We start from the raw sequence: 56,508 nt of genomic DNA, 5'->3' as shown, positions 1-56,508 counted from the left end.
GCCACCGATGGTCAGGGATCCAGGGCGTCCGCTGCGGGCCGACGCACAGCGCAACCGGGAGAAGATCCTCTCCGCCGCGGTGCGGGTGTTCGCCGAGGAAGGGCTGGACGCCCACCTCGAGCGCATCGCCAAGGAGGCGGGCGTCGGCACCGGCACCCTCTACCGGAACTTTCCGACCCGCGAGCTGCTGATCGAGGCCGCCTACCGCAATGAGCTGGCCCGGCTCTGTGATGCCGCCCCCGAGCTGCTGGCGACCCTGCCCCCGCGCGAGGCGATGCGCGCGTGGCTGGGCCGCTTCATGGACTACGCGAACGCCAAGCTGGGCATGGCGGACGCGTTGCGGGGCGTCGTCGCGTCGGGCGTCAATCCGTACGCCCAGAGCCACGAGATGATCCAGGACGCGCTCTCCCGGCTGATGGACGCCGCCGTCACGGCCGGGGTGATCCGGTCCGACATCAGCGCGACCGACATGTTCGCCGCTCTCACCGGCATCGCCCTCGCCTCGGGGAAGCCCGAACAGCGGGAGCGGGCCGACCGGCTCCTCGACCTCACTCTGGACGGACTGAGCGTCGGATCCCGCCAGTAGCGCCGGATACCGCCAGTAGTGCCGGACCTCGTCAGCGGCGCCGGACCCGCCAGTAAAGGTTTCTGAGTTTTCAGTACAGACTCTTGTGCCAGCCACTCAGCGCTCTTAGCGTGTCCGGCCATGGAGAACGAACACCCCACGGACCGGGCCGCCGGTACCGGCGACGAGTCCGTAGGCGACCGGCTGCGTGCGCTGCGCAGGGCACGACGGCTGACGCTGCGGACCGTCGCCGAGGCCGCCGCGATCAGTGAGGGCTATCTGAGCCAGATAGAGCGCGGGCAGGCCAACCCCAGCATCGCCACCCTCCAGCAGGTCGCCGCCGCGCTCGGTCTGAAGGTGGCCGACCTGTTCGGCGACGACTTCACCACCGGCCCCAGCGTACTGCGCGCCGAGGAGGCGCCCCGGCTCGCCCTCGGAGTGCTCGGCGGGCGCAAGTTCCGGCTGACCCCGGGGCCGCAGCACCATCTCGAGGTGTTCCTGGGGGAGTTCGACGCCCACGGCTCCACGGGGGAGACCCTCTACAGCCACGGCGATTCGGAGGAGTTCCTCTACGTACTCGAGGGCACGGTCTCCCTCCAGCTCGGCGACCGCTCCTTCACCCTCGGGGCCGGTGACAGCATCCGCTACTCCTCCGCCGTACCGCACCGGCTGAGCGAGACGGCCGCGGCGGCCGCCCGGGTGCTGTGGGTGATCAGCCCACCCAGCTACTGACCCGCACCCCCTGGGTCCACGCTCCTCGGTCCACCCTCCTCGATCCGCGACGAAACCGGGGCCATCCCCAGGCCGCCCGACCAGCGGCCGTACGACCACGATTGGCTGAGTACCGCAGTGCTGAACGGAAATGTGTCCTTCTGGTACCGCCAGACCGGCTTCCCCGAACGGCGTCCGCCCCTCGACGGCGACCTCGCCACCGATGTGTGCGTCGTGGGCGCGGGCTTCACCGGGCTGTGGACCGCGTACTACCTCAAGCAGGCCGCCCCCGATCTCGATATCACCGTCGTGGACCGGGAGTTCGCCGGATTCGGCGCCTCGGGGCGGAACGCCGGCTGGCTCAGTTGCAAGATCGCCGGATCGGCCGGGACCTATGCGAGGAAGCGCGGGCGCGAGGCCGTCATCGCCCTCCAGCGGGAGATGATCCACACCGTGGACGAGGTGATCTCGGTGGCCCGTACCGAGGGCATCGAGGCCGACATCGTCAAGAGCGGCTATCTCACCGTCGCCCATGGCGCCGCCCAACTGCCCCGGCTGCGCACCGCGTACGACCAGATGCGGCACTGGGGCGCCCAGGACCTGGAGTGGCTGAGCGCACCCCGGGTCGCCGAGCGGCTGCGCCTGGACGGGGCGTTGGGCGGCTACCACAATCCGCACTGCGCCCGGGTCCACCCGGCCAAGCTGGTGCGGGGCCTGGCCCGCGCGGTGGAGGCGCGGGGCGTACGGATCCTGGAGTCCACCCCCGTCACCGCCATCGCCCAAGGCCGGGTCAGCACCCCGTTCGGCACCATCCGCGCGGGCCGGATCGTCCGCGCCACCGAGGGGTTCACCAGCGGCATCGATGGAGAGCGGCGCACCTGGCTGCCGATGAACTCCTCGATGATCGTCACCGAACCGCTCCCCGACGAGCTGTGGAAGCGGCTCGGTTGGGCGGGGCAGGAACTCCTCAGCGACGCCACCCACGCCTACACCTACGGACAGCGCACCGCGGACGGCCGGATCGCCATCGGCGGCCGCGGCGTGCCCTACAAGTTCGGCTCCCGCACCGACCGGGCCGGACAGACCGGCGCGGACACCGTGCGCGCCCTGCGGCGGATCCTCACCGGCCTCTTCCCGGACACCGCCGAGGCCGCCATCGACCACACCTGGTCGGGGGTGCTGGCCGTGCCCCGCGACTGGTGCGCCTCGATCGACTACGACCCGGCCACCGGTCTCGGCTTCGCGGGCGGATACGTCGGCCATGGCGTGGCCGCCACCAACCTCGCCGGACGCACCCTCTCCGATCTGCTGCTCGGCCGTTCCACCGAGCTGACCGCGCTGCCCTGGGTCGGCCACCGCACCCGTCGATGGGAGCCCGAACCGTTCCGGTGGATCGGGGTGCACGGCATGTACGCCGCGTACCGCGCCGCCGACCGCTCCGAGTCCTCCGGCCGCACCACCACATCGCCCATCGCCCGTCTCGCCGACCGCATCTCTGGACGCTGACCATGAGCAAGCCCACCGCCACCGCCGCGGTCACGGACCGCGCCCCGGCCACCGACCGTGAGCGGATCGCCCGCAAGGCGGGTCTCGCCTCGTTCATCGGCACCACCGTCGAGTGGTACGACTTCTACATCTACTCCACCGCGTCCGCGCTCGTCCTCGGCAAGATCTTCTTCGGTGGCGGCGGTGACACCACCGGCGCGCTGGAGGCGTTCGGCAGCCTGTGGCTCGGATTCCTCGCCCGGCCGATCGGCGGCATCGTCTTCGGCCACCTCGGCGACCGGATCGGCCGGAAGAAGACCCTGGTCACCACGTTGCTCATGATGGGCATCGCCACCACCTTGATCGGGCTGCTCCCCGGCTACGACGAGGTCGGTGTCGCCGCGCCCATCGCGCTGGTGCTGCTGCGCATGGTGCAGGGCATCGCGGTCGGCGGCGAATGGGGCGGCGCCGTCCTCATCGCCAGCGAACACGCCCCCAAGGGAAAGGCGCTGTCGTTCGGCGCCTTCGCCCAGCAGGGGTCACCGGCCGGATCGATCCTGGCCACCGGGATGTTCGCGCTGCTCACCCAGTTGCCGGACGACGACTTCGACGCCTGGGGCTGGCGCGTTCCGTTCCTCTTCTCCGCCGTGATGGTGGTCATCGGCCTCGTCGTGCGCCTCAAGGTCGAGGAGTCCCCGGAGTTCGCCCGGCTGCGCGACGAGAAGCGGGTCGCGAAGGTCCCCCTGCGGGAGCTGGTCACCCGCCACCCCGGAACCCTCGCCCTCGGTGTGCTCGCCAGCTCCATCGGCATCGCCGCCACCTACTTCATCACCACCTTCGTCCTGTCCTGGTCCACCGGCGGCCTTGGCATGGAGCGCTCCACCATGCTGAACGTGCTGCTCGTCTACAGCGTCATCCAGTTCTTCACCCAGCCCTTCGGGGTGCTGCTGGCCGACCGCTTCGGCCCGCGCCGCACCGTGGCGGCCCTGCTGAGCCTCAACTTCGCGCTGGTCCCGGTGATGTACGCGTGTGTCTCGACGACCCAGCCGGTCATCGTGGGGCTCGGCATCTGCCTGCTGGGCATCACCGGCGCGATGAACTACGCGATCCTGGCCGGACTGCTCGCCGCCGCCTTCCCGATCTCCGTGCGCTACACCGGTATCTCCCTCTCCTACCAGCTCTGTTCCGCGCTCATCGGCGGTACGGCGCCGCTGGTCGGCGAGTGGCTGCTGCGCTCGACCGGTGGCTCGATCGTGCCGGTCGTGATCTACCAGATGGCGCTGGTGGCGGTGTCCCTCATCTGCTCCCTGGCACTGCTGAAACGCTCACGAGCGGCGTAGCCAGGGCGGGCGCCGCCCATCGGGCGGCACCTCCCGGCCCAGCCTAGGAGTAGCGCGGCCACCTTGCGGGCTCCGGATGCCGCTTTCCCCGGTCTAGGCTCGATTTCATGGACAGCGAGAACCCTCTGGGGCGCTTTCTGCGCGCCCGCCGTGAACTGGTGCGGCCCGAGGACGTGGACATCCGGCCCGCCGGCCGGCGCCGGGTGGCGGGGCTGCGCCGCGAGGAGGTCGCCCTGCTGGCGGGGGTCAGTACCGACTACTACATACGGCTGGAGCAGGGCCGGGAGCGGCATCCCTCGGCTCAGGTGACCGAGGCGCTGGCCCGGGCCCTGGTGCTGGAGGAGGACGCGGTCGCCCATCTGCACCGGCTGGCCCGTCCGGCCCCCGCCCGGCGCCGCCCGGCCGCGCGGCGGGAGCGGGTGAGCCCGACCCTGCTGCGGATGATGGAGGGCTGGCCGCGGACACCGGCCGTCGTCCTGGGGCGCTGTCTGACCGTACTGGCCCACAACACCCTGGGCAGGGCCCTGTTCGACGGGCATACCCACAGCCGGGACCTGATGCGGCTGGTCTTCCTCGACCCGGACGCGCGGGAGTTCTACCCCGACTGGGAGCGGGTGGCGGTCAACACCGTCGCCGGGCTCCGCGCGGCGGCCGGGACCGACGAGGAGGACCCCGAACTGATCGCCGTCGTCGGCGAGTTGTCCCTGAAGAGCGAGGCGTTCCGGCGGCTGTGGGCCCGCCATGACATCCGTCAGAAGACCCATGAGACCAAGCGCTTCCGGCACCGTCTGGTCGGGGAGCTGACGCTGGAGTACGAGGCGCTGACCGTGAACAGCGCCCCCGGCCAGCAGCTCGTCGTCTACCAGGCCGAACCGGGCAGCCCGTCAGAACAGGCGCTGTCCCTGCTGGGCAGCCTCGCCGCCGACGCGGTGGAGACGCCCCACGACACCATGAGCACCACGACGAAGGACTCTTCCGCATGAACGTGATCGACTCGCCCGTCTGGTTCATCACCGGCTGTTCCACCGGTCTGGGCCGGGCACTCGCCACCGCCGTCCTCGACCATGGCCACCGCGCGGCGGTCACCGCCCGCGACCCCGGGCAACTGGCCGACATCGTCGCCGGGCACGGGGACCGCGCGCTGGCCCTGGCACTCGACGTCACCGACAAGGACCAGGTGGCGGAGGCCGTCAAGGAGGCGGAAACCGCCTTCGGCCTCATCGACGTACTGGTCAACAACGCGGGCTACGGCTATCTCGCCGCTCTCGAGGAGGGCGAGGACGAGGAGGTCCGGGCCCTGTTCGACACCAATGTCTTCGGCCTGGTGGACGTCACCCGGGCGGTGCTGCCGGGCATGCGCGCCCGCCGCGCCGGCCACATCGTGAACATCTCCTCGCTCGGCGGCCTGGCCGCCTTCGGCGCCACCGGCTACTACCACGCCACCAAGTTCGCCGTGGAGGGCCTCTCCGAATCGCTCGCCGCCGAAGTGGCCCCGCTGGGCATCAAGGTGACGATCGTCGAACCCGCCGCCTTCCGCACCAACTGGTCCGGCCCCTCCATGCGGCAGTCCGCCGTCACCATCGACGACTACGCCGAGAGCGCGGGCGCGCGGCGCACCAGCACCCTGGCCACCTACGGCCACCAGCCCGGGGACCCGGCCCGGGCGAGCCAGGCCATCATCGGTGCGGTGGAGGCGGAGGAGCCCCCACTGCGGCTGCTGCTGGGCAAGGCCGCCTATGACATCGCCCAGGCCAGGCTGGACTCCCTCAGGGCCGGCTTCGACGCCTGGCGCGATGTCACCCTCGGAGCCGACTATCCCGTGGCCTCGTCCTAGGGCCGCCGATTACCCCGTGGCCGCGCGCTGGGCCCGCCGGCTCACCGAGCCGTCAGCGCCCCCGCACCCGGCGGCCCCACCGGCGCAGCAGCCCCCGCCGGGTCCGGGAAGCCCGCGCTCCAAAGGGCCGACGGTCCCCCGGACCCGCGACGGCGTGGCTCGGCGTCCACTGACCGTCGGGGGAGAGGACCGGCGCCTTGCGCTCCGCCTGCGCCAGGATCTCGTGGTGGGAGTCATGGGCGGTCACCCGGAACGCCTCGTCATGGGAGGCCAGGGCCGCCCGCAGGGCCGTGCCGGTCGCACCGCGCCGACGGGCGAGGGACGCCACCCAGCCGAGGAAGCCCATGAGCGCGGCGAGCACCCCGGCGACGATCAGATACGGCAACACATCACCCATGGGCCGAGGTTACCTGTGGCCGCACCTCGTCGAGGAGCCCCAATTCGAGGCGGCTCAGCCGCCCGGGGTCGGCGATCACCTCGTACGCGGTGATCCGCTCGTCCTCGACGGTGAGGGCCAGGGCGAGCAGCAGCCGGCCGCGCGGGGCCACGACGATCCCCACCGCCCCGTTCACCAACGCGGGCTCCGCCAACCGCGACCTCGGTGCGAACCCGGCGGTCTCCTCCGCCACCGCCCGCGCACCGCGGGCCACCGTCGGCGCCCCCTCGGGCAGGGCGGCGCGGTCGGCACGCCGTACGACATCCGGGTCCAGCACCGCGAGCAGCGCCGCCATGTCCCCGCCCCGCGCGGCGGCGAGAAAGGCATCGACGGTGCGCCGCTGCCGGTCGAGTTCGGCGCGGGGTACCGCCGCGACACCCCGTACCTTCTGGCGGGCGCGGCTGGCGAGCTTCTTCGCGGCGACCGGTGACCGCTCCACGATGGGCGCGATCCCATCGAACGGCACCGCGAACACATCGTGCAGCACAAAGGCGATCCGCTCGGCCGGGCCCAGCGTGTCCAGCACCACGAGCAGCGCCCTGCCGACCGAGTCGGCCAGCACCGCCTCCTCCTCCGGATCGCCGCCGTCCCCGGTGTCCCGGGCCAGGTCGGGCAGCTCCTGCCCGACCGGTTCCTCCCGGCGCGCGGTGCGGGAGCGCAGCATGTCCAGGCAGATCCGGGAGACGACCGTGCGCAGCCAGCCGGACAGGTTCCCGACCGCCTCGGCGTCGGCGCGGCTGAGCCGCAGCCAGGTCTCCTGGACGGCGTCGTCCGCCTCGCCGAGCGAGCCGAGCATCCGGTAGGCGACCGCCCGCAGCGGGCCGCGGTGCCTCTCGAACCGCTCCGCCAGCCCGTCCTGCGGGTGCTGTCCGTCCCCCGGCTTCCGCCCGTCCATCGGTCACCTTTCGTCGCCGTGCTCCGTCACCTCTTCAGACGTATCCCACGCGGCCGGGGTGACCAGGCCGAGGTGATGAGGAGAGACACCATGAGCACCACCTGTCCGACCGTCCTGGACCAGCCGCTGCTGCGCCCCGCGGACCTGGGGGACCTCCGGCTGCCCAACCGGGTGGTGATGGCCCCCATGACCCGGGCCCGGGCCACGGGCGAGGGGCTGGTCCCGAACGGTATGCACGCGGCCTACTACGGCCAGCGGGCCGGGGCCGGGCTGATCATCACCGAGGGGACCTGGGTCAGCGAGCGGGCCATCGGCTTCCCGAACGTCCCCGGTGTCTACAGCGAGGAGCAGGTCGGCGGGTGGCGGCGGGTCACCGACACCGTCCACGCCCTCGGGGGCCGGATCGTGCTCCAGCTATGGCACACCGGCGCCGCCTCGCACCCCGACCACCTCGGGGGAGCCCTTCCGGCCGGCCCCTCGGCGGTCGATCCCCGGGAACGCTCCTACACGCCCGGTGGGCCCAAGGAGACGGTCACCCCGCGGGAGATGACGATCACGGAGATCCGGGAGACGGTCGCGGACTACGGCGCCGCCGCGGCAAACGCCCGCCGCGCCGGTTTCGACGGAGTCGAGATCCACGCCCTCGGCTCGTTCCAGATCCCGCAGTTCCTCAATCCGCGGCTGAACCGCCGCCACGATGCCTACGGCCACGACCCGGCCGGAAGGCGGCGGCTGCTGATGGAGATCGTCGACGCGGTGGCCGCCGCCTGGGACGGCCGCCGGGTGGGCGTCCGCCTGTCGCCGTACTGGACCGCCGAGCGGTTCACCGCCGATGAGCGGACGCTCGCCGACTACGACGCGCTCGTGGCGGAGCTGAGCGACCAGCCCGTGGCCTATCTGCATCTGCGGGGACCGGCCCCCGCCGCGCCGGATGCCGCCCCCGGCCATGACGCCTTCGCCCGCTACCGGCGCCTCTTCGACGGCCCGCTGATCGCCAACCATGGCTTCGGCCGGGAGAGCGGGAACGCCGTGATCGAGGCGGGGCTCGCGGACGCCGTCTCCTACGCCACGCACTTCGTGGCCAACCCCGACCTCGTGGTCCGGTTCGCCCTGGACCACGAGCTGGCGGCGGGCGACCCGGGGACGTACTACACCGGCGGGGCGGGCGGCTACATCGACTATCCGGTGGTGACCGAGTGACGGCGTCAGGCGTTGAGGACGCCCGAGCCGAGCAGTCCGAACAGTGCCAGGCCGATGACGATCCGGTAGATCACGAAGGCGTTGAACGAATGCTTGGCGACGAACTTCAGCAGCCAGGCGATCGAGGCGTAGGCCACGGCGAAGGACACCACCGTGCCCACCGCGAGCGGCACCGTGCTCACGCCACCGCCCATGGCGTCCTTGAGCTCGTACAGACCGGCGCCGGTCAGCGACGGAATGCCCAGGAAGAAGGAGAGCCGGGTGGCGGCCACGCGGTCCAGGTCGAGGATGAGGCCGGTGGACATCGTGGCGCCCGAGCGGGAGAAGCCGGGGAAGAGCAGCGCGAGGATCTGCGAGGAGCCGACCAGCATCGCGTCCTTGAGGCTGGTGTCGTCCTCCCCGCGCTTGTGGCGGCCCATCCGGTCGGCCAGCCACATCAGCCCGCTGCCCACGATCAGCGAGGCGGCCACCACCCACAAGGAGGCGAGCGGGCCTTCGATCAGCGGTTTGGCCGCCAGGCCCACGACCACGATGGGGATCGTGGCGTAGATGACCCACCAGGCGAACTTGTAGTCGTGGTGGTACCGCTCCTCGCGGTTGACCAGCCCCCGGCCCCATGCGGTGGCGAAGCGCCGGATGTCGCGGAAGAAGTACAGCAGGACGGCGGCGATGGCACCGACCTGGATCACCGCGGTGAACGCGACGACGGACTTGTCGTCCACCGGGATGTCCATCAGCCCCTCAGTGATCTTGAGGTGGCCGGTGGAGGAGACCGGGAGGAACTCCGTGACCCCCTCGACGACGCCGAGAACCACGGCCTGTCCGATGTTGATCGCGCTCACGTGATCCGTCCCGCCGGTGTCTTTCCGCAACCAGTGAATGTCTACGAGACTGTAGACGATGGATCGGGAAGGTGACCAATCGACGGGCGGCCCACGGCGGTCCGCCGCGATCGTGGGGGAGGGGCGGCTCCGAAATCATCCGGGCATCGCCGCGGCCCGCGCCCGCGGAGAGCAGGGCACGGGCCGCCGCGGCCGAAAAGGTCAGGCGGCCGGACCGGAACCGCTGAGCAGGCTCCGTACGCCGGTGGCCGAGAGGGTGACGGCCTCCGGGGCACCCGCGTCGATGGTCAGGGAGAGCTCCTCGGAGGGCCATCCCTGGGCCAGCGCGCCCAGCGGCACCAGGTGGTACCGCTCGATCTGGGGCAGGGCCTGGTGCATCCGGGCCGGAGTGGTGAAGACCGGTACGAGCTGAGCCCCGTCCTCCTGCTGGAACACGGGCAGGGTCACGGCCTGGGGGTCGGTCTCCTCTCCGCTCTCGGCGGAGGGGAGGAGGACCTCACTGTTGGCAAGGGTGTTCAGCGCCGACTCGTCCGCCCGGTCGGCCGCCAGCTCGCCGAGGGCCTGCTGGGTGGCGGAGACGTTTTCATCGGAAGGGCTGGTCATGATTCCGTCCATGGATCGGGTTTTGGGTCTTCATGGGTTTCTGGGTCCCAGAGCGACTGGCTTCGACAGCCGCGGCTGGCTCGAATACCCCGCCTCATGGAACTCACACGTCCCCCTCGCGCTCGATTCTTTCCCGGGGGCCCGTTGGGGCCCACTGGGGCCGATATGGCCCGCCCGGGAAGGTGCCCCGGGCTACGACCTGGCCCAGCCCAGCGACCGCTCGACCGCCCGCCGCCAGTTCTCGTACTCCGCCTCCCGCCGCGCGGGGTCCATCGTGGGCATCCACTGGGCCGCGCGGTGCCAGTTGCGCCGCAGCCCCTCCAGATCGGGCCAGTAGCCGGAGGCGAGCCCGGCGGCGTAGGCGGCCCCGAGGGAGACGGTCTCGGAGACCATGGGGCGCACCACGGGCAGGTCCAGGACATCCGCCAGGAACTGCATCAGCAGATTGTTCGACGTCATCCCGCCGTCCACCTTGAGCTGCCGCAGCGGTTGGGGCGAGTCCGCGTTCATGGCGTCGACCACCTCCCGGGTCTGCCAGCCGGTGGCCTCCAGGACGGCCCGGGCCAGATGTCCCTTGGTGATGTACGAGGTGAGCCCGACGATCACCCCGCGCGCGTCGCTGCGCCAGTGCGGGGCGAAGAGCCCGGAGAAGGCGGGGACGATATAGCAGCCGCCGTTGTCCTCGACGCCGCGGGCCAGGGTCTCGATCTCGGGGGCGCTGTGGATCATGCCCAGGCGGTCGCGGAACCACTGCACCAGCGAGCCGGTGACGGCGATCGGGCCCTCCAGGGCGTAGACCGTCGGCTCGTCGCCGAGCTTGTAGCCCACCGTGGTCAGCAGCCCGTGCCGGGACCGTACGAGCTCGGTGCCCGTGTTGAGCAGGAGGAAGCTGCCGGTGCCATAGGTGCACTTCGCCTCGCCGCCGGCGAAACACGTCTGTCCGAACAGCGCCGCCTGCTGATCGCCGAGCGCGGCGCAGATCGGGACCTGCGGCAGCAGCGCGCGGGCCATGCCGTAGCGCTCGGCGGAGGGGCGGATCTCCGGCAGCATCGCCCGGGGCACATCGAAATAGGCCAGCAGCTCATCGTCCCAGGTCAGGCTGCGGATGTTCATCAGCATGGTGCGGCTGGCGTTGGTGGCGTCGGTGAGGTGCAGCCCGCCGTCGGGCCCGCCGGTGAGGTTCCAGATCAGCCAGCTCTCCATCGTGCCGAACAGCACGTCCCCGCGCCCCGCACGCTCGCGCAAACCGTCGACATGGTCGAACAGCCAGCGCAGCCGTGGCGCCGAGAAGTAGGTCGTGGGGGACAGGCCGCAGCGTTCGAGGAAGAAGTCGTCACCGGTGGTCCGCCGCAGCTCCTCCACATAGCCGCTGGTGCGGGTGTCCTGCCAGGTGATGGCGTGGCACACCGGATCGCCGGTGCGCCGGTCCCAGACCACCGTGGTCTCGCGCTGATTGGCGATGCCGATGGCCGCGATCTGCTCGGGCCCGATCCCGGCGCCCTCCAGGGCCCGCGGCACGACGACCCGGCGCAGATGGGACCAGATCTCGGCGGGGTCGTGCTCGGCCCAGCCGGGCTTGGCGAAGTACTGCTCATGTTCTCGCTGGCCGACCGAGACCAGCCGTCCCTGGTGGTCGAAGAGGATGCACCGGGTGGACGTGGTGCCCTGGTCGATGGAGATCACATAGCGTTCAACCATGGCCTGGCCTGCCTTCGGGCGGGTTCGAGCAGGGCATGGGGCGTCACCAGCGGGTCGCGCCGAGATCGCGGGAGATCGCCCGGGCGGCGTCGCGCGTCAGCCCGACGAGTGAGGGATGCGGGCGGCCCTTGCCGTCGCAGAGGCGGTCCACGGCGCCGGAGATGCCGACTGCGCCCACCACCAGGCCGCCCTGTCCGCGGATCGGCGCGGCGATATCGGCCTCGCCCACCATCATCTCCTCGGTCGCGACCGCCCACCCGTTCTCGCGGATCTCACCCATCGCCCGGCTGAGCTGCTGGGGAGAGACGAGGGTGTGACGGGTGTAGTTCTCCGGTTCGGTTTCCATGAGCGGCTCCAGCGGGGTCGCCCCGTATGCCAGCAGGATCTTGCCCAGCGCGCTGGCGTGCAGGGGCAGCAGCGAGCCCACGTCCAGGGTCTGGAAGGTGTCATCGGGCCGGAAGACGTGGTGGACGATGAGGACCTTGCCCTCCAGGGGCACTCCGAGCCGGACCGCCTCACCGCTGCGGGCGGCCAGGGCGTCGGTCCAGTTGATGGAGCGGGACCGCAGCTCGTTGATGTCGAGATAGCTGGTCCCCAGGTGCAGCAGCGCCGCGCCGAGCTGGTACTTCCCCGTCGCCTTGTCCTGTTCGACGAAGTCGACGCTCTGGAGCGTGCGCAGAATGCCGTGCGCGGTGCCTTTCGCGAGGCCGAGCGAGGCGGCCACCTCGCCCAGACTGAGCCGACCGGAGCCCTGGGCGAGCAGCCGCAGAATCGCCGCCGCCCGCTCGATGGACTGCACCGGGCCGGCCATGACGCGATCGTAGCTCTTCGGCCAGTGGCACAGCCTGTCGGCGAAAACGCCGAACGTTCGGTAATGCCGACTCGGATTCGTTGACCCCGGTGGAGAGGGGCCATAGCGTCCGTATCGGGACAAGAAGACCAGGATGCCAAAAGGCGGCCCGAAGGGTGCCCGGCCCAGACAACCCACCCGGCTCGGAGAGGAGGAGACGTGGCGGAACAACTGAGCTACCCGAAGCCCGGCGTCACCGGGCAGGCCGCGGAGACCGTCGAGTTCAACGGCGCCCGTCTCGTCGGCTCCCAGGCGCCGGAACCGAACCCCCTGCTGGCGCCGGTGGTGACCTGCGGCGAGGTCCCCGACCGGCCCCCGGCGGACGAGGCGGACGCGGGAGAGGGCCATGTCCTCCCGGTCCCGCATATCTGCGAGGCCGTCGCCACCGTGCGGCGGCGGGCGCACGCGCTGCTGACCGAATGGGAGCTGTCGGACGACTGCCTCGACGAGGCGCTCATGGTGATCTCGGAACTGGTCACCAACGCGATCCTGCACGCCCTGCCCCCGGCCGTGCTGCGGCTGCGCTGGACCGAGTGCGAGGGCTCCGCCGGCCTGCGCATCGAGGTGACCGACGGCGGTCCGGTGCCGGCCGGTCAGCGGGCGGACGAGGACCTGGAGCCCGATGAGCACGGCCGCGGGCTCGAGATCGTCACCGCGCTGTCCACGCGCCACGGCAGCCACTCCTGCCATGAGGGCATCACCTGGTGGGCGGATCTGCCGGTCGCCTAGGGTCCTTCTCCCACGGAGATCCGTCAGAAAGGCCCTAACCGGCGGCCCGGTCCCAGGTGACCGGGAGCCGATGGACGCCGTAGATCAGCATGTCGTGGCGCAGGGGCACCTCGTCGGGCGGCACCGCCAGGCGCAGTGTGGGGAAGCGCCGCAGCAGGGCGGGAAAGCCCGTCCGCATCTCCATCCGCGCCAGATGCTGGCCCAGGCACTGGTGGATGCCATGGCCGAAGGCGATCTGATCGGCCGTCTCGCGGGTGACGTCCAGGGTGTCGGGGTCGGAGAACCGCGAGGGGTCCCGGTTGGCCGAGGCGAGCGACCCGACGACCGTCTCCCCGGCCCGCACCCGCGCCCCGGCGATCTCAAGATCCTCCCGGGCGACCCGTACCGTCCCGAACTGGACGATGGTCAGATACCGCAGCAGCTCCTCGACCGCGTGGTCGATCACCTCGGGCCGCTCCCGCACCAGGCGCGACTGCCCGGGGTGGCGCAGCAGCGCGTAGGTGCCAAGGGCCAGCATGTTCGCGGTCGTCTCATGGCCCGCGATGAGCAGCAGCAGCCCCACACCGGTCAGCTCCTCGTCGGTCAGCCCGGCCGCCGTGGCGGTGCCGGAGCCGCCGGGCGCGCCGTGCTCGCCGTTGACCAGACGGGAGAGCAGCGCCTCGTCCGGCCGCCGCCGCTTGGTGTCGATCAGCTCCCGCATGTACTCCCACAGCGCGTCCCGGGCCGCGTAGACCTCCTCCTCGCTCTGGCCGATCCGGAGCAGAACGGCGGCCCAGCGCTGGAAGTCGCCCCGGTCCTCGTACGGCACCCCCAGCAGCTCGCAGATCACCAGCGACGGGATCGGCTGGGCGAAGGACGTCACCAGGTCGGCCGGCGGACCGGCGCCCTCCATCGCGGCCAGATGGCCGTCGACGATCTCCTCGATCCGGGGCTGGAGCCGCCGCATCCCCCGGGCGGTGAACCACTTGCTCAGCAGCCGCCGGTAGCGGGTGTGCTCGGGTGGATCCATGCCGATGAACGAGCCCAGCATGCGGCGATCGTCCGGGCGGACCGGAAACGCGTGCACCGGCGAGGAGATCCGGCGGCGGTCCGAGCTGAACCGCTCGTCCGCCAGCAACTGCGCCACGTCCTCGTGCCGGGTGAGCAGCCAGCCCGACTTGCCGTCCGGAAAGGCCAGCCGGCTGGCCCCGCCCTCCGCGCGCAGCGCCTCGTAGGCACCGGGCGGGTCGAAGGGGCAGTCGCGATCTCTGGGCAGCGGCGCCGGAGTCGACGCGCGTGATGTGACGGACACGGAAACGCTCCCTTCGAAGGCGAACCGAGTCCCTCCCTTTTGAGCGTAGCTCGGGCCGCTGGGCCGGGCTACGCGGCCGGGCCTCAAGGCAACCGGCCGTCACCGCGGGTGGTTTCCCCGGCCGACGCGGCATCTCGCGCCGCGCGCCCGAGGAGACGCGGAACCGTCCGGTGGTGGACCGGCGCGGCCAGGGCCCACAGCGGGCGGCCGACGGGCCGGTCGAACCGTACGAAGGTCGCCCACAGGACCCTCGCGTCCTCGATGGCCACGACGTTGTGCGTGAGCACCAGCGGGGAGCGGGCGGTGAGGGTCAGCGAGTGGTCCGCCGCATCCGAGACGGCCCACCCCAGGACATGTCGTGGCGACGTCCTGGGGCCCAGCCGGAGGCCGAGCCCCAGCGTCCAGCCCAGGACGAGGAACCGCCGCAGCGGAGCCGGAGCGCCCTCGAAGACGGCCCGCGCCCACTGCTCGGCGGTCAGGGACCCGGCCCGGGGGACCGGTAAGGCGAACGCCGAGGCATAGTGGGCATCCGCGAGGTCGTCGCGGGCCGCCAGCGCCCCGGGCACCGCGGTGCGTCGGGCGCGAGGAGCGGCCGGGGGAGTGGTCATGGGAACAGCTCCTTTTCATGACATGAGCGGGACTTCACGACGTGACCGGGGCTTCATGACGTCACAGGGGCTTCATGACGTGACCGGGGCTTCATCATGATGTGGCTGGACCGGCGCGGACGCCGGAAGGTCCCGGGAGCGCCGGATGGGGGAGAAGAGCAGGATCAGCCCGGCCAGCGGAATGCCCGCCGTGGTGATCCACATGGCGGCCCGGAGACCCAGCGCGGTGCCGAGCGCACCGCCGAGCAGCGCTCCCAGGGGGAGCGTTCCATAGCTGACGAACGCCGATGACGCGGTGAGCCGGCCGAGCAGCTCCGGTGGGCAGTAGCGCTGCTGGAAGCCCGCCTTGAGCACATTGCCGGCCACCACACCGGCGGTGACACAGAAGCCGCCCGCCACGAACAGCACGACCCACGGCCCCTCGGCGGTCATCGGCATGAACAGCGCGCCCACGGCCAGCCCCAGCTCGAACAGGAGCGTCGCCCGGGCGTCGCCGACCCGGGCGGCGACACGGCGGGCGCAGAACGCCCCGGCGACGCCGCCGAGGCTGACGGCCGCGATGAGCCCACCGACCAGCCCGGGGGACAGACCGACGGTACGGACCAGGAAGACCACCCGGATCGACTGGTATCCCATCAGCGCCAGGTTGGACGCGGCCGCGAAGAGCGTCAGGGTGCGCAGCCACCGGTCGCGGGCGATCAGCCGCAGACCCTCGGCCACCTCATGGGCCAGCGCCCGGGGCGGGCGCTCGGCCCGGGGGACGCGCGGTTCGCGGAAGCCGATGCCGGTCAGGCAGACAAGGGAGACCAGAAAGGTCGCGGCGTTGACGAACATGCCGTTGACCGCGCCCGCGAGCTGTGCGATCAGACCGCCGGAGCCCTGGCCGGCGATCTGCGCCGCGGACGCGCTGCCATGCAGTTTGGCGTTGCCCTCGGGCTGGTCCTCGGAGTCCAGGAGGCCGGCGAGATACGCGCTGTAGGCGGTCTGGAAGAACACCGCGGCCGTGCCCGTCAACAGGGCGACGGCCAGCAGCAGTGGGATGCTCAGCAGACCGCACCAGGCGGCCGCCGGAACACCCGCGAAGAGCACCAGCGAGACCGCGGCGGCCGCCAGCATGACCGGCCTTCGGCGCCACCGGTCCACCCAGGCCCCCGCGGGAAGGCCGATGACCAGCCAGGGGGCCCAGCTCGCGGCGGTCAGCAGCCCGACCTCGAAGGTGTCCGCGTGCAAGGTGGTGACCGCGATCAGCGGCATCGCCACTCCGGTGACGGCGGCACCGTACTTCCCGGCGGTCTCACCGCACCACAGCAGCCGGAAGTCACGGTGGCGCCGCAGCAGACCACCGGAGGTTCTGGGTGTCACGACGGTCGGTCTCCTTGGTCGGGGAGAAGGGCGGCCGCGTGGCGGAGCAGCGCGTGCAGGGCCGGATTGTCGTTGTTCTTACGCCACACGAGGTTGAGTTCTACCGGCTCCGGAGTGGCCAGTTCCACCGATTTGAAGACGATGTTCGGGTAGCCGGGCCGGGCGGCGGTCTCCGGGACCAGGGCCACTCCCCAGCCGCCGTTCACCAGGGCCAGGATGGTGTGGACCTGGCTCAGATACTGGGAGAAGACCGGGGTGGCGTGTGCGGCGCGGAAGATGCTGATGAGCAGCTCGTTGAAGTAGCGCGCCTCGATGGGCGAGTACATCAGCAGATCCTGCCCGTCGAAGTCGGCCACCTGGAGCGGCCCTTCGCCGGCCGCCAGCGGATGTCCCGTCGGCAGGGCGGCGAGCAGCCGCTCCCGGGCCGCGGGCCGGGACCGCAGATCCGGTCCGGTGACCGAGGGCCGCACCAGGCCCAGGTCCAGGCTCTGCTCGGTGACGGCCTCCAACTGGTCCCGGGTGACCATCTCGCGCAGAGTGATCTCCGCGCCCGGCATGGCCGCACGGGCGATCTCCATCAGGGTGCCGAGTACGGAATGGGCGCTGGCCGCCGTGAAGCCGATGGCGATGGACCCCGCCTCGCCCGTCGCCACCTGCCGGGCGGCGAGGACCGCGTGCTCGGACTGGCGCAGGATACGGCGGGCCTCGGTGAGGAAGGCGCGTCCCGCGGGGGTGAGCCGCACCGAGCGGTTGGTGCGCTCCAGCAACTGGACCCGCAACTCGGTCTCCAGCAACTGGATCTGGCGGCTCAGCGGCGGCTGGGTCATCTTCAGCCGCTCCGCGGCCCGGGTGAAATGCAGCTCCTCGGCGACCGTCACAAAGCTGATGAGTTGCATGAGCGTGAACAACGATGCTCTCCCGGTATCAACGCATGCCAATTTTAAGTTAGACGTAGATCGTCCGGCGACCTTAGCTTGCAAAGGAGCTCGCCGGCCGCCCCGGGGCGGATCCGGCGATATCCACTCGCCCCGCATACGGGCCCACACACAGGGACAACACGTGGTGACCACATCGCATACGGCAACGCACGCCGCGCAGCAGCCAGGTGAGGCGACCCTCGACCGGGTCTCCTGGATCCGAGTGTCCTCGGTCGTGCTTCCCCTGGCCACGCCCATCAGCGACGCCAAGGTTCTCACCGGGCGCCAGAAGCCGATGACGGAGGTGGCCTTCCTCTTCGTCGAACTCGCCACCGAGGAGGGACACCAGGGCATCGGCTTCAGCTACTCCAAGCGCGCGGGAGGACCCGGCCAGTTCGCCCACGCCCAGGAGATCGCGCCCACCCTCCTCGGTGAGGACCCCAGCGACATCGGCAAGATCTGGACCAAGCTGGTGTGGGCCGGTGCCTCCGTGGGCCGCAGCGGGCTGTCCACCCAGGCGGTGGCGGCCTTCGACATCGCCCTGTGGGACCTCAAGGCCAAGCGGGCCGGGCTGCCGCTGGCCAAGCTGCTGGGCGCGCACCGCGACACCGTCCGCTGCTACAACACCTCGGGCGGCTTTCTGCACACGCCGACCGAGCAGGTTCTGGAGAACGCCACGGCCTCCCTGGCCAGCGGAATCGGCGGCATCAAGATCAAGGTGGGGCAGCCGGACGGCAAGGAGGACCTGCGCCGGCTGACCGCCGTACGGGAGCACCTGGGCGACGAGGTGCCGCTGATGGTCGACGCCAATCAGCAGTGGGACCGGCCCACCGCACAGCGCATGGGGCGCGCCTTCGAGGAGTTCGGCCTGGTCTGGATCGAGGAGCCGCTGGACGCCTATGACGCACTGGGCCACGCGGCCCTCGCCGCCTCGCTGGACACCCCCGTGGCCACCGGGGAGATGCTGGCCGGCGTCGCCGAACACTGGGAGCTGATACGTCACAACGCGGCGGACATCATTCAGCCCGACGCACCGCGCATCGGTGGCATCACCCAGTTCCTCAAGCTGGCCACCCTCGCCGAACAGCACCATCTCCAGCTCGCCCCGCACTTCGCGATGGAGATCCACCTCCATCTCGCGGCCGCCTATCCGCACGAGCCATGGGTGGAGCATTTCGACTGGCTGGAGCCGCTGTTCAACGAGCGGCTCCAGATCAGCGACGGCCGGATGCGGGTGTCCGCACGGCCCGGCCTCGGTATCACCCTCAGCGAGCAGGCCCGCGCCTGGACGGGAGCCAAGGCCGAATTCGGCACCCGGTAAGTCCGGTTCACACCGACGCCGATCGTGAATCCCTGGCACACCCATTGACCAGCGGTGTTCACCCCTCTAGCCTCCATCTTCATATATAGACGGAGTGCATGTACGTGGACTCCTTTTCCCGTGTGGCGATCCGCTCGAGCCTCCAGCTCACCGGCCCCAGTTCAAAGGGGAACTGAAGACATGCCTCTTGTCGTCGTCGGAATCAGCGTGGTGATCCTTCTGTTCCTCATGACCAAGCTGAAGCTCAACGGCTTCATCGCCCTGCTCCTCGTGGCCGTCGGTGTCGCGCTGGTGCGGGGGGTCGAGGTGGAGAAGATCCCCGATGTCCTCGGAGAGGGCGTCGGGGGTCAGATCGGCGACACCATGCTCGTCGTCGGTCTCGGCGCCATGGTCGGCCGGGTCATGGGCGACTGCGGCGCGGCCCAGCGGATAGCCAACACCCTCATCGACACCTTCGGACTGCGCTGGGTCCAGGTGGCGATGGTGGTCACCGCCATGCTCATCGGCGTGACCATGTTCTACGAGGTCGCCTTCGTCATCATCGTGCCGGTGGCGTTCACCATCGTCCGGGTCACCCGCAAGAACCTGCTGTGGGTCGGGCTTCCGATGTCGATCGCCCTGTCGACCATGCACAGCTTTCTGCCGCCGCACCCCGGACCCACCGCCGTGGCCTCGACCTTCCACGCCTCCGTCGGTCTGACCCTGTTCTACGGGCTGTTCATCGCCGTTCCGGCCGGTGCGCTGATCGCCCTGGTGTGGCCGCGGCTCCCGTTCGTCCGGCGGATGGACCCCGAGATCCCCAAGGGCCTGGTCAGCGAGCGCACCTTCACCGAGGAGGAGATGCCGGGCCTCGGCTGGTCGCTGTCGGTGGCCCTGGTCCCGGTGGTGCTGATCGCCGGCGCCGCGGTGACCGATATGGCGGTGTCCGGCGACAGCCCCGCCCTGCACGCCATCGCCTTCATCGGCTCCGCGCCGATCGCCCTGCTGCTGACCCTGCTGCTGGCGGCGTGGGCGTTCGGCCCCCGGATCGGCCGGAGCCTGGCCGAGGTCAGCGCCTCCTGCAACTCGGCGGCCCAGGCGATGGCGATGATCCTGCTGGTCATCGGGGCCGGCGGCGCGTTCAAGGAGGTCCTGGTCGAGGGCGGGATCTCCGACTACATCAAGGACCTCACCGACGGCTGGTCCATCTCGCCGATCATCCTCGCCTGGCTCATCGCCGTCGTCCTGCGGGTGGCGCTCGGATCGGCTACGGTCGCCGTGGTCACCGCCGCCGGTGTGGTGCAGCCGCTCCTGGAGAACAGCGGAGTCCACCCCGAGCTGATGGTCCTCGCCGTCTCCTGTGGATCGATCGCCTTCAGCCATGTGAACGACCCCGGCTTCTGGATGTTCAAGGAGTACTTCAACCTCTCCGTCATCGACGCCATCAAGGCACGCACCACCTACACCACCGTGCTCGCGGTCCTCGGCCTCGGCGGTGTGCTGGCCATCGAAGCCATCATCTGAACCCTCCCTGTGCGACCCCTCCGACACCGACCGCTCCGACACCGACCGCTCCGACACCGACCGCTCCGACACCGACCGCTCCGACACCGACCCCAAGGACGCCACGATGAGCCAGCCGACCGTCACCTCGTTCGCCGTCTATCCGGTCGCCGGCCGGGACAGCATGGAGCTGAACCTCTCCGGCGCCCACGGCCCCTACTTCACCCGCAACGTGGTCGTCCTCGAGGACTCCGAGGGCCGTACCGGACTGGGGGAGGTCCCCGGCGGGGAGAAGATCACCCAGACGCTGCGCGACGCCGAATCCCTTGTCGTCGGGGCGCGGGTGGGCGACTACAAGCGGGTGCTGGCCGAGATCGGGCGGCGGTTCGGCGACCGCGACGCCGGGGGCCGGGGCACCCAGACCTTCGATCTGCGCACCACCGTGCACGCCGTCACCGCTGTCGAGTCGGCCCTGCTGGACCTGCTGGGCCAGCATCTGGAGGTGCCCGTCGCGGCGCTCCTGGGCGACGGCCGGCAGCGCGAGGCGGTACGGGTCCTGGGCTATCTGTTCTACGTCGGCGACCCCGACCGGACCGATCTGGAGTACGTCCGCGAACCCGGCGCCGAGGCGGAGTGGTACCGCATCCGCCGCGAGGAGGCGCTGACCCCCGAGGCGATCGTCCGCCAGGCCGAGGCCACCTACGACCTCTACGGCTTCAAGGACTTCAAGCTCAAGGGCGGAGTGCTGGAGGGAAACGAGGAGGTCAAGGCGGTACGGGCGCTCAAGGAGCGGTTCCCCGACGCCCGTATCACCCTCGACCCCAACGGCGCCTGGTCGCTGCGCGAGGCGATCGAGCTGTGCCGGCCGCTGCTCGGCACGCTCGCCTACGCCGAGGACCCCTGCGGGGCCGAGGACGGCTACTCGGGCCGGGAGATCCTGGCGGAGTTCCGGCGCGCCACCGGACTCCCCACCGCCACCAATATGATCGCCACCGACTGGCGGCAGATGACTCACGCACTGGCGTTGCAGTCCGTCTCCATCCCGCTGGCCGATCCCCACTTCTGGACCATGCAGGGGTCGGTACGGGTGGCCCAGCTCTGCCATGAGATGGGGCTGACCTGGGGCTGCCACTCCAACAACCACTTCGATATCTCCCTGGCGATGGTGGCCCACTGCGGAGCCGCCGCCCCGGGCGAGTACAACGCCCTGGACACCCACTGGATCTGGCAGGAGGGACTGGAGCGGCTCACCGTCGAGCCGCCGCGGATCACCGGCGGTGAGATCGCCATCCCGGACGCCCCCGGGCTCGGCATCCGGCTCGACCGCGACCGGCTCCTCGCCGCCCACGCCCTCTACCAGGAGAAGGCGCTGGGGGCGCGGGACGACGCGGTCGGCATGCGCTATCTCATTCCGGGCTGGACCTTCGACAACAAGCGTCCCTGCCTGGTGCGGTGAGTGCGCTGAGTGCGGTGACCCCGCGCATGCCGACCACCCCGGTCGGACGGCGGGGCCGCTCGTCGAGCGGTCCCCCGCGCCCGTATCGGAGGCCATGCGGCCCGGACGTCAGACCTCCAGCTCGGCCTCGATCTTGCGCAGTTGGTGCCGTGCCATCGCCAGATTGGCCCGGTTCTTGTCCAGCGCCAGATAGAGGAAGAGACCCTGGCTGTCCCGGCCCTTCAGCAGCCGGATCAGGTGGTACTGGCTGCCGAGGGTGATGAGGATGTCCTCGATGGAGTCCTGTAGACCGAGCTGTTCCATGGTCCGCACCTTGGCGCGCACCACATCGGTGTTGCCCGCGGCGGCCACTGTCAGGTCGAGTTCTTTTCCGCCGCCCACGGTGCCGAGGGCCATCCCGCTGGAGTAGTCGACCAGCGCGGCGCCGAGGGCGCCCTCGATGGACGTCATCGCCTCTTTGAGCGCGGTCTGGGTATTCGCCATGATCGTGGCTGTTCCTTTCGATGTCAGTGATGTCCGGTCGGGTGCCGGCGCGGGTGTACGCGCCGGGCGGGGAAAGGTCGTGGTGGTCAGGGCTGCGGCTGCTCGGCCCTGCTGAGGGCGACGCCCACCAGATCGGCGAGCCGGGCGCCCGAGCGGCGAGCCTCCATATGGAGACGGCCGACATTGGTACGGTCACCGGCCAGAACGGTCAGCACGGCCGTGGACCCCGCGGCATAGGTGGCCACATAGCCGTTCTCGCCGCGGACCAGCAGCTCACGGAAGGCGCCCCGCCCGGTGGCGCCCGCCAGCGACTGCGCCACCCCGAGGGCCGCGGCGGTCAGCGCCGCCACGCCCTCGGCCTCGACGGCCGTGTCATGCGCCAGCACCACGCCGTCGCTGGTGGCGGCGAGGGCGCCGGTCACATGGGTCACCCGGGCCCGCAGCCGGCGCAATTCCTCCACTACGTCGGGCTCGGCGGCCAGCAGCCACTTGCGCTCCGTGCGCTGCCGCAGGCTGAGTCTCATGACGCCGCGCACGGGGCGGGCGGGTCGGTCGGGGGAATCACAGCGTTGCCTCCAAGGCGTCGCGGAGCCGGCGCAGCAGGTCGATATCGGGATCGGTGAAGACGGCCGCGGCGGGACCGCGGTCCGCGGCGGGCGGCGCGGAGGCACCGGACCGGGCGGGCGGATCGGGGCGGCCGGGACGTTCCGGACCGGCGGGCCGTGGCGTGGCGACATGGCCCGCCGCCGCCAGCCGCCGTATGTCGATCAGCGTGTGGAAGGCGGGACGGCCCAGCTCCCGCGCGATCCGGGCGGGGGTGCGCACCCCGTCGGCCAGCGCCAGCACCGCGCGCTGACGGGGGGTCACCGCCGGGGCGCGGCCATCGGGGCGGCGGAGCACCACCGGCTCGGTGTCCACCCGCGGATACGGCCACAGGGAGTCCAGCAGCTTGCCGCGGCGCCGGGTCTCGCGCTCGACGGCGACCGCGCCCACCGCACACACCGGTCCGAGCCAGTGGGCCGCGCCCCGCTGGAAGCCGCGGGGGCCGCTGCCGTGCCCGAGCGCGAAGTACGCCGCGTCGAACAGCGCGCCCAGATGGCAGATCTCCAGCTCCGCGTCCGACAGCCGGCCGCTGTCGACGAGGAACCGCCCGACCCCGCCGTCCGGGCCCGTCCGGCCCACCGCCTCCCGCCAGTTGTCGGCGGTCAGCCGCCCACCGGTGGTGAGCAGCACCTCGATCCCGGGGGCCACGGGGCTTTCGGCGTGCACCACCTGGCCGTCCCGGAGATAGACGGTGCCCGCGTCGCACAGCAGCGCGCCGCTGGCCCGCTCGGCGGCGAGCCCGGTGAGGCTGGGCGCGTGGCCCGCTCGCCCACCGGCCCTGCGAGGCATGCTCATATCAGCGCCAGCCGCCCGCACATATCGCGCAGCCGCATCCGGGCCAGCGCCAGATTCGCCTCCCGGCGGTCGAGCCAGAGATAGCAGAAGACGCCGCTGTCGAAGGCCGTGTCGACGAAGCGCAGCAGGTGGTAGCAGGTGCGGGTGGTGACGATGATGTCCTCGACGGCGGGCTCCCCGTCCGTATCGTCCGCGTCGGGGCCGCTCCCGGCGCCGCTGTCCGAACCGCCCTTCGCGCCGCCGGCGCCCAGTGCGGCGAACGCCCGCTGCTCGGCGGCCATCCGGGCCAGCTCCGCCGTCTCCGCCGCCGTGGCCTCGGGGTCCTCGTCGCGGACCTCGCCGACCATGCCGAGCGCGAGTCCGCTGGTCCACTCGATCACGGCGGCTCCGCGCGCGCCGTTCACGGTCATGGCTTCCAGCAAGCACTCGTCGATTCCGGGCATGCGGCCTCCCCTTTCCTGCGTCGCCCGTGGCGGGCGCCCACCGGGGGCGCTTCGCCAGTGACGGAGAGGTTACGCAGGGTTCAGCAGTTGGGAGTTAAATCCGGTAATGCTCGGAAATAGTGGGTGGCGTGTAGTAGGGTCCGCCGCCCCATGGGCCCCGGATGCCTCGGCGGCCCTGCCGGGCACCGCACCGGGCCCGGTCACCGGCCCTCTGAACGGATTCATAGCCGCTTCGGGCCCTACCGGGCCACAGACGGGCGGGCGCATATTCCACCGTCCTATTGCAGGCGTGGTGGATGGGTCAGTAGACGGTCGTGCGATGGTCGAGTACGCATTCGCAGGGAGCCGGAACGCGGCGCGGTGCCCGACAGGGGTGCCCAGGGGGCTCTCCCTGGGTCGTTTCGCACCCCTGTGCCGCACAGAGTGGCGAGATTTGACGGTACCGATGTGGCGGAAACCGCCCGCGTTTCACCCGGCTTGTCTGCGCTGTCCTGACGGTGCGTTACCGAACGGCGGGCGCGGAGGGGGAGGAGGTGGCGCCCGGAGTGGCCGGGGAGGCCGAGGAGCCCGGCGCGTCGTCGACCGGGGCGGGCGGGGACGGTGTGGGCGGTTCGCCCTTGCCCTCGAGCGAGGCCGGCTTCTTCAGGACCACCATCGGCTCCCCGGGCTTGGGCATCACCGGCTTGGTGAAGTCCGGGCCCTGGGTCGGAGTCTCGGTGATCTGTGCGGGAAGCCGCTCGTAGTCGACCATCCCGGTGTTCTCCATCTGCGTGATGTGGTCCAACACCGTGTTGTTGGCCTGGGTGGCGAGCTGACGCACCAGGGTGTTCTTGCTGGTCGCCCGGATCTTGGCGATGGAGCTGAAGATCTGGCCGTGGGTGATGCGCAGGATCTGGGCCATCTCGCTGTCGAAGTTCTTGCCCGTGGCGGCCGTGAGGGTGTCCAGGAACCCCTGCTGCTGCGGGGTGGGCTTGTTGGGCAGGGTGATGCCGAGCTTGGGTGCGATGTCCCGTGCGGCGTCGTCCAGTTGTGCGTGCCCCACGATCAGATGCTCACCGGCCGTCTTCACCGGCGCCGTGGTGCCCTTCTTCAGGGCCAGCTCACCGACGGGGTACTCCCACAGCCCGGCGAGCCGGACCTTGACCACGAACTCCTTGTCGGCCCCGGTCAGCGGTCCGTACTGCGTCGAGTTCGTCTTCGCCAGGTTCGTCTGGTTCTCCTGCTGCACACCCGTCAGGGCGGGCGACATGATCACGCCGAGGGTGACCACCACGGAACCTATGAGGAGGGAGGTACCTGTCACGAAGTACCGGGATCGCATAGAGCCTCCTGGCGGGGACGCCGGTCGTTGTGCAGAGCAGTGTCTGCCCGTGCTTGCACCGGCGAATACGGACCGCGAAGGGTCTGTGCTCAATGGCGCAGCGGTTGTTTATACGTCTTTGAGCCGTTACTCCGGCAGCGTATGGCCTATCTCACAGCCACCTTTGGTCTCATGCGTCACGGCGCCGCTCCCCAGACGCTCCCGGGTGAGGACGTCCACCAGCCGCTGGAGCGCCGGGTTGGGGCTGCCGGGGCTCCAGCAGGCGTGGAGGGTGACGGAGTGGGCGTCCACGGGGGCCAGTTCGCGGTAGCGGACGCCGTGGACGCCCATGGTCATGATCGAACGGGGTATCAGGGCGCAGCCGAGACCCGCGCGGACCAGGGCGAGCATGGTGGGGACCTGGGAGGTCAACTGGCTGACGGCGTAGCGGTCCACCCCGATCATGGCGGCGCAGATGTCATGCAGATAGCGGGAGCCCTCGGGGCTGTATCCGATGTAGTCATCCGCCACGTCCGTCGTCGGCGGGCACTGGAAACCCTGGTTCGTGCCGGGCCCCGACGGGCTGGCCGACTGGTCGGCGACGCTGGGCCAGTTGGCGCGGCTCGGCTATACGGGCCCGGTGTGTCTGTCGGGGCAGTACTCCGACTCCGGCGTCCCGGTGGAGGAGCGCCTGGTGGCCGATCTGGCGGCGGCACGCGACGCCGCGGGCGACGCATGACCGGGCGTCCCGCTCACCGGGGGGAGCGGGAGAACCCCGCGCCCCCGCTCCCCGCGGCCCCTCCTCCCAGAGGCTCCTACGGCAGTCCGCCCGGCTCGGGGCCCCGGTAACCCGCCCTGGACGAATCGTCGATGCCCACCTCGTAGCGGATGCCGGAGTGGCGGGTGTTGCCGTCGACCCGGGCGCCGGTCGAGTGGTAGGCGAGGCCGATGGCGTGGTCGGTGGGGGCGGCGAACACATTGCCGGTGATGGTGGCGTTCTGCACGTCCTCGAACATCAGGGCCTGGGAGGCGCGCAGCGTCTCGCAGTGGTTGCCCCTGATGGTGAAGTCGGAGGTGGTGCCCCGGCCGTCGCCCTCGCCGTCGTTCGGGCCCTCGGCCATCAGGCACATGTTGTCCACCTGCTCGCAGCGGTTGTCCTCGATCCGCACACGATGGCTGGGCGGGGTGTCGCCGGCGAAGGTCTGCATGCAGTCGGCGTGCCGGCCATGGCTGTTGTCGGTGCCGCGGACGGTGTTGTGCGCGATGGTCAGGTCGTCGCCGAAGAACCGGATACCGTCGCCGTCCCCGCCCCGCGGGCCGATCACGGTGTTGTTCCGCACGGTGACGCGGTGGCCGGTCAGCTCGATCCCGGGCGCCTCCGGGCGGACAGACCGGAACCCCTCGACGATCACATCGTCGGCCTCGATGGTGATGCCGTCCACGGCGTCCCCGCCCCCGGCGTAGATGATCGGGTGCTCCCGGCTGCCGCCCCTGGTGATGACCAGCCGCCGCCGGGACAGATCGCCGTCGAAGCAGACCGTGTCGCCCGGCCTCGCCCGGCGCGCGGCCTCCCGTGGGGTGGTGGCGTGCAGAGTGCAGGGCGCGGCCCCCCGCACGGTGGCGGGCGCCCCCGCCCGAGCGCCGGCGTCCGAGCCGCCGTCCGAGCCGTCGTCCGCGCCCCGCTCCCGGGGCCACGACGGACTCGCCAGGGCGGCCAGGAGTGCGAGGACCGAGACGGCGAGAAAGCCGAGGAGGAGTCTCCATGTGATCCGCATGGCGGGAACCGTAGACCCGGGTCCCGGGGACCGGTCCCGATCCCACCCGCCCATCGCCGCCGTCCGGTTCACTCCACCGTCACCCTGCGCCACTAGGTTCACATCCACACACGGAAGGGCGTGATCCCCGATGGAGACGCACAGAGCACGGCGGAAGAGACTCGGGCGCCGGTCGGCGCTGGCCGGCGGGGGAGTGGCGGTGGCGATCGGCGCGCTGCTCGCCCCGCTTGTCGAGGCCCCCGCGGCGAGCGCGGCGCCACGGGCCGACGAGGTACGTCACCCCGTCGACTACGTGGACCCGCTGATCGGCTCGGCGGGCGGCGGCAACACCTACCCGGGCGCCAATCTGCCGTTCGGCATGATCGCCTGGTCGCCGACCAGCACGGCGGGCGACCAGACCAACACCGCGGCGGCCAACGGCTATTCGTACGACACCACCCGGGTCCGGGGCTTCAGCCTCACCCATGTCAACGGCGCGGGCTGCCACCCCGGAGCCGCGGGCGATGTGCCGATCATGCCGTTCGTGGGCGAGGTCGACAGCTCGCCCACCGCCGACACCAAGGACCAGAAGTACGCCGCCGGCTTCTCGCACGAGAAGGAGAAGGCCGAGCCCGGCCGCTACCGGGTGGGGCTCGACTCGGGCGCGGCCGCCGATCTCGCGGTGAGCGAGCGGGCCGGTGTCGCCGACTTCTCCTTCCCCAAGGACGCCCCGGCCCGACTGCTGTTCCGCACCTCCAACTCGCTCAACGGCAGCGAGAACGCGCATATCGAGATCGACCCCGAGCGGCGCCAGGTCACCGGCTGGGTGCTGACCGGCGCGTTCTGCGGACGGCGCGCCAACGGCGGTGAGAACAACCGCAAGACCTACTACCGCCTCTATTTCAGCGCCTCGTTCGACCGCGCCTTCTCCACCGTGGGCACCTGGGAGAACGACCGGCTCTCACCCGGCGCCACCACCGCCGACGGCGGCGAGGGCTATCTCACCGGCGCCGACCGGGCCGGACGCGGCTCCGGCGGATACGTCGGCTTCGACACCACGCGGGACAACGATGTCCGGATGCGGCTCGGCATCTCGTACGTCTCCCTCGCGGGCGCCGAGGCCAACCTCCGCGCCGAGATAGCGCCCCGGGCGAGCGTCGCCGATGTGGCGGCGGCCGGCCGGGCCGCCTGGGACCGCCGGCTGCGCGCCATCCGGATCAGCGGCGGCAGCGAACCGCGCCGCACCGCGTTCTACACCGCCCTCTACCACGCGCTCCAGCAGCCCAACCTGATCAGCGACACCGACGGCCACTACCCGGGCATGGACGGCACACCGCACCGCCTCGAGCGCGGGCAGACGGCGCAGTACGGCAACTTCTCCGGCTGGGACCAGTACCGTGCCCAGGTGCAACTGCTCGCCCTGCTCCAGCCCCGGGTGGCCGGGGACTTCGCCCAGTCGCTGTTCAACTTCGCCCGGCAGAACGGCGGGGTGTGGGACCGCTGGGTGCACATCAGCGGCGCCACCCATGTGATGACGGGCGACCCCTCCGCCGCCACGCTCGCCACCTTCTACGCCATGGGGGTACGGAACTTCGACGCCAAGGGCGCCTTCGACTCCCTCTACCGCCAGGCCACCGTCCCGCACCCCGACGGGCTCTCCGACAAGGGCTGCCCGGGACAGTGCGAGGGCCAGCGCCCGAACCTCGCCCAGTACCTGGACTCGGGCTACGCGGCGCAGGACGCCTGCCACTGCTGGGGCGGCGCCGCGGAGACCCTGGAGGACTCCGTCGCCGATGACGCGCTCGCCCGCTGGGCCCGGCTGCTCGGCCGGCAGAAGGAGGCCGATGAGCTGGGCGCACGCGGCGGCTACTGGCGCCATGTGTTCAACCCCGGGGCCACCGGCACGGCGGGCTACATCCAGGCCAGAAACCGGGACGGCTCCTGGGTCACCCCCTTCGACCCGGCGTCCGACCGGGGATTCGCCCAGGGCAGCGCGGCCACCTACACCTGGATGGTGCCGCAGGACGTACAAGGGCTCGCCGAGGCCATGGGCGGACGCGAGAGCGCGGCGGCCCGGTTGGACGGCTTCTTCCACCGGCCCGACGGCTCCTGGTCGGTCCGCGGTGGCGACCCGCTCCGCTACGACCCCACCAACGAACCGGGCATCCACGCCCCCTGGCTCTACAACGCGCTCGGGCAGCCCTGGAAGACCCAGGAGACGGTGCGCCAGATCGTCGCCACCGTGTACGGAACCGGGCCGAAGGGGCTGCCCGGCAACGACGACCTGGGCACCATGTCCGCGTGGTACGTGTTCGCGGCGCTCGGCATCTATCCCCAGGCCCCGGGGCGTGCCGAGGCACTGCTCACCGGACCGCTCTTCCCCCGCGTGGTGATCGCCCCGGCCGGGCAGCGGCGTGCCCTGACCATCGGCGCCCCGGACGCCTCCGACACCCATCTCTATGTGCACGCGGTGCGGGTGAACGGCACACCGCACGCCACCTCATGGCTCGACGGCTCGTTCCTGCGCCAGGGCGGTTCACTCGCCTTCGACCTGGCCGACCGGCCCGACACCACCTGGGCCACCGACCCGGGCGGGCTGCCCCGCTGACGCCCTGGGCCGGACCGGGTGAGCTCCTCATGGACCACGTCGGCGGCCCGACGTTCCCGGTACGGATCACCTCATGCCCCTATCGGCGCCGCTCACCGTCGCCGCGGGTCCGCCGGAGCGTGAAGGTGTCCACGGGTTCGATACGGCCGTAGAGACCGGTGACCGCGTAATAGGTCACCGACATCGTGGTGAGGCCGCCCGGTTCGGTGCCGGGCTCGACGGAGAACGCGGCGAAGCCGTACGGGGTCACCCGGTCGCGCACCGCCGACCACGGGGCCGGCTCGGTCACATAGACCGGGGTCTTATGGCCATTCGCACCGGTGGCTCCGACACCGGTGATGACATTGCACCGCGGGGTGTCGAACAGGACGTCCATCGACGGGACCGAGGTGCCACCGCCACCGATGACCATATGGACGGTGCCCTCGGTGGTGTCCACCAGATCGGTACGGGTGGCGGCGGGGGTCGGCGTCATCGTGTCGTTGGGCTCCCGGCCACGGATCGGGTGGGAGCGCTCGTAGTGGTGTTCATGGCCGCAGACGACCAGGTCGACGCCGTAGGTGTCGAAGAGCGGCAGCCACTCCTGCCGGACGCCGAGGTCGGCGCCGTTGCCCGGGTGGTCGGCCGTGGAGACGACCACCTGGTGCATGACGACCACGATCCAGTCGATGTCCCGGTCGGCCCGGGCCCGTGCGAGCTCGGCCTCCAGCCAGCGCCGCTGGGCCCCGCCGGAATAGCCCCGCACATAGGTGTTCCCGGCGTCCTGGTAGGCCACGTCGTCATTGGCCAGGCTCACCACCCGCACCGAGCCGACGGTGAAGGCGTACCACAGCCCCTGGGTCTCGGCGTCGCCTCCGTTGCCGGGCAGCGAGAAGTACGCCTGGTAGGCGGCGAACCCGATCGGCCCGTTGCCCAGCTCGTTCTCGTGGTTGCCGGCCGCGGGCATCCACGGCCTGAACCGCGAGGACCGGCTGGTCATATCGAACCAGTCCGACCAGGTGCGCAGCCGGTCCTCGGACAGATTGGCGTAGCACAGATCGCCGTTGATGAGATGGAAGAGCGGCGCGACCCGCTCGACGGCGGTGGTCACGTCATTGGCGTACGGCGAGCCGAGGTTGTCGTTGAGATAGGTGAGCTTTTCGGTGATCTTCGGCGGCTTGGGGCCGTTCAGCTTGCCCACCGTGGGCGTGCCCTGGTCGCCGAAGCTGGTGAAGGTGAACGGCGCCCGGCCACTGGGCCCGGTGCGGAACGACCCCGCCTCCGGCGTCGCCCCGTCGTGGACGGCGGCGTAGACATAGCCGGTGCCGGGGCGCAGCCGGCTCAGCCGGGCGTGATGGACATGGATGCGCTGCTGGGATGTGGCGTCCTGGTAGGAGGTGGTCCGCGCGGTGACCTCGGTGCCCATGCCATGGGCCGGGGTGCCGAACCTGACACGTGGCCGCCTCACCGGGGCCGGCGTCTGCCAGGACACCACGACCTCCCGGGCGGCGTCGGACCCGAACTGGAGATGCAGCCCGCTCACCGGTGGCATCCCGGACCCCTCCGGCCGGGTCCACAGCACCGGCGAGGCCGCCACCGCCTCCGGCTGGGACATCAAGGTGGCCGCACCGGCCGCCGCCGCGCCGGCCGCGCCCAGCAGCCCCCGGCGGCTCACCCGGGACTCCGGCGGTGTGGTGCCCGTGGTCTTCGGTGTCGTCGTCATGAGCCCGAAGCTCCCATGGGCCCGTCGCCGCCCGACACCGAGGCGCCGTGAACACCACGACACGGCGGGCTACCGCCGGACGACCGGACGGCGAACCCGGACAACCATCTCGGTGGACGGTGGCGGATGTGCGTTGCCACAGGCGGTGGCGGCACAGCACGCTGGTCCCCGTGAACGATCGGGACGAAGAGCTGCGCGGGCTGGACGCGGTGCTGCGGGAGCTGCGGCACGCCCGGTTCGGGCTGTACGGACCGCTGGTACGGGAGCACTTCCTGGGCGGGCTCCCCGGGGATGTCACCCCGACCGGCTACCGGGTGCTGCGCTTCGTCGAGGCAAGCTCCCCGCCCGGCCCCGCCGTGTCCGACATCGCCGCCCTGCTGCTGACCGACCGGGCCCGCGCCGTGCGCGTCGTCGACCGGCTGACGGCGGCAGGGCTGGTGACCCGGGTGCGGGACACCGTGGACCGGCGGATACGGAGGGTGGAGCTGACCGACACCGGGCGCCGCCATATCGCGCTGGCGGCCGAGCGGCGGACACGGCTGCTGGGCGAGGCCGTCGCGGACTGGCCGGACGAGGACCTCGCCCGGCTGACGGAGTTCCTGAAGCGCCTCAACGCCTCCGTGGCACGCCATCTGCCGGTGTCCGGCGCCTCCGAGGCATCCGACGGCCGGTGACGCGGGGCCGGGACGCCACCGGCCCCGCGTCACCGCCGCGGGCTATGCCTTGGACGCCTGGAAGTTCCGGAACAGCAGATAGGTGTCGAGGATGTCCGACGAGGCGCTCTCGACCGAGCGGTAGATGCCCCACTTGGGCCGCTGGTAGTCGTCCTGGTCCGGCATCCTCACATTGGACATGCTGCCCTGGACCGCGACCGGGGCGCCGGACCCGGTGCCGTTGCGTATCACGCAGGCCGCCTTGCCATTCGAGCCGATGGTGAACGTCCACTCGATGGTGATCCACTTGTTGCGCAGCGGCGCGAGGTTCGTCGAGGCGATGTCCGGTGAGCCGGAGTTGGCGTACGCACGGGCCCGCAGCGTCTCCGTGCTGCCGCTGCGGCCCAGGTCAAGGGTGATGTACGGACCGCCGTTGTCCGCCGGGGTCTTGGTCTGGAAGATATGCGTGAACTTGCTGGTGCCGTGCAGCGAGGTGGGCATGAACATCTCGTAGCTGAGGCTCCACGTCTCACCGTCGCGCATCTTCAGGGTGGTGCCGTCCTGCACCATGCCCTTGGACTCGGTGCGCTGGCGGTCGCCGCCACCCGTGGTGTCCCGGTCGTCCTTCCAGATGTTGAAGCGGTAGTGGTCACCGCCCTCGACGATCACGTACTTCCGGTCGGGGTGTGCGCCGCCCCGGTCGGCCTCGATGCCCTCGAACGCCTTGAGCCCGGCGCTGGACGGGTTCGGATGCCAGAGCAACTGCGCGGCCGCGGCCCGGGAGGCGGCGGAGGCGGGGGCGGCCCCCGAGGTCAGTTGCCCAAGGGCGATCGGCGTTCCGACGGCGGCCGCGGCCATCGAGCCGAGGACCCGGCGGCGGCTTAACGAGCGGGGAACGAGGGGTTCTGCCATGGTCGTTGACTTCCTTCCTGATCCGGTAAAGGAGTGGCGTGCTCATGGCGCACCACGCACATTGGACCGGACCAAAAGGACCGTCAAGGCTCGCGGGCGGTTCTTTACCTCAGAATGACATTCAGCTACATGAACAAGTGTGCCCCTTTTTGGGTGCTTCGCAGGTCCCATGAGTCTCGGGGTTGGGCCTTCATTCGTCATTCTGAACGCGTAGACACTGTCTACTACGCTCTGGTAGACAGTGTCTATGGATGAGCGGGAGCATGAGCAGGACTCGGGTCTCCGATCCCGATTGGTGGACGTCGGAGTGGCACTGGTGGCGGCGGAGGGGGTGCCGGCCCTTTCGCTGCGGGAGATCGCCCGTCGGGCAGGGGTGTCCCACGGTGCGCCGCGGCGCTACTTCCCCACGCATCTGACCCTGCTGTCGGCCATCGCGCGCCGCGGCTTCGAGAGCCTGGCGGACCGGGCCGGTGAGGCCATCGCCGCCCATGAGGGCGATCCACGCGGGCAGTTGACGGCCCTGGCGCGGAGCTGTCTCGACTTCGCGCTGACCAACCGCGGCATGTTCGAGCTGATGTTCCGCCACGATCTCCTGGAGAGCAACCAGCTCGGCCTGCGGGAGACGAGCCTGCCGCTCTTCGCCACCCTCGTCGACCTGGTGGCCAGGGTGCGGCCGGAGTCCGGTGCGGAGCCACGGATCGTCGCGGGCGCGCTGTGGGCGAATCTGCATGGCATCGCCCAACTGTGGGGCTGGGGCAGCCTTCAGCTCGCGGTCGGAGTGGACGACGCCGAGCCGCTGCTGCGTGCCGCGCTCGACGCACACCTCGGCCCGGAGGCCCGATGAGCGCCCCGCGGGCACGACGCCTCACCCTCGTCGGCAGCGTCACCGGGGCCGTGATCGTCGCCCTGGACGGCACCGTGCTGACCGTCGCCCAGCCCCGTCTACAGCGGGACCTCCATGCCACGTTCGCCCAGGTCCAGTGGACCAGCACCGGATATCTGATCGCCGTGGCGAGTCTGCTGGTGTTCGCGGGCCGCCTCGGCGACCGCTACGGGCATCGGCGCGTCTTCGCCATCGGGACGCTGGGCTTCGGCGCCGCCTCGGCGGGCATCGGACTCGCGGGCGGCATCGGCTGGGTGATCGGACTGCGGATCGCCCAAGGGGTCTTCGGGGCGCTGCTGCAACCCGCCACCCTCGGAATGCTGCGCGCCGCGTATCCGCCCGACCGGCTCGGCAGGCCCCTCGCGGTGCGCACCGGCGCCATCGGCCTCGCGGCCGCGGCGGGCCCCCTGATCGGCGGGGCGCTGACCACCCATCTGGGCTGGCGGGCGGTGTTCTTCCTCAATGTCGTGCCCGCCGTTGCCCTGGGCCTGACGGCGCTCGCCGTGCGGGCCCCGGCCGCGCCCCGGGAGACCGCCCGGCCGCGGCTCGATCTGCCCGGTGCCGCTCTGCTCGCGGTGGCGCTGGCCGGGCTGGTGCATACGCTCGTCGGCGCCCCCGGAACCGGCTGGACGGCGGCGACCGGGCTCGGGCCGACGAGCGCCGTGGTGGCCGGTGGCGTCTTCGTATGGCATGAGCGCCGTACGGAACATCCGCTGCTGCCGCCGGGTCTGCTGCGGTCGGCCACCGTCGGCCCGGCGCTCGGCGTGCTGGTGTCCGCGTCGGCCGCCCTCTTCGGGACGCTCTTCCTCGGCACCTACTATCTCCAGGACGTGCTCGCGCTGGATCCGCTCGCCGGCGGGCTCAGGGCGCTCCCGCTGGCGGTGATGATGGTGCTGGGCGCACCGGTGGCGGCGATGCTGATGCGCCGTCAGGGGCCCCGCCGGGCTTCGGTCGCGGGGATGGTCCTGGTGGCGGCCGGTGTGCTGCTGATGTCCGGTCTCGGCCGGGGCTCGGGCGCCGCGGCGATCGGTGGATGCTTTCTCGTGCTGGGCGCGGGATTCGCCACCGTGATGGTCACCGCGACCACCGTCCTCGTGCGCCACGCGTCCGTGGACACCGCCGGAGTGGCGGGCGGGCTCCAGCAGACCGCCATGAACATCGGCCCCGCGCTGGGGGTCGCGGCCGCGACCACGCTGATGAGCGTGGCCGGGCCGGGTGGCACCACCGGACGGCCGCCCGGCGACGGGACGGGCTGGGCGGCCGACGTCTTCCTCTCGGCGATGGGACCGGCGCTGACGGCCCTCGCGGCCGTGGCCGCGGCCGGTGCGCTGCTGGCCACCAGACTGCCGGGCCGTGCGGCGACGCGGCCAACCGAAGGTCAGCCAGATCGTCCAGGGGCGTACGGCCGGCCGACGCGGTGAGGCGCTGGGCCGGTGGACACCTTTCCGCGGGCATACGAGGCCGCCGCCACCGAGCACCCCTGACCCGAGGGCCGGGGACCGGTGGCGGCGGCTTGCCGACGCTGTCGGCTCAGCTCAGGGCGACCAGCAGATCGCCGCCTTCCACCTGCTGGATCGCGCTGATGGCGATGCGCGACACCGTCCCGCTCTTCGGGGCCGCGATGGTGGCCTCCATCTTCATCGCCTCGATCGTCGCCACGGTGGCACCGGCCTCCACCTGATCGCCCTCGGCCACCGCCAGCGTCACCACACCCGCGAAGGGCGCCGCCACATGGCCGGGGTTGCTCCGGTCGGCCTTCTCGGTGGCCGGTACGTCGGAGGCCGCCGAGTTGTCCCGTACCTGGACCGGGCGCAACTGCCCGTTCAGCGAGGCCATCACGGTGCGCATACCGCGCTCGTCGGCGTCGCCGATGGCCTCCAGCTCGATCAGCAGCCGGACCCCGGGCTCGAGGTCCACCGTGTACTCCTGCCGCGGGCGCAGCCCGTAGAAGAAGTCCTTGCTGTCCAGCACGCTGGTGTCGCCGTGGGCCTGCCGATGCGCCTCGAACTCCTTGGTCGGGCCGGGGAACAGCAGCCGGTTCAGCGTCGCCCGCGGATCCTTCGCCAACTGCTCCCGGTCCTCCGTGGACAGCTCCGCGGCCGTCGGCTTGGCGGCGGCGCGGCCCTCCAGCGCCTTGCTGCGGAACGGCTCGGGCCAGCCGCCCGGCGGATTGCCCAGCTCGCCGCGGAGGAACCCGATGACCGAGTCCGGGATGTCGTACCGGGCCGGATCCGCCTCGAAGTCCTTTGGCGACACCCCCGCCCCCACCAGGTGCAGCGCGAGATCGCCGACCACCTTCGACGACGGGGTGACCTTCACCAGATGGCCCAGCATCCGGTCCGCGGCGGTGTACATCGCCTCGATCTCCTCGAAGCGGTCGCCGAGGCCGAGCGCGATGGCCTGGGTGCGCAGATTGGAGAGCTGACCGCCGGGGATCTCATGGTGGTAAACCCGCCCGGTCGGCGAGGCGAGGCCCGCCTCGAACGGTGCGTAGATCTTGCGCACGGCCTCCCAGTACGGCTCCAGGCCGCCGATCGCCTCGAGGTCGAGCCCGGTCGGCCGGTCGGAGTGGTCGGTGGCGGCCACGATCGCCGACAGCGACGGCTGGGAGGTGGTGCCCGCCATGGAGGCCACCGCGCCGTCCACCGCGTCCGCGCCGGCCTGGACCGCCGCGAGATAGGTGGCGAGCTGACCACCCGCGGTGTCATGGGTGTGGATGTGCACTGGCAGGTCGAACTCCCTGCGCAGTGCGGAGACCAGGGTGGCCGCGGCCGGGGCGCGCAGCAGCCCCGCCATGTCCTTGATGGCCAGCACATGCGCGCCCGCGTCCACGATCTGCTCGGCGAGCCGCAGATAGTAGTCGAGGGTGTAGAGCCGCTCGGAGGGGTCGGACAGGTCGGAGGTGTAGCAGAGCGCCACTTCGGCGATCGCCGAGCCCGTCTCCCGCACCGCGTCGATCGCGGGCCGCATCTGCCCGATGTCGTTCAGCGCGTCGAAGATCCGGAAGATGTCGATTCCGGTGGCCGTGGCCTCCTGTACGAAGGCGGTGGTCACCTCGGTCGGATACGGCGTGTAGCCCACCGTGTTGCGGCCGCGCAGCAGCATCTGAAGACAGATGTTGGGCACCGCCTCGCGCAGCTTGGCCAGCCGCTCCCACGGGTCCTCGGCGAGGAAGCGCAGCGCCACGTCGTAGGTGGCCCCGCCCCAGCACTCCAGCGACAGCAACTGCGGCACGCTCCGCGCCACCACCGGGGCCACGGCCAGCAGGTCCCTGGTGCGGACCCGGGTGGCCAGCAGCGACTGATGCGCGTCCCGGAAGGTGGTGTCGGTGACCCCGATGGTGGGCGACTCGCGCAGCCATCGCGCGAAGCCCTCCGGGCCCAGCTCGGTGAGCCGCTGCTTGGAGCCGGCGGGCGGCTCGGTGTCCGGCACCGGGGGCAGCTTGGTGGTCGCGTTGATCAGATGGGGCCGCTCGCCGTGCGGCTTGTTCACCGTGACATCGGCGAGATAGGTGAGCAGCTTGGTGCCGCGGTCGGCGGAGTGGCGCGCGGTCAGCAGATGCGGCCGCTGCTCGATGAACGACGTGGTGACCTGCCCGGCCCGGAAGTCCGGATCGTCCAGCACCGCCTGGAGGAAGGGGATGTTCGTGGAGACGCCGCGGATGCGGAACTCGGCCACCGCGCGCCGGGCGCGGCCGACCGCGGTCGCGAAGTCGCGCCCCCGGCAGGTCAGTTTGACCAGCATCGAGTCGAAGTGGGCGCTGATCTCCGCACCGGAGTGGGTGGTGCCACCGTCCAGCCGGATGCCCGAGCCGCCCGGGGAGCGATACGCGCTGATCATCCCGGTGTCCGGGCGGAAGCCGTTGGCCGGGTCCTCGGTGGTGATCCGGCACTGGAGCGCCGCACCCCGCAGATATACGGTGTCCTGGGCGAGGCCGAGGTCGGCCAGGGTCTGGCCGGCGGCGATCCGCAACTGCGACTGGACCAGATCGACGTCGGTGATCTCCTCGGTCACCGTGTGCTCGACCTGGATCCGCGGATTCATCTCGATGAACACATGGCGGCCCTCGCGGTCGAGCAGGAACTCCACCGTGCCGGCGTTGCGATAGCCGATCTGCCGGGCGAACTTCACCGCGTCGTCGCAGATCCGTGCCCGCAGCTCCGGATCGAGGTTGGGCGCCGGCGCCAGCTCGATCACCTTCTGGTGGCGTCGCTGCACCGAACAGTCGCGTTCGAACAGATGGATGACATCGCCCTGCCCGTCGGCGAGGATCTGCACCTCGATATGGCGGGGCTCCACCACCGCCTTCTCCAGGAAGACCGTGGAATCGCCGAAGGCGGACTCGGCCTCCCGCGCCGCCGCCTCGATGGACTCACGCAGCGTCTCCCGGTTCTCGACCCTGCGCATGCCGCGCCCGCCACCACCGGCGACGGCCTTGACGAACACCGGGAAGCCGAGCTCGTCCGCGGCCCGGACCAGCTCGTCCACATCGGTCGACGGCTCGGAGGAGCCGAGCACCGGCACCCCGGCCGCACGGGCCGCGGCCACCGCGCGCGCCTTGTTCCCGGTGAGCTCCAGGATCTGCGCGCTGGGCCCCACGAACGTGATCCCCGCCTCTTCGCACGCACGTGCGAGATCGGGGTTCTCGGACAAAAAGCCATATCCGGGATAAACAGCATCCGCGCCCGCACTGCGCGCCGCGCGGACGATCTCCTCGACGGAGAGATAGGCCCGCACCGGATGACCCGGCTCACCGATCTCATATGCCTCATCGGCCTTGAGCCGATGCAGCGAGTTGCGGTCCTCATGCGGGAACACGGCTACGGTTCTCGCGCCCAGCTCATAGCCGGCGCGGAAGGCGCGAATGGCGATCTCTCCACGATTGGCGACCAGCACCTTGCGGAACATGCCCGATCCCTTCTACCTGCCCGGTACCTACAACACACGCTTGTCGGCGAACCCTACTGCCGCGTGCCACGCGGGGCGCCCGGGGTGTGATCGAGTTCTCGTGGATGGCGTGCGGGATGGCGCCCGGCCCGTGTGGTCCATGGTCGCAGCGGACACGGAGAGTCCCCCCGTGGCCGCGCCGGGTGACGCTGTGCGTGGCACTGGAGCACCGTTTCGCCACGCCGGGCTCGAGGAGCGCGGGTGCGACAGTAATTGGTAAATAACGATAACTCGCGCAAGTCCTCCGATGCCGAACATGACCGCCGAAAACGACCTTGTGCCATGCCATGGCGAGATCTGGCGATTCCGCCCATCATGCCGCCATGACAGCAAACATGACGCGTCGTCACATTCTCGGTCTGGCCGCCCTACAGGGCGCGGCGGCCCTCGGACTCACGCGCATCGGCCTCACCCCGGCGGCCGCCGCCGAGAGCGCCGAACACTTCCCCGCCGTCGTCGTCGGCTCGGGCTACGGCGCGGCCGTGGCCGCGCTCCGGCTCGGCGAGGCGGGCATCAGAACCCTCGTCGTGGAGATGGGGCGGTTATGGGACACCCCGGGTTCCGACGGCCGGATCCACTGCTCGATGACCGCCCCCGACCAGCGCTCCATGTGGTTCAAGACCAGAACCGAGGCGCCTCTGTCCACCTTTCTGTGGCTGGACGTCATCAACAAGGACATCACCCCCTACCCCGGCGTCCTGGACCGCGTCCGGTTCCCCGGCATGTCCGTCTACGTGGGCCGCGGGGTCGGCGGTGGCTCGCTGGTCAACGGCGGTATCGCGGTCACCCCGTCGCGCTCGTACTTCCAGCAGATGCTGCCGCAGGTGGCCGCGGACCCGATGTACGACACCTACTTCCCGCTGGCCAACCGCATGCTCGGCGCCAACACCGTGCCCTCCGCGTGGTTCGAGGCCACGGAGTGGTACACCTACGCCCGCGTCGCCCGCGACCAGGCCGCCAGGGCGGGCCTGAAGACCGTCTTCATGCCCAATGTGTACGACTTCGACTACATGCGGCGCGAGGCCGACGGAACGGCGACCAAGTCGGCGCTCGCCCAGGAGGTCATCTACGGCAACAACTTCGGCAAGCGCAGCCTCGGCAAGACCTATCTCGCGGCCGCGCTCGGCACCGGCCAGGTCACCCTGCACACCCTCAGCCGGGCCCGGGCCCTGCGGCGGGCGCCCGACGGCAGCTATGTCCTCACCGTGGAGCGCATCGACACCACCGGCACCGTCGTCTCCACCGACGAGATCACCTGCGGTTCGCTCTTCCTCGGCGCGGGCAGCCTCGGCACCACCGAACTCCTGCTGCGCGCCCGCGAGACCGGCGCCCTGCCCGAGCTGAGCGAGGAGGTCGGCCAGGGCTGGGGCGGCAACGGCAACGTCATGCTCGGCCGCGCCAACCATGTGTGGCACCCGACCGGCGCCCGTCAGGCCACCATCCCGGTAATGGCGATCGACGACTGGTCCAACGCCGCCAACCCGGTCTTCGCCGAGATCGCCCCGCTGCCCGCCGGCCTCGAGACCTGGGTCAGCCTCTACCTCGCCATCACCCGGAACCCCGAGCGCGCCGCCTTCACCTACGACGCGGCCAAGGACGCCGCCGTGCTCAACTGGACCCGCGCCCAGAACGCGCCCTCGGTCGCGGCGGCCAAGGCGCTCTTCGACCGCGTCAACTACGCCAACGCCACCATCTACCGGTATGACCTCTTCGGCGACACCCGGGCCATCGCCGACGACTTCTGCTACCACCCACTGGGCGGCTGTGTCCTGGGCCGGGCCACCGACGCGTACGGCCGGGTGTCCGGCTACGACGGGCTCTATGTGACCGACGGATCCCTCATCCCGGGCTCCATCGGCGTCAACCCGTTCGTCACCATCACCGCCCTTGCCGAGCGCACCATGGCCCGGGTGCTGGCCGAGGACCGCGTCGGCGGCCGGTGACGCCCGGTCCCGCCGGGATCACTTCCAGGGAAGGGTGAGCCAGGGGCTCTCGGGATCGGTGGTGAGGATGCGGTGCGCGGTGAGCATGTCCTCGTACCACTCGCCGAACTCCTCGTCGTCGAAGTGGAGACACCGCCCGAGGATGTACGCGGCGGAGAACTCCTCCCAGGAGCGGTAGTTGGCCTGCGCCGACCGTCCCGCGCGCAGCACCGCGCGCTCGGCCTCGTCGAGGGAGCAGAACCGAGCGGCGAGCCCCCAGCGGGCCATTCCCGAGGCCCGCCCGTAGTCCCACGCCTCCACCGTGCGGACGAACTTGCCCTCGGCGAGCAGTCCGTCCGCGCGGAACCGGGCCTCATAGCGGGCGATCCGGCCGATGAGCCGCTGCACGCCCGCCACCTGGGCCTCCACCTCCGCGCTGTCCCGGGGCTCCGCCTTGGTGACCCCGTCGGGGGTGATCCGGACCTCGCCGGGCTCGGCGGCGGTGCGCCGCAGCACCCGCTCGGCCACCGTCCGCCAGTGGTCCACCCCGACCGGGCCGGCGAAGTCCAGGGCCAGGGTGCTGCGCACCCCGAGCGCGAACTCCCAGACACCGCTGATCATTTCGGCACCCAGCAGCAGCTCCTGGATACGCTGCCACTCCTCCCGGCCGGTGATGCCCCACCACTCCTTGAGCCGGCTCCGCTCACGGGTGTATCCGCCACCGTGGTAGGCCATCGCGTTCCACAGCTCGCCGTTCTTGACGAACAGCAGCGCCCCGCAGGCCAGTCCATGGGCCACCGGGCCCTGTGTCGGCCCGCCCACCCGCAGCCCGCGCAGCTCCATGGGCGCGTGTGCGCGGCCTTCGGCGGCGTGTTCGGCGTGGCCGCTCCACAGCGCGCGGTGCGCCGGGGAGGTCGGGAAGAACGTCTCACACGGACTGCCCGGGTTGACCACGATCCACGGCGGATCGCCGGGCTCCCACTCCGTGGCGAACCACCCCAGGGAATAGGAGAGATAGACGGTCTCCGGATGGGGCGCGGGGAGCATGCCCTCGGTGAAGATGGGCAGGCAGTTGGCCTGCACCTGGGGATACCAGTACGGGGTGAACAGCACCGTCCCGGGGCGCGCCTGAAGGCGGGAGTAGGCGTCGGCGACGAAGAGCTCGGCGCGGGCCAGCACATCGAAGTACGCCGACCAGTCGCCGCGGATCTTCGCCTCGTACAGCTCCCGCTCGATCGCGCTCGGCGCCGGCCATGCGGTCTGTGTGCTGCCCTGGACGCCGTGTTCCGGCCCGGCGGCCGGCCCCTCCCCGTTCCCCATGGCCGACCACTCTATCCAGCGGCCGGCCGGGCCCGCGTGATCAGCCCAGGGCCCGGTCCAGGTTGAACGCGGCGCTGATGAGCGCGAGATGGGTGAACGCCTGCGGGAAGTTGCCGATCTGCTCACCGGTGCGGCCGATCTCCTCCGCGTACAGCCCGACATGGTTGGCGTAGGTGAGCATCTTCTCGAAGGCCAGCCGTGCGTCGTCCACCCGTCCGGCCCGGGACAGCGCCTCGACGTACCAGAACGAGCAGATCGAGAAGGTGCCCTCCGCGCCGCGCAGCCCGTCCGGGCTGACCGTGGGGTCGTAGCGGTAGACCAGCGAATCGGACACCAGCTCCTCGCCCAGCGCGTCCAGCGTGGACAGCCATTTGGGGTCGGTGGGGGAGATGAACTTGGACAGCGGCATCATCAGCACCGAGGCGTCGAGCACCTCCTCGCCCTCGCGCTGTACGAAGGCGCGCCGCCGCGGCGACCAGCCGCAGCGCATGATCCGGCGGTAGATGTCATCGCGCGCCTTCGACCAGCGGGCCATGTCCGCGGGCAGGCCGCGGTGGCGGGCGATGCGCATCGCCCGCTCGATCGCGACCCAGCACATGAGCTGCGAGTACAGGAAGTACTGCGGGCCGGCGCGGGTCTCCCAGACGCTCATATCGGGCCGGTCCCAGTTGTCGCAGACCCAGCCGACCGCGTCGCTGACGGTGTCCCAGTGGTCGCTGGCCAGCGGCTGCCCCCATTTGTCGTAGAGATAGAGGGAGTCCACCAGCGCTCCGTAGATGTCCAACTGGAGCTGATGGACCGCCCCGTTGCCGACCCGGACCGGGGCGGAGCCCTGATGGCCCTCCAAGTGGGGGAGCGTCTGCTCGGGGATCTCGCTGCGGCCGTCGATGCCGTACATGATCTGCATCGGGCCGCCGGGGCCGTCCTCGAAGCTGATCTTCTCGGACAGGAACCGGACGAACGCCTCGGCCTCCTGGGTGAAGCCCAGCCTCAGCAGTGCGTAGATGCAGAACGCGGCATCGCGGACCCATACATAGCGGTAGTCCCAGTTGCGCTCGCCACCGATCTGCTCGGGCAGGCTGGTGGTCGGGGCGGCCACGATGGCGCCGGTCGGCGCGTAGGTGAGCAGCTTGAGGGTGAGCGCGGAGCGGTGCACCATCTCCCGCCACCGCCCGCGGTAGCGGGACTGCGAGAGCCAGTGCCGCCAGTAGCGCACGGTGGCGTCGAACAGCTTCTCCGCCTCCGCCTGCGGGCAGTGCCGCGGCTGCACCGTGCCGCCGATCCGGTCGAGCGCGAAGACCGCGGACTCGCCCTCGACCAGCTTGAACGTGGACACCACATCGGCCCCGTCGGTCTCCACGGTGACGCTGGAGGTGAGCGCCAGCGACAGCTCCGGGGATTCGAAGATCGTGAGCCCCTCCTCGGCGCGCATCGTATGCGACTGCCGGGCGTAGTCGAACCGGGGCGCCACCCGTGCGTTGAAGGGCAGCGAGCCACGTACGCACAGCACCCGGCGGATCAGCCGGTGCCGGTCCGCCTCGCGTGAGTCGTCCACGATCGGCATGAAGTCCTGGACCTCGGCGACCCCGTCCTCCGCGAAGAAGCGGGTGATGAGGATATTGGTGTCGGGGAAGTAGAACTGCTTCGTCCGGGCGGGCACCTCCGGTGTGAGCCGGAACGAACCGCCGCGGTCGGCGTCCAGGATCGACGCGAACACACTGGGCGCGTCGAACCGGACCGGGCAGTACCAGTCGATGGTGCCGCGGGTATCGACAAGCGCGGCGGTGCGCAGATCGCCGATCAGACCGTGCTCGGCGATCGGCACATAGCGGGACGCGTCCGTCGGGCGGCGGATGCTGTCGGCGACGGTCATCGGAACCTCCCGCGCTGAGGGAGGGCGGGAAACCCTGGGTAGCGCAGACTCTCGCTTCAGCATACGACCGGCGGACCGGTCCGGCGCAGCACCACCCCGGTGCGTAGACCGGCCGTCACGGTCCGTACATGGGGGTGCGCGCGGGCGCCCCGGACCGGCGCGAACGGGGACGGGGCCGCCGTCAACACGCCGGCTCGGTGATCACCCGCGCCGCCTCCGGAGCCACGGTGCTCCGGCCCGCTCGTCACCGGTGGGCGGCCCCGGGCCCGGCCAGCCAGGACGCGACCGCCGCGGCGATGGGCTGACCGGTCTCCAGCTCGACAAAGCCGAATTGGCCGCCCTGGTTGCACTCCAGGAACCACCAAAGGCCATCGGCGTCCTCGGCGAAGTCGAAGGCCCCGTAGGCGAGACCGGTGAGAGCCATGTACTCATGAACGGAGCGCACGATTCTGGCGGGCACATCCACGGGTTCCCAGCGGTGTCCATGACATCCAAAGCGCCCGTCCACCTGCCCCGAGCCGGCGGTCTTGCGTGCGGCGAATAACTCGCTGCCGACGCAGATCAGCCGGATGTCGGCCGCTTTGGGAATGTACCGCTGAAGAAGGGTTGCCCCGGCCGCGACATCGGAGAAATCTGTGTCCGGATCGATACGCGTGGTAGGCAACGTTACCGGCGGATCGGCGGTTGGCGGACCCGAGGCGGATTTCACCACGATGTCCGAGCACTGGACGGCGAAATCGCGCGCCGCGCGCGGATAGGTGGTGACCAGAGTCGAGGGCACGGCGAAACCGCTGTGCTGGGCGACCCGCAACTGGAAGGGTTTGTGCCGGGCCGGTTCGGCGGCCGCTGGATGGTTCATCCAGCGGGCCGTTGTCGCGTAGAGCATCCCGTAGAGTGCCTGTCCGCACTCGGCGGTCAGCCACTCCGACGGATTCGCCGCGTGGGCCGCGGGGCGGCCCGGCCTGCGCACCCAGATGGACCGCACACCGTGGATGCTGACGAGGCGTCCCTCGGTCGACAGATATCCAGTGAAGTCACCGCGATCGAATTCGACCGACAGCCCGGCCTGATCCGGAAGGTCTGCCGGATCGAAACGCACCAGAGGGACGCCTTGTTCGCGCAGCTCCGCCACCACCAAGTCGGCGGTGACATCCTGGCGACAGGTCAGGATGAGTACCGTCATCGACGTATGCGCAGGTCAGTCGTCGAAGTGCGTCTTGGAACCCGCTGTGGACGTGGTGGTGCCGGTGGCCAGCAGCACCGCATGGTCGGCGATGGCCGGACGCCCGTCGGAGAGGACATTCAACTGCAGGACGGCGCTATAGGCGTAGGGAACGCTCGCCGACGACCGCTCGGCAGGGATTGCGTGCTTCAGTACGAAGGGCTGCATGAGTGACCTCTTGGTGCTCCATGTATTCGTCTATCCACCACGCAACAGTACGTACTAAAAGTCTACGGCACTCCCTAGCAACGATTTTGTCCTGTGCGTTGCGATATGAAGTGTGTCACAGGATCCCAGTGGAACCTCAAGGCCCGATTGAGCGTCAACATATGCCTCGGGTATTGCTTCACCGAATAGTCGGCCGCCGCAGGGGGAGCACCGGCTGAGGAACGGCGGGTCAGGACGTCCGCGCGGCCTCGCGGTGGGTGATGCGGATCTTCGACTGACCGTGCGGCAGCTCCTCCCAGTCCGCCATGAACCGGGCCGCCAGACCGTGTTTCTCCGCCAGCGCTATGAGCGTCTCGGTGCGGTAGTAGAAGTCCTCCCGCAGTACCTGGTGTTCGACGCCCTCGGTGCGGTCGAAGGTGAAGTCGAACCAGCCGCCGGGCGCCATGACGCGGCCGACATGGGCCAGGCACTCCTCGATGACGGGCAGTGGCGAGTGCGAGAAGACACTGTGGGCGTGCACCACGTCGAAGTGGGCGTCGGGCAGAAAGCGCAGCGTCAGATCGCGGACCGGAGTGAGGGTGGGACGGCGGTCCTGCAACCCCTCTCGCACCAGCGTGTCCTGGGCGGCCACGAGGATCTCGGGCGAGATGTCGAGGCCGTAATAGTGGCCCGGCTTCAGATGGCTGATGAACCGCCAGCCCGCCCGCAGATTGCCGCAGCCGATCTCCAGCATCCGGTGTTCCGGCCGCAGCCCGTGGTCCAGGAGATAGTCGAACTGCATCGCGCCCAGCGCCAGCCACCGCTCATGGCTGCGGCTGCCGACCGCCGCCTCCGGGCTGGTGCGGGTGTCGGACCGCATCACCGCGCGGTAGTACGCGACGTGGTCGGGGTAGCGGTAGCGCAGCCAGGCATCCCGGGTGGCACGGACCAGATGGCGCGGTACGCGCTGCGGATGGCGCAGCGCGTAGGAGACCCGGTGGCCGAGGGCGGAGCGGTTGACGCCGAGGTTCTTGGCGGGCATGTGGACTCTCTCATGGTCGTCGTACGGACGCGGCGGACGATGCGTTCCCGCGTCGCTGTTGTCGGTACCAGCCTCGGCGCCGTGGCGGCGGCGCGGATCGGCGGAGCGGTCCCGGTCCGGACGCGGTCCGGGTGAACGCCGTATCAACCGATCGGATGATGCGGGGTCCGGCCGGGCGCGTTAGGACTGGCTGAGGGAGTGAACGCAAGAAGAACCGGAGAGGTCCGGTGCGAATCCGGAGAGCAGGGAGGGGCCCAGGTGCGGTCGGCGGTCGGGGCGGTCGGGGCGGTCGGGGCGGACGGGGCGGACGGGGCGGACGGGCGGTCAGGGTGGGCGCCGTGGTCCGCGATGTGGTCGGCATGGTCCGGGCGATCCGGGACCGACGGGGTGGACGATCCGGATGAGCGGTGGCTGACGGCGGTCCTGCACATCGCCTTCTTCCTGCTGCTGGGCTCCTCACTGGTCCGCTATCTGATCCGGGACACCGGCACCCCGCCGAACGGCTGGGTCGTCGCCCTCTTCGTCGTCTTCGGCGCGCTCTATCTGCCCGGCCGGTGGCCGGCGCCCGCACCGAGCCACGGCGGCCGGCCCTCCGGCCGCTATCTGGTCTGGCTGACAGCGGTGCTGGCCGCATGGGTCGCGCTGCTGGTTCTCGCGCCGAGCGCCGCATGGTGCGCCATGCCGCTGTTCTTCACCGGTCTGCACACGCTGCCCACCCGGTTCGCGGTGCCCTTGGCCGCCGTGCTCACCGCGCTCGTCGTCGCCTCGAAACTGCGGTTCATGCACGACGGCTTCGACCCCAACGCGCTGATCGCGCCGCCCGCCATCGCCGCCGTGGCCGCCGCCGTCCTCATTCATCTGCGGCGCCAGTCGGCGCGGCAGCGGGTGCTGATCGACGATCTGGTCCGTACCCGCCGCGATCTGGCCGCGACCGAGCGGCGGGCCGGAACCCTGGCCGAGCGCCAGCGGCTGTCCTCGGAGATCCATGACACCCTCGCCCAGGGCCTGTCCAGCCAGCGGATGCTGCTTCAGGCCGCCGACCGCACCTGGGAGACGGACCCGGCGGCGGCCCGAGGCCATATGCGCGACGCGGCGGAGATCGCCTCCCGCAGCCTCGCCGAGGCCCGCCGGTTCGTCCAGGACCTGGCCCCGGCCGACCTCGCCGAGGGCTCCCTGGCCCAGGCGCTCGGCGCGCTCGCCGAGCGGGAGAGCGGCGCGGGGCGGACGGTGGACTTCCATCTCGACGGCCCCCTCGGGCCGCTGCCCGAGCCGGTGGCGGCGGCGCTGCTGCGCATCGCCCAGGGCGCGCTGGCCAATGTGCGGGAGCACGCCGGGGCGAGCCGGGCCGCGCTCACCCTGACCTGCATGGGCGACCAGATCTGTCTGGACATCGCCGATGACGGCCGCGGTTTCGACACCGACACCGTCCCCGCACCAGGAGCGGACCGGTCACGCGGACACGGGCTGCGGGCGATGCGCGTCCGCGTACGTCAGCTCGGCGGCACACTCACCGTCGAATCCGCACCGGGCGAGGGGACCGTCGTCTCGGCCGCGATCCGAGTCGAACCCCTTCCCGCCCTCGTCCCCGACCGTCCCGTGGAGGCCACGGCATGAGCCCGATCCCGTCCCCGTCGTCCGGCCCCGCCGCGAACCCGGTCCCGCCCGCTCCCGCCATCCGGCTGCTGCTCTGCGACGACCACGCCGTGGTGCGGGCCGGGTTGCGGGCGCTGCTGGCCAGTACCGACGGCATCGAAGTGATCGGCGAGGCGGGAAGTGGCGAGGAGGCCCTCGCCATGGCCGACCGGCTCCGGCCCGATGTGGTGCTGATGGATCTCCAGCTCGGGGAGGGTATGGACGGGGTGACCGCCACCCGGCGGCTGGTCTCCGGCGGCCCGCCGGCGCCCCGCGTCCTGGTGCTCACCATGTTCGACACCGACGCCGACATCACCCGTGCCATCGAGGCCGGGGCCACCGGCTATCTGCTCAAGGCCGAGCGGCCGGAGGAGCTGTTCGCGGCGATCCGCAACGCCGCCTCCGGCCGTACCGCGCTGTCCGCCCCGGTCGCCGACCGGGTGCTGGCCCGGATGCGCAGCCCGCGCCCCGGACTCTCCGAGCGGGAGCGCGACATCCTGCGGCAACTGGCCCGTGGCCTGGGCAACCGGGAGATCGCCCGGGCCCTGTTCATCAGCGAGGCCACGGTCAAGACCCATCTGGGTCGGATCTACGGGAAATTGGGGGTCGAGACCCGGGCCGGGGCGGTGGCGGTGGCCACCGAGCGGCGGTTGCTGCCCTGACGGCGTCAGACCGCCGAAGGGTCCGGCAGCGACAGCCGGTCCTGGTCGGGCAGGACGAGCGTACGGGTGGGCAGCGGGATCTCGATGCCCTCGGCGCGGAACCGGCGGTGCAGCTCCTTCATGAACTCATGCTTGATGAGGTACTGGTCGCTGAACTCCAGGGCCCGCAGAAACACCGAGAAGTCGATGCCGGACTCTCCGAAGGTGTGGAAGCGCACGCTCGTCTCGTGGTCGACGACCCCGCCCTCGACGCCGGACATCACCTTCCCGGCCACCTCGATGGTCACCCGCTCCACATGGTCCAGATCGCTTCCGTAGCCGACCCTCGCCTGGACCATGACCGACATCTGCTGCTCGGGCTGGTGGAAGTTGGTCATGATGGTGTTGCCCAGCTTGGCGTTCGGGATGATGACGAGGTTGTCCGACAGTTGCCGCACCGCCGTGTTGCGCCAGTTGATGTCGACCACATATCCCTCCTCCCCGCTGCTGAGCCGGATGTAGTGGCCGGGCTGCACCGTCTTGGAGGCCAGGATGTGCACCCCCGCGAAGAGATTGGCCAGAGTGTCCTGTAGCGCCAGGGCGACCGCCAGACCGCCCACGCCCAGGGCGGTGAGCAGCGGTGCGATCGAGACGCCCAGCGTCTCCAGCAGGATCAGCACGCCCATCGCCAGCACCGCGATCCGGGTGATGTTGACGAAGATGGTGGCCGTGCCCGCCACCCCGGAGCGGGACAGCGCCAGCGACCGCACCATACCGGCCACCACCCGCGCCGCGGTGACCGTGCTGACCAGGATCAGCACGCCCTTCAGCGTCTGATTGACGTCATGGCCGACCGTGCCGGTCAGCGGCAGTGCGGCGGCCGCGGCGGCGACTCCGGCGGCCATCGACGCCCACGGCGCCAGTGTGCGCAGTATGTCGACGATGATGTCGTCGCCGCTCCACCGGGTGGCGCGGGCCCGCTCACCCAGCCAGCGCAGCGCCACGCGCAACAGCACACCACCGGCCGCACCGCAGATCAGCGCCGCCCCGACGACGATGACATCGTGCAACGTCAGGCCCCGGTTCATCGGCCACCGTCCGCTATGCCGGAAAGCGCGTCAGAACCGGCCGCGCGGCCCGCGGTCGTCGGTGCGGCCTCCGGTCTGGAGTTCTGTGGGATCACGTTGTCCACCTGCTCGTGCCTGGGTTGTACGGGCTGCGCCGGGCGTACATGTGTACGGCTCCGGCGTGAGGTGCCATCCTGCCGCATGCGATCAGGGCCGAATGACGGGATGCCCCGCTACCGCACGTAACCCGCCAGGAAGGCGGCGGCGCGCCAGCGCGTTTGACGGAGAGGTGATATGTGGTGGAATCGGGTCGTATGGAAAGCCGCCAGGACAGGGAGCGGGGATGGCCGTTCCTCGCGGCCGCCTACGCCTTCGTGGTCACGATGTGCGGTACGACGCTGCCCACCCCGCTCTACTCGCTCTATCAGGGGGAGTTCGGCTTCTCCTCGTTCATGGTCACGGTGATCTTCGCCGTGTACGCGGCGGGGGTCATCGTCGCGCTGCTGCTGCTCGGACGTATGTCCGACTTCATCGGGCGACGGCCCGTTCTGCTGGCCGCGCTCGCGCTGTCGGGCCTGAGCGCGGTGTGCTTCCTCCTCGCCGGCGGACTGCCGGAGCTGTTCACGGGCCGCACCCTGTCGGGGCTGTCCGCCGGTCTGGCCACCGGCACCGCCACCGTGATGGTGATCGAGCTGGCCCCCGAGCGCCGCCGCCGTGCCGCCACTCTCCTCGCCACCGGGGCCAACCTGGGCGGTCTCGGTGTCGGCCCGTTGCTTGCGGGTGTGCTGGCGCAGTACGCCCCGGCGCCGCTGAAGCTGGTGTTCGTGGTGGACCTGGTGCTGGTGGCGGTGGCCGCCGCCGTGGTGCTCGCTCTCCCGGAGACCGTACGGACCCGGGGCCGCCCGTCGCTGAGGCCGCAGCGGCTGCGGGTGCCCAAGGAAATGCGCGCGACGTTCACGGCCGCGGCGATGGCGGGGTTCGCGGGCTTCGCCACCCTGGGCCTGTTCACCTCGGTGTCGCCCACGTTCCTGAGCGAGGTGGAGGGGGAGAGCAATCTCGCGGTGGCCGGTGCCGTGGTGTTCTCCGTGTTCGCCGCCTCGGTCGCCGGGCAGGCGCTGGGGCGGCGGCTGGGCCCGGGGCGGTCGCTGCCTGGCGGGTGCGCGGTGCTGGTGGCCGGTATGGCGGCCATCGCGGTCTCGCTGGCGATCGCGTCGCTGGCGCTGCTGGTGCTGGGCGCCGTGATCGCGGGGACGGGCCAGGGGCTGTCGTTCCTCGCCGCCGTACGGGTGGTGACCGAGCGCAGCCCGGCCGACCGGCGCGCCGAGGTCACCTCCGCCCTGTTCGTGCTGATGTATCTGGCGATCTCGATTCCGGTGATCGGCGTGGGGGCGCTGTCGCTCGCGGTCGGGCTGCGCTCCGCCGGGCTCATCTTCACGGGGTGTGTGGCGCTGCTGGCCGTGGCCGCCCTGCTGCGGCTGCGGGGGATTTCCGTCGTGGCATCAGGCCGCTGAGCAGGCCCGGCGAACGCGGCGGGGACGCGGACCGCGCGGCGAACCGCTCGATCCGCCCCCGGGAGCGGGAGCGGATCGACGGCACCACGGCACCACGGCATTCGGCGCGGGCGCCTCGCGTCACAGCTCCAGGACGGTCCGCACCGGCAGATGGTCGCTGGGGTACTGGCCGTCCTCGGAGTAGGTGTCGATGACGGCGTGGTGGGTGCGCACACCGGGCGAGGTCAGGATCCAGTCGATCCGGTCGCCGTCCGGGACCAGCGGGCCGAAGCCGTGGAACGTCCCGTACAGCGGGCCGCGCCGCTCGGCGGTGTCCCACGAGTCCACCAGCGTGCCGCCGTTCAGCATGGCGTCGTAGACCGGGTTGCCATGGGCCGCCACATTGAAGTCGCCGGTGACGATGCGGGGGAGCGCGGAGTCCAGCCCGCCGAGCCGCTCGGTGATCAGAGCGGCGGCGTGGTCACGGGCGTTCTGGCTGCGGTGGTCCAGATGGGTGTTGAGGGCGTAGAACTCCTCGCCGGTCCGCCGGTCGTGGAAGCGCACCCAGGTGACCATCCGGACCACGGCCCCGCCCCAGGTGTTGGAGCCGATCACATTCGGGGTGTCGGACAGCCAGAAGTGGTCGTACTCCACGGGCTCGAGCCGCCCGGTGTCGTAGAAGACGGCCATGAACTCATCGCGGCTGCCCCCCATCCGCCCGGTGCCGATCCACGCGTAGCGCTGTCCGAGGTCGTGGGCGATATCGCGCAACTGGCCGTACAGCCCCTCCTGAGTGCCCAGCAGATGGGGCCGGGCCCGGCGCAGCAGCTCCCGCATGACCGGGCGGCGCCGGCCCCAGGAGTTGGGCTCGCTGTCGCCGGCGTAGCGCAGATTGAAGGTCATGACGGCCAGCCGCGAAGCGTCGGCGGGGGCGACCGGGGCGGCGGCGACCGCCGTGGCCACGTACTGCGGCTGGGAGGCGAGTGGAAGCGCGGCGGCCGTCGCGGCCGCGACGCGCATACCGTGACGGCGGCTGAACACAGGTGCGGGCATGGCTCCTCCAAGGTCTTGAAGGTGCGGTGACGGACCCAGTGTCGGGTTCCGCGGTGTGGGGGGTGTGTCGTGCGGTGGCCGTGCGGTGGAACGTACGGTCACGCAGAGCCGACCTCAAGAGCGCATGCGGGCACCGCCCCTGACGACGAAAGTGGCCGGGGATGCGCGGTGGCGGCGATGGGTAGAGAAGGGCGGTAGCTGTCGAGACGGAAGGGGCACCTGGGGTGACGTTACGGCCGCTGACCTTCGTCGTGGGGACCGGACGATGCGGTTCGACCGCTCTGTCGCGTGTCCTGCGGCTGCACCCGGATCTGCTCAGCGTGAGCGAGCTGATCGCCGCACTGGAGCCGGACGCGCTGCCCGAGGCGCCGCTGACCGGGGCGGAGTTCTGGCGGATCCTCGCCACTCCGAGGTCGTTCGCCAACCGCGTCATCCGCGATGGCATCCCGCTGCCGGAGTATCGGTATCCGCATGTCAAGGGGCGGTTCTCGGTGGCGGGCGGTGGCATTCCGGCCCTGTGCATGATGACGCTGCCGCATCTCACCGACGACCCCGACGCGCTGTTCGACGCGCTGGAGCCGGAGCTGTCCCGACGGCCCGCCGCCCCGGTGGCCGATCACTACCGGGCACTGTTCGACCTGCTGGGGGAGCGGTTCGGCCGACGGGCCGTCGTGGAGCGCTCCGGTTACTCGCTGCGGTCGGTGCCCCGGCTGCGGAAGGTCTTTCCCGAGGCCCGGTTCGTCCATCTGCACCGGGACGGCGCCGACTGCGCGCTCTCCATGAGCCGCCACCCCGGATTCCGGCTGATCCAGCTCATGACGGAGCGCGCCGAGACCACCGAGAGCCTTCCGGCCGGTCTCGAGGCGCTGCTCAGCGACGACGACGCCGATCTGCGTCCGCTGTACGAACGGCCCGTACCCGTCGCCGAGTTCGGCCGATTGTGGTCGCACACGATCGTGGAGGGGCTGGCCCATCTGTCCCAGCTTCCCGCCGGGATCCGGATGTCCCTGTCGTACGAGAGCCTGCTCGACGCGCCCGAGCGCGAGCTCACCCGGCTGGCCCAGCACCTCGGCGTGGAACCCCTCCCGGAGTGGCTGGCGGCCGGAGGCGCCCTGCTCGACGGCGACCGCCGGGGCTCGGCAGCCGCGACCCTGCCGCCCGCGGAACTGGCCGCCCTCCGCGCGAGCTGCGCCCCCGGCGCCCGGGCCCTGAGCCTGGCCGGGGCCGGATGAGATAGCTGCCCCGGTGCGCGGATGATGAGGTAGCTGCGGCGTGCGGATGAGGTAGCTCCGGTGCGCGCATGTGCTTCGGCGTCAGGCCGTCGCCGCTTCGGCGACCTCCCCCGAATGCTCGACGGCCACCGCCCGCAGCGCCTCCAGCAAGGCGGCCACCGCGGGCACCCGCGCCGCCTCCGGCCGCAGCAGCGCGCAGACATGGCGCCGTGGCCAGTCGTCCAGCGGGCGCGGCTCGACCCGCGGATCGGGCCGGGGGAGCAGACCGAGGCCGTCCATCAGGGCGATGCCCACCCCGTCGCCCACCAGGCCGAGGGTCGTCGCCTGGTCATCGGTCGTGGTCACCACCCGGGGCTCGAACCCCGCCTCCGCGCAGCGCCGCAGCAGCCGCCCGCGGTCCCGCTCCAGGATCCACCGCTCCCGCGACAGATCGGCGAGGCCGACGCTGCGCCGCCCCGCGAGCGCATGGCCCCGCGGCAGCAGCACATGGCGGCGGTCGACCAGCAGCGGGACCCGGCGCAGCGGGGTGTGCGCGGCCCCCGAGGCGTCTCCCGTCTCATCGTCGGCGACGATCGCCAGATCGGTCTCGCCCGCGTCCAGCAGCCGGTACGCGTCATGGGAGTCGGTCTGGCCCAGCTCCACCTCCACCTCGATACGGGAGGCGCCCAGCCTGGCCAGCGCCGCGGGCAGCACGGCGACACAGACGCTCTGCACCGAGGACATCCGCACCCGGCCACGGGTGCGCGCGGCGAGCGCCTCGAACTCGTTCTCCACATCCCGCAGCCCGGCCAGCACGTCCTGGGCGCGCTCGGCGAGTCTGTGGCCCGCGGGCGTGAGCCGTACCCCCCGTCCCGCCTTGACCGTGAGCGGCACGCCCACGGCACGTTCCAGCGCGCGCATGTGATAGCTGATAGCCGGTTGGGTGTAACCGAGCCGGTCCGCCGCGGCGCTGTACGAGCCGGCGCGACAGACCTCAGCGAGTACGGTGAGCTGGCGAAGATCGATCACCACAGGACGATAAAAATCGTTTATCAATTCCCGTAAGACTCTAATTGGACGCGTGATCGAGAGACCGTCAAAATCATGGTGACGGATTTCGCCCGCACCCGCTCATCGAACTGGCCGATCGGACACGGCCCCACCCGCACTGGCTGCCCGTACGGTCACAGCCCGCCCACAACGGTTTCCTCCCCACCGATCCGGCCGGACCGGCAAGGGGACCCGGGCGCGGTGACTTTCCTCCCTCCGCCCGAATCCCCCGCTGGAATGGATGGATGGTGCCCGATGCATGATGGCTGGAATCGCATGACTCCGGTGGTCGCGGAGAACAATCCCTTCCACCAGATGTCGCTCAACGAAACCGTTCACCCCCCGCTCCCCGAAGTGGTGGACGCCGTCCTGCGCACCGCGCGGACCGCCCACCGTACCCTGGATGCCCTCGGCACCGGGCTCTGTCAGGCCCTCGCCGGACATCTGGGAGTGCGCCCGGAACATGTGCTGGCCGGACCGGGTTCCGGTGCGCTGCTCCAGCAGTTGTTCTCCACCCTCACCGGACCGGATACGGACACGGTGCACGCCTGGCCCTCGTGGGAGGCGTACCCGATGATGGCGGCCAACGCCGGATCCACCACCGTCCGGGTGCCGCTCACCGGATACGACCACGATCTGAAGGCGATGGCCGACGCCGTCACCGACCGCACCCGCATGGTCCTGCTGTGCACCCCCAACAACCCCACCGGCACCGCGCTGGACCAGGAGCGCATCCTTGGTTTCCTCGACCGGCTCCCCGCGCATGTCACCGTCGTCATCGACGAGGCGTACCGGGACTTCGCCGACCCCGGCGCCGTCGCCGACGGCATCGCGCTGCACCGCGCCGATGAACGGGTCTGTGTGGTGCGGACGTTCTCCAAGTCGTACGGGCTGCTCAGCCTGCGGGTCGGCTATCTCGTGGCGCATGAGCCCGTGCTCGCCCCGCTCCGCTCGGTGCTGCCCTTCTACCGGGTGAGCGCCGTGGCGCAGGAGGCCGCCATCGCGGCGCTCGGTGCGCAGGAGCGGGTGCTCCGGCAGTGCGCCGAGACCGCCGAGGAGCGCGACCGGCTCCATCGGACCCTGCTCGACCAGGGCTGGGAGGTGCCCGCTAGCCAGGGCAACTTCCTGTGGCTGCCGATGACCTCCGGCGTGGAGCGCTTCACCCAGTTCTGCGCGGACCACGGCGTGGTGGTGTGCGGCAAACCGGGCGAAGGGGTACGGGTGACCGTCGCCGAGCCCGCCGCCAACCGGGCGTTCGCGGAACTCGCCGGGAAGTACCGGGAGGCGTCCCGGTGACGCCGCCCGATGTCGCGGTCACCGATGTGGCCGACCCGCTGGCGGAGGCCGCGCCGACCATTGAGCTCCTGCTGCGCGAGCTCGACCGGCGCTGGCCGCCGGAGGCCGAGCGGCTCCACCAGATCTCCCGGTACGCCCTGCTCCCGGCGGGAAAGCTGCTGCGCCCGCTGCTGCTCATGGAGTCGGCCGAGGCGGTGGGCGGCGGCGGACCGGCCGTCGTCCCGGCCGCGCTGAGCGTGGAGTACCTCCATGTGGGATCCCTCGTCCATGACGATGTCATCGACGGGGACGCGATGCGGCGGGGCCGTCCGTCCGTCGTGGCACGCTACGGCACCGCCGACGCCATCGTCACCGGGGACGCCCTGATGCTCGGCATGTTCGGTGTGCTCACCGACGGCGCCGAAGAGGCCGGGGGACTGCCGCCGGGCCGGGTGCTGGGCGCCGTGCGGGTCTTCGCCCGGGCGGGCGTCGACCTGTGCCGCGGCCAGGCGATGGAGGGCGAACTCCGCGGCGACCTCGGCTGCGGACTCGACCGGTATCTCACCATGAGCTCCCTGAAGACCGGGGCGCTGTTTCGGGCCGCCTGCCGGGGCGGGGCGATCCTGGGCGGCGGAACCCCCGCCCAGCAGCGCGCGCTCACCGCGTATGCCGAACACCTGGGGCTGGCCTTCCAGATGCACGACGACCTGCTGCCGTACACCAGCGACCCCCGCACCACCGGCAAGTCCGCCCTCAGCGACATCGCGGCCGCCCGGCCCACCTTCCCCGTCCTGCTCTGCCACGCCATGGCCGGTGCGCCGGGCCGCGCCCGGCTGGAGGCGGCGCTCGGCGGCG

51 protein-coding genes are annotated in these 56,508 nt (G+C 71.1%); 23 read left to right on the top strand and 28 right to left on the bottom strand.

Annotated elements, in window-relative coordinates; genetic code table 11:
- Window positions 1–7: 7 nt before the first annotated feature.
- The 6 genes from KN815_RS09910 (at window position 8) to KN815_RS09885 (ending at window position 5,935) form a co-directional block, all read left to right on the top strand.
- The gene (locus KN815_RS09910; protein ID WP_216341389.1) at window positions 8–586 is read left to right on the top strand and encodes a TetR/AcrR family transcriptional regulator; all 579 of its coding nucleotides are present in this window, start codon (window positions 8–10) and stop codon (window positions 584–586) included.
- Between the two features lie 120 nt (window positions 587–706).
- Complete coding sequence (locus KN815_RS09905) at window positions 707–1,297, top strand: helix-turn-helix domain-containing protein (RefSeq protein ID WP_216341388.1); 591 nt, start codon at window positions 707–709, stop codon at window positions 1,295–1,297.
- Window positions 1,298–1,414: 117 nt separating this feature from the next.
- Entirely contained in the window at window positions 1,415–2,782 is a 1,368-nt protein-coding gene (locus KN815_RS09900; RefSeq protein WP_253208868.1) for an NAD(P)/FAD-dependent oxidoreductase, read from the top strand.
- A gap of 2 nt (window positions 2,783–2,784) precedes the next feature.
- Complete coding sequence (locus tag KN815_RS09895) at window positions 2,785–4,101, top strand: MFS transporter (protein ID WP_216341387.1); 1,317 nt, start codon at window positions 2,785–2,787, stop codon at window positions 4,099–4,101.
- Window positions 4,102–4,208: 107 nt separating this feature from the next.
- Window positions 4,209–5,084, top strand: coding sequence for a helix-turn-helix transcriptional regulator (locus KN815_RS09890; protein ID WP_216341386.1), 876 nt, complete (start codon window positions 4,209–4,211; stop codon window positions 5,082–5,084).
- Window positions 5,081–5,935: an oxidoreductase gene (locus KN815_RS09885; RefSeq protein WP_216341385.1), complete on the top strand. Its 855-nt coding sequence runs from the start codon at window positions 5,081–5,083 to the stop codon at window positions 5,933–5,935. The genes KN815_RS09890 and KN815_RS09885 overlap by 4 nt, the downstream gene beginning before the upstream one ends.
- Before the next feature lie 52 nt (window positions 5,936–5,987).
- Here KN815_RS09885 and KN815_RS09880 read toward each other — a convergent pair whose 3' ends face one another.
- Window positions 5,988–6,332 carry a hypothetical protein gene (locus tag KN815_RS09880; protein WP_216341384.1) on the bottom strand — a complete coding sequence of 115 codons (345 nt, stop codon included), beginning with the start codon at window positions 6,330–6,332 and terminating at the stop codon, window positions 5,988–5,990.
- A complete protein-coding gene (locus KN815_RS09875; RefSeq protein WP_216341383.1) occupies window positions 6,325–7,266 on the bottom strand; it encodes a sigma-70 family RNA polymerase sigma factor in 942 nt (313 codons plus the stop codon). Before KN815_RS09875 ends, KN815_RS09880 begins: the two co-directional genes overlap by 8 nt.
- 90 nt (window positions 7,267–7,356) lie before the next feature.
- Here KN815_RS09875 and KN815_RS09870 point away from each other — a divergent pair, with 90 nt between their 5' ends.
- Window positions 7,357–8,466, top strand: coding sequence for an alkene reductase (locus tag KN815_RS09870; protein ID WP_216341382.1), 1,110 nt, complete (start codon window positions 7,357–7,359; stop codon window positions 8,464–8,466).
- Between the two features lie 5 nt (window positions 8,467–8,471).
- Here the strand turns inward: KN815_RS09870 and KN815_RS09865 are convergent, their stop codons facing one another.
- The 4 genes from KN815_RS09865 to KN815_RS09850 form a co-directional block, all read right to left on the bottom strand.
- On the bottom strand, window positions 8,472–9,308 hold the full coding sequence (locus KN815_RS09865; protein WP_216341381.1) for an undecaprenyl-diphosphate phosphatase: 837 nt from the start codon (window positions 9,306–9,308) through the stop codon (window positions 8,472–8,474).
- Between the two features lie 201 nt (window positions 9,309–9,509).
- Window positions 9,510–9,911 carry an SseB family protein gene (locus KN815_RS09860; RefSeq protein ID WP_014058204.1) on the bottom strand — a complete coding sequence of 134 codons (402 nt, stop codon included), beginning with the start codon at window positions 9,909–9,911 and terminating at the stop codon, window positions 9,510–9,512.
- Window positions 9,912–10,103: 192 nt separating this feature from the next.
- Window positions 10,104–11,609, bottom strand: coding sequence for a glycerol kinase GlpK (gene glpK / locus KN815_RS09855; protein WP_216341380.1), 1,506 nt, complete (start codon window positions 11,607–11,609; stop codon window positions 10,104–10,106).
- Between the two features lie 43 nt (window positions 11,610–11,652).
- On the bottom strand, window positions 11,653–12,420 hold the full coding sequence (locus KN815_RS09850) for an IclR family transcriptional regulator (protein ID WP_216341379.1): 768 nt from the start codon (window positions 12,418–12,420) through the stop codon (window positions 11,653–11,655).
- A gap of 198 nt (window positions 12,421–12,618) precedes the next feature.
- Between KN815_RS09850 and KN815_RS09845 the strand changes: the two genes are divergently transcribed.
- On the top strand, window positions 12,619–13,188 hold the full coding sequence (locus KN815_RS09845) for an ATP-binding protein (protein WP_253208867.1): 570 nt from the start codon (window positions 12,619–12,621) through the stop codon (window positions 13,186–13,188).
- Window positions 13,189–13,222: 34 nt separating this feature from the next.
- Here the strand turns inward: KN815_RS09845 and KN815_RS09840 are convergent, their stop codons facing one another.
- The 4 genes from KN815_RS09840 to KN815_RS09825 form a co-directional block, all read right to left on the bottom strand.
- Entirely contained in the window at window positions 13,223–14,479 is a 1,257-nt protein-coding gene (locus KN815_RS09840; protein WP_216341378.1) for a cytochrome P450, read from the bottom strand.
- A gap of 83 nt (window positions 14,480–14,562) precedes the next feature.
- Window positions 14,563–15,087, bottom strand: a complete 525-nt coding sequence (locus KN815_RS09835) for a DUF2867 domain-containing protein (RefSeq protein ID WP_216341377.1) — start codon at window positions 15,085–15,087, stop codon at window positions 14,563–14,565.
- A gap of 72 nt (window positions 15,088–15,159) precedes the next feature.
- A complete protein-coding gene (locus KN815_RS09830) occupies window positions 15,160–16,449 on the bottom strand; it encodes an MFS transporter (protein WP_216341376.1) in 1,290 nt (429 codons plus the stop codon).
- Complete coding sequence (locus KN815_RS09825; protein WP_216341375.1) at window positions 16,446–17,357, bottom strand: LysR substrate-binding domain-containing protein; 912 nt, start codon at window positions 17,355–17,357, stop codon at window positions 16,446–16,448. Before KN815_RS09825 ends, KN815_RS09830 begins: the two co-directional genes overlap by 4 nt.
- Before the next feature lie 151 nt (window positions 17,358–17,508).
- On the opposite strand from KN815_RS09825, the gene KN815_RS09820 reads away from it, so the two are divergent.
- The 3 genes from KN815_RS09820 to KN815_RS09810 all read left to right on the top strand — a co-directional run bounded on the left by KN815_RS09820 (window position 17,509) and on the right by KN815_RS09810 (window position 21,625).
- A complete protein-coding gene (locus KN815_RS09820; RefSeq protein WP_216341374.1) occupies window positions 17,509–18,687 on the top strand; it encodes an L-talarate/galactarate dehydratase in 1,179 nt (392 codons plus the stop codon).
- 180 nt (window positions 18,688–18,867) lie between these two features.
- Complete coding sequence (locus KN815_RS09815) at window positions 18,868–20,190, top strand: gluconate:H+ symporter (protein WP_216341373.1); 1,323 nt, start codon at window positions 18,868–18,870, stop codon at window positions 20,188–20,190.
- Between the two features lie 106 nt (window positions 20,191–20,296).
- Window positions 20,297–21,625: an enolase C-terminal domain-like protein gene (locus KN815_RS09810; protein WP_216341393.1), complete on the top strand. Its 1,329-nt coding sequence runs from the start codon at window positions 20,297–20,299 to the stop codon at window positions 21,623–21,625.
- Between the two features lie 108 nt (window positions 21,626–21,733).
- On the opposite strand, the gene KN815_RS09805 is transcribed toward KN815_RS09810, so the two are convergent.
- The 6 genes from KN815_RS09805 to KN815_RS09780 form a co-directional block, all read right to left on the bottom strand.
- Window positions 21,734–22,108, bottom strand: coding sequence for a hypothetical protein (locus KN815_RS09805; RefSeq protein WP_216341372.1), 375 nt, complete (start codon window positions 22,106–22,108; stop codon window positions 21,734–21,736).
- Window positions 22,109–22,194: 86 nt separating this feature from the next.
- Entirely contained in the window at window positions 22,195–22,632 is a 438-nt protein-coding gene (locus tag KN815_RS09800) for a roadblock/LC7 domain-containing protein (protein WP_216341371.1), read from the bottom strand.
- A gap of 37 nt (window positions 22,633–22,669) precedes the next feature.
- The gene (locus KN815_RS09795; RefSeq protein WP_216341370.1) at window positions 22,670–23,506 is read right to left on the bottom strand and encodes a helix-turn-helix domain-containing protein; all 837 of its coding nucleotides are present in this window, start codon (window positions 23,504–23,506) and stop codon (window positions 22,670–22,672) included.
- Window positions 23,503–23,949: a hypothetical protein gene (locus KN815_RS09790; protein ID WP_216341369.1), complete on the bottom strand. Its 447-nt coding sequence runs from the start codon at window positions 23,947–23,949 to the stop codon at window positions 23,503–23,505. The genes KN815_RS09795 and KN815_RS09790 overlap by 4 nt, the downstream gene beginning before the upstream one ends.
- Window positions 23,950–24,451: 502 nt before the next feature.
- A complete protein-coding gene (locus KN815_RS09785) occupies window positions 24,452–25,270 on the bottom strand; it encodes a DUF4142 domain-containing protein (protein WP_216341368.1) in 819 nt (272 codons plus the stop codon).
- Window positions 25,271–25,396: 126 nt separating this feature from the next.
- Entirely contained in the window at window positions 25,397–25,780 is a 384-nt protein-coding gene (locus KN815_RS09780; protein ID WP_253208866.1) for a LysR substrate-binding domain-containing protein, read from the bottom strand.
- 34 nt (window positions 25,781–25,814) lie between these two features.
- On the opposite strand from KN815_RS09780, the gene KN815_RS09775 reads away from it, so the two are divergent.
- The gene (locus KN815_RS09775; RefSeq protein WP_253208865.1) at window positions 25,815–25,988 is read left to right on the top strand and encodes a hypothetical protein; all 174 of its coding nucleotides are present in this window, start codon (window positions 25,815–25,817) and stop codon (window positions 25,986–25,988) included.
- Window positions 25,989–26,064: 76 nt separating this feature from the next.
- On the opposite strand, the gene KN815_RS09770 is transcribed toward KN815_RS09775, so the two are convergent.
- Window positions 26,065–27,024: a right-handed parallel beta-helix repeat-containing protein gene (locus KN815_RS09770; protein ID WP_216341367.1), complete on the bottom strand. Its 960-nt coding sequence runs from the start codon at window positions 27,022–27,024 to the stop codon at window positions 26,065–26,067.
- Between the two features lie 130 nt (window positions 27,025–27,154).
- Here KN815_RS09770 and KN815_RS09765 point away from each other — a divergent pair, with 130 nt between their 5' ends.
- The gene (locus tag KN815_RS09765; RefSeq protein ID WP_216341366.1) at window positions 27,155–29,611 is read left to right on the top strand and encodes a GH92 family glycosyl hydrolase; all 2,457 of its coding nucleotides are present in this window, start codon (window positions 27,155–27,157) and stop codon (window positions 29,609–29,611) included.
- A 79-nt stretch (window positions 29,612–29,690) separates the two neighbouring features.
- On the opposite strand, the gene KN815_RS09760 is transcribed toward KN815_RS09765, so the two are convergent.
- Window positions 29,691–31,313 carry a purple acid phosphatase family protein gene (locus tag KN815_RS09760; protein ID WP_216341365.1) on the bottom strand — a complete coding sequence of 541 codons (1,623 nt, stop codon included), beginning with the start codon at window positions 31,311–31,313 and terminating at the stop codon, window positions 29,691–29,693.
- Between the two features lie 170 nt (window positions 31,314–31,483).
- On the opposite strand from KN815_RS09760, the gene KN815_RS09755 reads away from it, so the two are divergent.
- Window positions 31,484–31,987, top strand: coding sequence for a MarR family winged helix-turn-helix transcriptional regulator (locus tag KN815_RS09755; protein ID WP_216341364.1), 504 nt, complete (start codon window positions 31,484–31,486; stop codon window positions 31,985–31,987).
- Window positions 31,988–32,029: 42 nt separating this feature from the next.
- Here KN815_RS09755 and KN815_RS09750 read toward each other — a convergent pair whose 3' ends face one another.
- Window positions 32,030–32,878, bottom strand: coding sequence for a hypothetical protein (locus KN815_RS09750; protein WP_216341363.1), 849 nt, complete (start codon window positions 32,876–32,878; stop codon window positions 32,030–32,032).
- Between the two features lie 247 nt (window positions 32,879–33,125).
- Between KN815_RS09750 and KN815_RS09745 the strand changes: the two genes are divergently transcribed.
- Window positions 33,126–33,722 carry a TetR/AcrR family transcriptional regulator gene (locus KN815_RS09745; RefSeq protein ID WP_216341362.1) on the top strand — a complete coding sequence of 199 codons (597 nt, stop codon included), beginning with the start codon at window positions 33,126–33,128 and terminating at the stop codon, window positions 33,720–33,722.
- Complete coding sequence (locus KN815_RS09740; RefSeq protein WP_216341361.1) at window positions 33,719–35,182, top strand: MFS transporter; 1,464 nt, start codon at window positions 33,719–33,721, stop codon at window positions 35,180–35,182. The genes KN815_RS09745 and KN815_RS09740 overlap by 4 nt, the downstream gene beginning before the upstream one ends.
- A gap of 109 nt (window positions 35,183–35,291) precedes the next feature.
- Here KN815_RS09740 and KN815_RS09735 read toward each other — a convergent pair whose 3' ends face one another.
- Entirely contained in the window at window positions 35,292–38,669 is a 3,378-nt protein-coding gene (locus tag KN815_RS09735; RefSeq protein ID WP_216341360.1) for a pyruvate carboxylase, read from the bottom strand.
- A 362-nt stretch (window positions 38,670–39,031) separates the two neighbouring features.
- On the opposite strand from KN815_RS09735, the gene KN815_RS09730 reads away from it, so the two are divergent.
- Window positions 39,032–40,651 (top strand): GMC oxidoreductase, encoded by a 1,620-nt coding sequence (locus KN815_RS09730; protein ID WP_216341359.1) that lies wholly within the window; start codon window positions 39,032–39,034, stop codon window positions 40,649–40,651.
- Window positions 40,652–40,669: 18 nt separating this feature from the next.
- Here KN815_RS09730 and KN815_RS09725 read toward each other — a convergent pair whose 3' ends face one another.
- The 5 genes from KN815_RS09725 to KN815_RS09705 form a co-directional block, all read right to left on the bottom strand.
- Entirely contained in the window at window positions 40,670–41,950 is a 1,281-nt protein-coding gene (locus KN815_RS09725) for a DUF1266 domain-containing protein (protein WP_216341358.1), read from the bottom strand.
- A gap of 40 nt (window positions 41,951–41,990) precedes the next feature.
- Window positions 41,991–43,823, bottom strand: a complete 1,833-nt coding sequence (locus tag KN815_RS09720) for a glycoside hydrolase family 15 protein (RefSeq protein ID WP_216341357.1) — start codon at window positions 43,821–43,823, stop codon at window positions 41,991–41,993.
- A gap of 244 nt (window positions 43,824–44,067) precedes the next feature.
- Window positions 44,068–45,006 (bottom strand): ATP-grasp ribosomal peptide maturase, encoded by a 939-nt coding sequence (gene tgmB / locus KN815_RS09715; RefSeq protein ID WP_216341356.1) that lies wholly within the window; start codon window positions 45,004–45,006, stop codon window positions 44,068–44,070.
- Window positions 45,007–45,021: 15 nt separating this feature from the next.
- On the bottom strand, window positions 45,022–45,213 hold the full coding sequence (gene tgmA / locus KN815_RS09710) for a putative ATP-grasp-modified RiPP (protein ID WP_216341355.1): 192 nt from the start codon (window positions 45,211–45,213) through the stop codon (window positions 45,022–45,024).
- A 229-nt stretch (window positions 45,214–45,442) separates the two neighbouring features.
- The gene (locus KN815_RS09705; protein WP_216341354.1) at window positions 45,443–46,234 is read right to left on the bottom strand and encodes a class I SAM-dependent methyltransferase; all 792 of its coding nucleotides are present in this window, start codon (window positions 46,232–46,234) and stop codon (window positions 45,443–45,445) included.
- A gap of 348 nt (window positions 46,235–46,582) precedes the next feature.
- On the opposite strand from KN815_RS09705, the gene KN815_RS09700 reads away from it, so the two are divergent.
- On the top strand, window positions 46,583–47,848 hold the full coding sequence (locus tag KN815_RS09700) for a sensor histidine kinase (RefSeq protein ID WP_216341392.1): 1,266 nt from the start codon (window positions 46,583–46,585) through the stop codon (window positions 47,846–47,848).
- On the top strand, window positions 47,845–48,528 hold the full coding sequence (locus tag KN815_RS09695; protein ID WP_253208864.1) for a response regulator: 684 nt from the start codon (window positions 47,845–47,847) through the stop codon (window positions 48,526–48,528). The genes KN815_RS09700 and KN815_RS09695 overlap by 4 nt, the downstream gene beginning before the upstream one ends.
- Window positions 48,529–48,533: 5 nt before the next feature.
- On the opposite strand, the gene KN815_RS09690 is transcribed toward KN815_RS09695, so the two are convergent.
- Window positions 48,534–49,595, bottom strand: a complete 1,062-nt coding sequence (locus KN815_RS09690) for a mechanosensitive ion channel family protein (protein WP_216341353.1) — start codon at window positions 49,593–49,595, stop codon at window positions 48,534–48,536.
- A gap of 293 nt (window positions 49,596–49,888) precedes the next feature.
- On the opposite strand from KN815_RS09690, the gene KN815_RS09685 reads away from it, so the two are divergent.
- Window positions 49,889–51,085 (top strand): MFS transporter, encoded by a 1,197-nt coding sequence (locus KN815_RS09685; protein ID WP_216341352.1) that lies wholly within the window; start codon window positions 49,889–49,891, stop codon window positions 51,083–51,085.
- Between the two features lie 120 nt (window positions 51,086–51,205).
- Here the strand turns inward: KN815_RS09685 and KN815_RS09680 are convergent, their stop codons facing one another.
- Window positions 51,206–52,117, bottom strand: a complete 912-nt coding sequence (locus KN815_RS09680; RefSeq protein ID WP_216341351.1) for an endonuclease/exonuclease/phosphatase family protein — start codon at window positions 52,115–52,117, stop codon at window positions 51,206–51,208.
- Window positions 52,118–52,341: 224 nt separating this feature from the next.
- On the opposite strand from KN815_RS09680, the gene KN815_RS09675 reads away from it, so the two are divergent.
- Entirely contained in the window at window positions 52,342–53,349 is a 1,008-nt protein-coding gene (locus tag KN815_RS09675; protein ID WP_216341350.1) for a sulfotransferase family protein, read from the top strand.
- Window positions 53,350–53,430: 81 nt separating this feature from the next.
- On the opposite strand, the gene KN815_RS09670 is transcribed toward KN815_RS09675, so the two are convergent.
- Entirely contained in the window at window positions 53,431–54,357 is a 927-nt protein-coding gene (locus KN815_RS09670; RefSeq protein WP_216341349.1) for a LysR family transcriptional regulator, read from the bottom strand.
- A 297-nt stretch (window positions 54,358–54,654) separates the two neighbouring features.
- On the opposite strand from KN815_RS09670, the gene KN815_RS09665 reads away from it, so the two are divergent.
- Together KN815_RS09665 and KN815_RS09660 are read left to right on the top strand one after the other, a co-directional pair.
- Window positions 54,655–55,674 carry an aminotransferase class I/II-fold pyridoxal phosphate-dependent enzyme gene (locus tag KN815_RS09665; protein ID WP_253208863.1) on the top strand — a complete coding sequence of 340 codons (1,020 nt, stop codon included), beginning with the start codon at window positions 54,655–54,657 and terminating at the stop codon, window positions 55,672–55,674.
- On the top strand, window positions 55,671–56,508 hold an 838-nt coding region (locus tag KN815_RS09660), incomplete at its 3' end, for a polyprenyl synthetase family protein (RefSeq protein ID WP_216341347.1). The genes KN815_RS09665 and KN815_RS09660, both read left to right, overlap by 4 nt.

The sequence above is a fragment of the Streptomyces niphimycinicus genome (assembly GCF_018883605.1).
GTDB lineage: Bacteria > Actinomycetota > Actinomycetes > Streptomycetales > Streptomycetaceae > Streptomyces > Streptomyces niphimycinicus.
Note: the sequence above shows the minus strand (reverse complement) of the source record. Positions and strands in the feature narration are given on the sequence as shown.

Excerpts from the sequence above, each read along its gene's own strand:
- KN815_RS09895 (WP_216341387.1), top strand. The coding sequence starts at position 2,785 with ATGAGCAAGCCCACCGCCACCGCCGCGGTCACGGACCGCGCCCCGGCC.
- KN815_RS09805 (WP_216341372.1), bottom strand. The coding sequence starts at position 22,108 with ATGGCGAATACCCAGACCGCGCTCAAAGAGGCGATGACGTCCATCGAG.
- KN815_RS09850 (WP_216341379.1), bottom strand. The coding sequence starts at position 12,420 with ATGGCCGGCCCGGTGCAGTCCATCGAGCGGGCGGCGGCGATTCTGCGG.
- KN815_RS09800 (WP_216341371.1), bottom strand. The coding sequence starts at position 22,632 with ATGAGACTCAGCCTGCGGCAGCGCACGGAGCGCAAGTGGCTGCTGGCC.
- KN815_RS09765 (WP_216341366.1), top strand. The coding sequence starts at position 27,155 with ATGGAGACGCACAGAGCACGGCGGAAGAGACTCGGGCGCCGGTCGGCG.
- KN815_RS09810 (WP_216341393.1), top strand. The coding sequence starts at position 20,297 with ATGAGCCAGCCGACCGTCACCTCGTTCGCCGTCTATCCGGTCGCCGGC.
- KN815_RS09875 (WP_216341383.1), bottom strand. The coding sequence starts at position 7,266 with ATGGACGGGCGGAAGCCGGGGGACGGACAGCACCCGCAGGACGGGCTG.
- KN815_RS09720 (WP_216341357.1), bottom strand. The coding sequence starts at position 43,823 with ATGACCGTCGCCGACAGCATCCGCCGCCCGACGGACGCGTCCCGCTAT.
- KN815_RS09690 (WP_216341353.1), bottom strand. The coding sequence starts at position 49,595 with ATGAACCGGGGCCTGACGTTGCACGATGTCATCGTCGTCGGGGCGGCG.
- KN815_RS09870 (WP_216341382.1), top strand. The coding sequence starts at position 7,357 with ATGAGCACCACCTGTCCGACCGTCCTGGACCAGCCGCTGCTGCGCCCC.
- KN815_RS09680 (WP_216341351.1), bottom strand. The coding sequence starts at position 52,117 with ATGCCCGCACCTGTGTTCAGCCGCCGTCACGGTATGCGCGTCGCGGCC.
- KN815_RS09665 (WP_253208863.1), top strand. The coding sequence starts at position 54,655 with ATGACTCCGGTGGTCGCGGAGAACAATCCCTTCCACCAGATGTCGCTC.
- glpK (WP_216341380.1), bottom strand. The coding sequence starts at position 11,609 with ATGGTTGAACGCTATGTGATCTCCATCGACCAGGGCACCACGTCCACC.
- KN815_RS09790 (WP_216341369.1), bottom strand. The coding sequence starts at position 23,949 with ATGCCCGGAATCGACGAGTGCTTGCTGGAAGCCATGACCGTGAACGGC.
- KN815_RS09745 (WP_216341362.1), top strand. The coding sequence starts at position 33,126 with ATGGATGAGCGGGAGCATGAGCAGGACTCGGGTCTCCGATCCCGATTG.
- KN815_RS09725 (WP_216341358.1), bottom strand. The coding sequence starts at position 41,950 with ATGGGGAACGGGGAGGGGCCGGCCGCCGGGCCGGAACACGGCGTCCAG.
- KN815_RS09700 (WP_216341392.1), top strand. The coding sequence starts at position 46,583 with ATGTGGTCGGCATGGTCCGGGCGATCCGGGACCGACGGGGTGGACGAT.
- KN815_RS09695 (WP_253208864.1), top strand. The coding sequence starts at position 47,845 with ATGAGCCCGATCCCGTCCCCGTCGTCCGGCCCCGCCGCGAACCCGGTC.
- tgmA (WP_216341355.1), bottom strand. The coding sequence starts at position 45,213 with ATGCAGCCCTTCGTACTGAAGCACGCAATCCCTGCCGAGCGGTCGTCG.
- KN815_RS09885 (WP_216341385.1), top strand. The coding sequence starts at position 5,081 with ATGAACGTGATCGACTCGCCCGTCTGGTTCATCACCGGCTGTTCCACC.
- KN815_RS09890 (WP_216341386.1), top strand. The coding sequence starts at position 4,209 with ATGGACAGCGAGAACCCTCTGGGGCGCTTTCTGCGCGCCCGCCGTGAA.
- KN815_RS09735 (WP_216341360.1), bottom strand. The coding sequence starts at position 38,669 with ATGTTCCGCAAGGTGCTGGTCGCCAATCGTGGAGAGATCGCCATTCGC.
- KN815_RS09910 (WP_216341389.1), top strand. The coding sequence starts at position 8 with ATGGTCAGGGATCCAGGGCGTCCGCTGCGGGCCGACGCACAGCGCAAC.
- KN815_RS09905 (WP_216341388.1), top strand. The coding sequence starts at position 707 with ATGGAGAACGAACACCCCACGGACCGGGCCGCCGGTACCGGCGACGAG.
- KN815_RS09835 (WP_216341377.1), bottom strand. The coding sequence starts at position 15,087 with ATGACCACTCCCCCGGCCGCTCCTCGCGCCCGACGCACCGCGGTGCCC.
- KN815_RS09750 (WP_216341363.1), bottom strand. The coding sequence starts at position 32,878 with ATGGCAGAACCCCTCGTTCCCCGCTCGTTAAGCCGCCGCCGGGTCCTC.
- KN815_RS09705 (WP_216341354.1), bottom strand. The coding sequence starts at position 46,234 with ATGCCCGCCAAGAACCTCGGCGTCAACCGCTCCGCCCTCGGCCACCGG.
- KN815_RS09760 (WP_216341365.1), bottom strand. The coding sequence starts at position 31,313 with ATGACGACGACACCGAAGACCACGGGCACCACACCGCCGGAGTCCCGG.
- KN815_RS09740 (WP_216341361.1), top strand. The coding sequence starts at position 33,719 with ATGAGCGCCCCGCGGGCACGACGCCTCACCCTCGTCGGCAGCGTCACC.
- tgmB (WP_216341356.1), bottom strand. The coding sequence starts at position 45,006 with ATGACGGTACTCATCCTGACCTGTCGCCAGGATGTCACCGCCGACTTG.
- KN815_RS09685 (WP_216341352.1), top strand. The coding sequence starts at position 49,889 with ATGGAAAGCCGCCAGGACAGGGAGCGGGGATGGCCGTTCCTCGCGGCC.
- KN815_RS09880 (WP_216341384.1), bottom strand. The coding sequence starts at position 6,332 with ATGGGTGATGTGTTGCCGTATCTGATCGTCGCCGGGGTGCTCGCCGCG.
- KN815_RS09730 (WP_216341359.1), top strand. The coding sequence starts at position 39,032 with ATGACAGCAAACATGACGCGTCGTCACATTCTCGGTCTGGCCGCCCTA.
- KN815_RS09795 (WP_216341370.1), bottom strand. The coding sequence starts at position 23,506 with ATGAGCATGCCTCGCAGGGCCGGTGGGCGAGCGGGCCACGCGCCCAGC.
- KN815_RS09860 (WP_014058204.1), bottom strand. The coding sequence starts at position 9,911 with ATGACCAGCCCTTCCGATGAAAACGTCTCCGCCACCCAGCAGGCCCTC.
- KN815_RS09815 (WP_216341373.1), top strand. The coding sequence starts at position 18,868 with ATGCCTCTTGTCGTCGTCGGAATCAGCGTGGTGATCCTTCTGTTCCTC.
- KN815_RS09770 (WP_216341367.1), bottom strand. The coding sequence starts at position 27,024 with ATGCGGATCACATGGAGACTCCTCCTCGGCTTTCTCGCCGTCTCGGTC.
- KN815_RS09785 (WP_216341368.1), bottom strand. The coding sequence starts at position 25,270 with ATGCGATCCCGGTACTTCGTGACAGGTACCTCCCTCCTCATAGGTTCC.